Raw genomic sequence first — 51,088 nt, 5'->3', positions numbered from 1 at the left:
TCACTGGCGTTTGCTATAATGTGGCTGCCTATGTACTGCTGAACAAAATCTATACAGCAAAGATCAACAGACCCTAGTTTAGGCGAGAAATTTGTAATAAGGAATATTGGCCTTGGGTTTATGCACCAAGGCCGATAATTAAATTAGTGTTGGTGTGCTGCAGGCTCCTTTTCAATGCCAACCCATGCGATATGGGCGGGTGAAAAGGCCAGTGCTAGCTGCTTAATAACCGCTTCGCTCGTTAAGTCAACGGTGAGCAGGTTATTGTTGACCGGATCGGAAATATAAACGTGGGCTTGACTGCCTGATGATGTGATGTTGAATTTTTGCCCAGAGTTTAAGTTTGGCACGCTATCTAATACTTTAATATAAGCGACGCGCTTAAAATCCTCTTCAATTTCATATACACCTAGATAACCTTTGCTATCAAGCATTAGGAAGTGTGCTTGATGGTGATCAACACCATAAGCTAAAAAAGTCGTTTCTGGCTGATCACGCCACAGAATTTCTGTCATCAGGTTATTTTCTGGGTCGACCAAAAATGCTTGTTGGGTTCTGGTTAAACCAAGAAACTTGTCATGTTTGTGGCTACCTTTCAACGTACCTATGCGAGTATCGACCATGGTGGCTATGTTGGGGATTTTGATTGCACTGAATTCTTCCCCAACTTGCTTGATGGCTAACACGCCATCTTCACAGCCAAATACTGTCCAATGGATACCCTGCATACTGCCATGCAGCCCTGGGCAAGATTCCGTAATGGTTTTTTCCTCATGGTAATGATCATTATGTTGATGCATTACTACGACTTGGTCTGGTAGTGATGTTGTCGCTAGGTCGCTTCGAAAAGTCGTCAGTGCAAACTCTCCTCTCAATTGCGCCGTGCCGTGCATTGCCTGTGTAAAGTCATGACTTGCTAGTGCTTTAGCTTGCTTGATACTGCTATCTGTCAGTACTTGGAACCCAGCATTGATGCCTGCTCCTTGGTCACCATCAAAAAACAGTGATGCGGCAGTGGATGATAAATCAAAGTGGGTCGGTTTCGCTTGCTCTATTGAAAATGAATGCAGACTGGGGGCTTCAGGTTGACTCCCTAAAAGGCCTGAGTCAATAAACTCTACTTTGTCTTGATTACGTTGGATGGCTACAACATAGCCAGATTGTGGGCTTCGGTAAAGCGCACTCGCGGGGTTTTGCAAGCTTATATCGGCTGCAATATTACCTGAGTCTAAATCTAATAGTCTGACGTTTGTTTGGTCTGCCTCTGCAACAGCAAGGCGGCCATAGGATAAAACTGGCGCGCTAGTTGGTGCAGGATCCGGCTGACTTGGCGCGATAGTGGGAGTTGGATTTTGGCCACTATTGTCGCTGCCTGCGACATTACTGCCATTGCCACATGCAACCAGTAATAGGCTAATAGGCAGGGCAAGCAAAGGTTGCTTTATATATGCAGCTAAAGGGGTTATGGGTTTCATACAGAGTTCCTAATATTGTGAATATTAATTGTTATCATTAACTTGATTTAATGAAATGTTATACTATAACATCCTGACTTCGCAAGCGGATCATTCGCAATTTTTTTGAACTCGCCCCTTTCATTTGAGACGTTTTTTTAAATGTAAGGTGCTGATATGGAATTAAAAAATGAAGGTTAAGTGGTTAATAAATGCAGTGGTTATGGGGTGTTCTGGTAGTGTTTTTGCTAATACTGGCCCTATTATTTCAGGCCCCGATGTGAGTGTTGTACTCGATGGTTTTTACCAAGATGGGCAGCGAGCTTTTTCTCACCGTGATGAAGGCTTTGGCTTAGGTCATACAGAATTAGGCCTAACGGGCAGCGTTGATGACAAATTTCGCGGTGTGCTAACTGGAATATTTGAGTCACATCATGGCAGCACAGAAATAGAGCTTGAAGAAGCGTTCATTGAGACCTTAGCTTTACCTGCAGGATTAAAAATAAAAGCGGGACGGTTTTTATCTGAATTTGGTTATTTAAATAGTAAACATACTCATGAGGATGCTTTCACTGAACGGCCAGGTGTTTACCGCGCTTTACTGGGAAGTCATTATTTTGATGATGGTATTCAAGTGAGCGCTTTATTACCAACTGAGTTTTACTTGGCGGTTTCTGCAGAAGCATTTTCAGGAAAAAAGATGGATGCTGGCTTTGACGATCCCGCTACAGTTGGTGTGGTTGCAGGCAAAATAGAAACGGGTAGCGATATTGGGGATTCAAATAGCTGGATGTTAGGCCTCAGTGTTTTGCGAAATGGTAATGGCCATATGCAGTTTGGTGAACATGATCATGATCATAGTGAGCATGAGCATGGCGGTCATGATCATAGTAGTCATGATCACGGCGAGCATAACCATGGCCCTGCATATACAGGCCGTATGCTTTATGGCGCCGACTTGACGTGGAAATGGGCACCGCAAGGGAATTATAAATATCAAAATTTACGTTTCACCGCAGAATACCTGTATCTAGATGATCTTTATGATGAACGCTTTAGCAGCTTAGACGGCGCACCGAGCTCACTGTCGGGGTTCTATGGTGCTTTCGTGTATCAATTTAATCCAAACTGGTCTGTCAGTTCGCGCTACAGCCAATTTGATCATATGAGTAATCATGATGTACATGGACATGGTGATCACGCCCATGGCCATTTTGTAGATGAACAGCTGAAAGAGATTGATTTTGCTATCGCATGGCACTCATCGCATTTTGGTGTTGTGAGAGCACAAGTGAGCCAGCAAGATTATTTAGATAAACGGGATAATATTGTTTCTTTGCAATACATCATGACTTTCGGAGCGCACGGTGCCCATGCTTTTTAACTTAACTCGATTGACTGGCTGGTTATTGGCACTGCTTAGCTTACCAGCACATGCTTTGACTATATTTGCTTGTCAGCCTGATTGGGCGTCCTTGGCAAAAGTACATGCCCCTGAGGCAGAGGTGTTTAGCGCGACCACAGCGTTTCAAGATCCGCATTTTATTCAAGCCAGGCCGTCCTTGATTAACAAAATGCGTCAAGCTGACTTAGTTATTTGTTCAGGCGCTGAACTTGAAGTGGGGTGGTTGCCTGAACTACAAAGGCAAAGCCGTAATGCCAAGGTGAGCCCTGGAGGTGAAGGATTATTTTTTACTACCGACTATGTCGCAGTGCTAGATAAACATGATCACGTTGATCGCTCGATGGGGGATGTGCATGCAGGTGGCAACCCCCATGTGCAGTTTGCGGTTGCGGATATGATAAATATATCTCAAGCACTGTCTGAGAAATTGCAGCAACTTGACCCAAAACGAGCAGCGCAATATTTGCAAGCAGGTGAGGCGTTTCGTCAGCGCTGGGCGGCGAAAATGTTGATTTGGAAAAATAAGGCTCTGTCTCTAAAAGGGAAAAAAGTAGTCGGTTACCACGCCACCTATCGCTATTTATTTGCTTGGTTAGGGATGACACAAGTTGCCGATTTGGAGCCTAAGCCTGGGGTCTCGCCAACAACCGCTCATTTAACTCAGCTCGCGAAGCTTGATCCGGGTAACATTTATGCCATCGTTTATGCTTCTCATCAAAATTCGCAAGCCGCGAAGTGGCTAGCAGGACGCACTCAGTTACCCATGATCGTGTTGGCGCAAAGTGTTGGTGGTAACGAGCAGTCTTATGATCTGATAACGCTAATTGATAACAGCATCAACTTGTTGTTAGCAAAGCATTAAGGAATTAGCGTGGCAGATTATATATGGCTACTGGCTCCTTTATTTTGCGGCGTACTAGCGTTAATTTGTAACCTGATTTTGGGCCGTCAAGTGCTGCAACGCGGTATTATCTTTATTGATTTGGCGATGGCGCAAGTTGCGGCTTTAGGTATGCTCATTATTACTCTTTATTGGCCGGATTTGACTAATCAGTATGAGCTGATTCCTCTACTTGGTGCATGTGCTCTAGCTTTAGTGGTTGGTGGCGGCATTGCTTGGCTAGAAGCAAAAAAAGTGGACAACCTAGAGGCGTTGATTGGCACCTTTTATGTTATGTCCGCCTGCTTAGGCATTTTACTCGTGAGTCAAGCGCCTCATGCTCATGAGCGAGCAACAAGCTTGTTACATGGCCAATTACTGTGGTCAAGCTGGACTGATGTGGCTGCGTTAGCGTTACTTGCAGGGGGGCTAGTGAGCATTCGTTGGTTGCGACCAAGGTTACTTGATGGTGTTGGCTTCTATTGCTTATTTGCGTTAAGCATACCTCTTTTAGTACAAAGCTTAGGAGTCTACTTGGAGTTTGCTATGCTGGTGATACCTGCTATTGCAGCAACGTATTGCTTGCCTAATTGGCGTAATAGCATGGCCCTAGTGATAGGGTTACTGGGCTTAATTACCGGTTTTTCTCTCTCTATGTGGCTTGATGTACCTTCTGGGCCAACAGTGGTATTGATGATCGGTATTTTTGCACTGGTATTGCCGGTAATATTGCGACTTAAAAGATCATTTGTTTCTATATAGGCGATAAAACCACGTTTACAGGGTAAACGTGGTTTTTTAGTTTATTTATAATGGCGGTATTTAATGCCAAGGTGATCAAGGTAATTAAAATGAACATTAAGCCGCGCTTGGAAGTCTTGCCAATCTTTGTGCTCTGGTTGACTCCATGCTACTTCTGCTCCAGCGATTAACCGCGGAAAGACCATGTAATCAAACTGGCTATCAGTTCGTACAAATTCACTCCAAAGCGCATATTGCACACCCAGTAAATTAGCCTTGCCCGTTTCAGATAAGTTATCGTTTAACGGTTCATACCAATAAGCCTCTTCAAGCTCAAAATCGGTTGCCCAAGTGGTACCTGGCTCCACTTCTGAACGGTTATAAGCCATATCGAGGTAGGTAAAATGAGCCGGTGTTGCGATGACTTGATAGCCTTGATTGGCCGCTTTAATTGAGCTTTCAACCCCACGCCAAGCATATATAATCGCATCTTGTTCTAGTTTGTCGCCGTGGATGGCTTCTTCCCAACCGAGTAAGGTTTTACCTTTCTGACGTAACTTATCTTGTGCATAACGTAATAAGTGACCTTGTAACTCACGTAAATCTTGGTAACCATTATCTACTAGCATTTTTTGGCAAATCGCCGAATGCTCCCACACACCTTCAGGTACTTCGTCGGCACCAACGTGTAAGTAAGGTGCTGGAAAGATGTCACATAACTCATCAATTACTTGATCAATAAAGTGATAAGTGCCAGGAAGAGCAGGATTTAGCACGTTATCAGTATAAAACTGCACCGAGCAATATTGTGAGCGATCATCAGGATCGACTAGTAGCTCCGGTAATGCCTTCATGGCCGCGCGTGAATGACCTGGAATATCGATTTCAGGGATCACTTGGATATGTCGTTCTGCTGCATAGGCAACAGCTTCTTTTGCTTGTTCTTGACTATAAAAACCACCATAGGGATCTGAGCCACTGCCAAATTGAGATTCGATGGCTAAGCCATGGCCACGATAAGCGGTTGTTTCGGTTAACTGGGGAAAGGCTTTAATTTCAATTCGCCAAGCTTCATCATCGGTAAAATGCCAATGTAATGTGTTGAATTTGTAATAAGCTAAAAGGTCGATGACTTGCTTGATTTTTTCTACGCTACGAAAGTGTCGTACGCAGTCAAGCATAAAACCACGGTAGGCAAATCGGGGTTGGTCTTTAATGAAACCCTGAGGTAATGCTGAAGTTGCATTTAAACATTGGGCCAAACTAGCAAAAGCGCGGCCAAAGCCCACTTTGCTACCGGCAGAGACGACAATTTTGTCTTTGATCGCGATTTGGTACGCTTCTAGAGTTAATTTATCATCCCACAGACAATCAATGACCGTGCTTTTTTCTTTACCTAAACGCAGCTTACTTAGTTGGGATAAAAATACCTGACTTTCAACTTCAAGGCCTTGGTTGTTATTTATCCAAACATGCTGTTGTATTGCTAAGGTGTCATTATTTAGCTCAACTTGTTGTGGCTGAGGAATAATAGCCAGTGCGTTTGGTGGTGCTTGATTGAGTTTCGGTGCTGGCGTTACCGCTACGTGAGGGAGGATAAAAGGAGCAAATTCAACTTGTATTATTTGCTCCTTCTCGCCAAACGAAAGATAAATGCCTGATGGCAGGTCGGTTATATTTTTTAACGCAAGCTTGTCGACCAGCAAGGTAAAGTTGAATACCTGTCCAGGCTCTAACTTAGTTGGCATGTTCGGCTTCAGCGCGATAAAGCTACCGTCTTGACGAACTAGTTCAACACCGTCAAGCTTAGCGGGGTCGAGGAGTCCGACTAAGAATAGGTTAAGGGTCCAATCCGTTAAACTGGATTGGCTCAGATTGGTTAGCATAAAGTCTGCACTATAATTATGCGAGCCGTTCCGTAATTCTGTGATTTCAAGTACGACAGCCAAAGGAAAACCTCAAAAGTTGATTAATAAAGGTATCACTTACATCGGGTTAGATACCGAGAAACCGCTTAACTTAAATAGTTAAGCGGAAATAGCGTTTACTATAAAGCGACTGCTAATATATACCAAGCAGCATGGGGGATCCATTGTTCGCCCCAACGCCAGTTTTGGAAGAAATCATCTTTTTGCGCTTCAGGCACTAAGCTGATATCCCTCTCATTATCAAAACCAGAGGTGATGCCATTACAGATGCCACCGGGCGCGCTAGGATAACCATCAATGTATTCAGGGTTGTTATGGCCATGACCATAAAGCATGCAAGCATCAAATGGATTTAAACCAAGTATCCAGTTTAATTGTTGTTGAGCATAAGCTTGTACATTTTTTGCTAGCTCAGGGTCACTGTCCTTAAACAGTTCAGCGCTCATTTTTGCTGCGCTAGCCAACGAACTTAAACGAGCGTTTTCACCTTGCCACCAATATCCAGATTCATTCTGTTGTGCGACAAAAAAAGCAGTTCGTCTATGGGGTTCATCGACAGCTTTAACGTATTGACGCCCATAACCAAAGGGGTTAACGACTTCTGCTGTGATATCAAGCTCAAACTGTATGGCTTGCTTGATGGTTTTTAAGACACTTGCATGAAAATTGGAATCGCTTTCAATTTTGCTGTATTCAATAAGACTGATAACTGGCAAGCCAGCTTCTGCTGCGTGGAAGTAAGGGCGGTCGCTGTTTTCTTCTACAGTCCACCAATTAGAGACCAATTCATCGCTGACCTGCCGCGCTTGCAAGCGTTTCGCCCAACGGCGAGATTCAGATAAGTAGCGCTGATCTTTGGTTGCTTTGAATAGCTCAATGGCCGCGAGTAGGGCACAATATTCATCAATGATGTTTTCTTTGCCATTATCGCAGTAAGCGCGATTATTTTCACATAAATGGGCATAAGCTTGCTCGGCCCCAGCTAGGTATTGCGCAGGGGCAAATTCCCCCTCGGGTGCTAACTGAGAAGCTGCAGCCAGAGCTGCGATACTGATTCCACCACCTTGGCGGAAAGCTGCTTGCCACTGTTCCGTCTTAGTGCCTTTTTGGGTTTCATAGGCGCAGATATGACGGTTATTAACGTTTTTGCTCCATTGATCAAAAATCGTCATATAAAAGTAGCCATCTTTATCCAATACCCGCATCAAAAAGTCAGCACCAAACAAAGCTTCATCGAGGATGCGCTTATTGAGGTTCACCTTGCTGATATTATCCGATTTCCCCAGCTCTCGATGGCAACGGATTAAATTCCAAACCACCATGGGAATTTGCTGAGGATTGAGGTAATTAGCATAAGATAGATGACTGAGATATTTACTCATGTCACCGCTGGCATCAAACCAGCCGCCGCGCACGTCGGCTGTTTTTTGCTCATTTCCCCAAAAAGGTAAATCTTGATCGGCTTTATCAAAGGGCCCAGAGCTGCGCTGGCCTTTGAAGTAAAATAAGTTATCAGACAAAGTACGATTTAGTAGTAGTTCTTCGGCAATGCAGAAGGGGTGTGAACTGAAGGTTTCACCATCATTTTCGACGACAATTGCAAATTCCCCTTGCTGATCAAATTCAGAAAAATCTATTTGGTAGAAGTACCAGTCACTCCACTGGTCAACGCATCCGTGCGGTACTATTTCAGTTGTAAAACATACGCTTTTATCCTGGCATGAAATCAAAGAAGCCGGGCTCATAACAAGTCCGGCTTTTGCTTTGATGACTGCCACTTTATTTGCGCCAACTTGATAACCAATGTGGTTAGTCAGTAGCTGCATGGCAGGATCCTTTATTATCTATATTTCTTGCTTATTACTCGTGTAAGAAACAACGTACGAAGTGGTTCGGCGCGATCTCTTTTGGTTCAGGTAACGCTTGGTTACACTTATCCATTACCTGTAAACAACGGCCAGAGAACGGACAACCAACACTTTCTGGGGTCCACAGTGGAATTTCACCTTTACGACCACCTTCTAGGTTGTCATGGATACTCTTCTCTGGGTTGGGTACCGCAGACATAAGCAGCTGAGTGTAAGGGTGCGCTGGTTTTTGTAGTACTTCGTCTACTTCACCCCATTCAACTAAGTGACCAACATACATGACACCAATATCTTCTGCTAGGTAGCGCGCAGTGGCGATATCGTGCGTGATGTACATCATTGAGATGCCATCGTTTTTCATGTCTTCCATTAGGTTTAAAACACCTAGACGAATTGACACGTCAAGCATTGATGTTGGTTCATCGGCAAGGATTATTTCCGCCTCAACCGCTAAGTTACGTGCAATGTTCACACGTTGGCGTTGACCACCAGAAAGCTGATGCGGGAACTTTTCAGCCGTTTCTTTTGCTGGCGTTAAACCCACACGTTCAAGTAGTTCGTAAATTCGACCAGGTAGATCCGCTTTACTAGTTACTTTTTTATGTAACAACAATGGACGAGCTAAATGATGGAAAATAGTGTGCGTTGGGTTCAAAGAGCCAAATGGGTCTTGGAAAATCATTTGCACACTTTCACGGTATTCCATTAATGATTGTTTGTGATTAAATTCATCAATGTCACGGCCGTGGTATTTCACCATACCTGCTGTGCGGCTGTACATTTTCGCAATGATCTTAGCGCTGGTTGATTTACCTGAGCCTGATTCACCTACGATAGCTAATGCGCGGCCTTTATAAAGGTTGAACGAAACATCGTTCAATGCACGCATGTGACTCTTCTTCAAGGCATTGGCATTGATAGGAAAGTCTTTAACCAGATTTTTAACTTCAATTATTGGATTATTATTGCTCATAATGCTTCTCTCAATCCTACTAGCCCTGAACCGGTTGCTTTTCTAATGCGATGATGTCAACGATGCCATCTTTGTGTAGATGACAAGCTGAGAACTCACCTGGGGCAACCTCAGTTAACTTACAGTACTCTTTACGGCAGATGTCTTTAACGTAAGGACAACGCGCTTGGAAGCGACAGCCCACAGGTACTTCAAACAGGTTCAATGGTGTACCTGGAATACCAACAAGACGTTTTTTCTCACCGTGTAGAGGAGGGAACGCATTACCTAAACCTTCGGTATAAGGATGGTTAGGTTTAGTTAAAATGTTTTTCGCGGGTGCTACTTCTGCAAGCTCACCTGCGTACATGATACCGATACGGTCACAAAACTCGACCATTAAGCTGATATCGTGCGTAATGAAGAGGATTGAGAAGCCAAACTCTTCTTTTAACTGATAGATTTTTTGTAAAATTTCACGTTGAACCACTACGTCAAGTGCCGTTGTTGGCTCATCCATGATGATGAGTTTTGCGTTCAATGCTAATGCAATAGCAATAACAAGACGTTGACGCATACCACCAGAGAACTGGTGAGGGTAATCGGATAAACGGCTAGGGTGAATATCAACCACTTCAAGCAATTGGCCTGCGCGCTTAATACACTCTTGACGTGTCATGTTGGTATGCGCAAGTAATACGTCACAAAATTGCTCTTCAAGTGTTAAAACAGGGTTTAGGCTGTTCATTGCACTTTGGAACACCATGGCTGATTCTTTCCAGCGGTATTCACGTAATTGCTCGTCGTCAAACTTAAGAATGTCACGACCGTTAAAAATGATTTCACCGCCTGAGATAAACGCTGGTGGCTTATGTAAACGACATACCGAGAAGGCAACCGTCGATTTACCACAACCAGACTCACCCGCTAGGCCAAATACTTCACCGCGACCGATATCAAATGAAACGTTACTTACTGCACGTACATCGCCATTGCTGGTAATGTAATCAACACATAGGTTACGGACAGAAAGTTGAATGTCTGTTTTATCATGAACAGATGCGTTAGCTTGGTTTACGCTCATGATGCTGCTCCTTGTTGTGCTGTTGTTTCTTGTGCTGCTGCTTCTGCTTCTTTTTGTGCTGTGATTTGCTTCCAACGTTTAAGGCCAACGTGTGAACGTAGTTGTGGGTTAGCAATTTCATCAACCGCGAAGTTTAATAGGGCAAGACCTGCGCCCACACAAGCGATTACAACAATTGGAGAGAATACTTCCCAGTACGCACCAATGTGGATAGCTGAGGTTTTTTGCATGTTAAATAATTGCGTACCCCAAGTTACAGACGTTGGATCACCTAGGCCTAGGAACTCAAGGGTTGCTTGGGTCATGATAGCGTAGATTACCGAGCCGATGAAACTTGCACCGATGATTGAAACTAAGTTAGGTAGAATTTCAATCAAGATGATGCGCCATGAAGGCTCACCTAGTACTTGAGCAGCTACAACAAACTCTTTTTCACGTACCGCTAAGGTTTGAGAACGAACAACGCGCGCCCCCCACGCCCAGGACGTGAGACCGATTATGAGGGCAATAACCATCGGGCTTACCTCCCCGATAAAAGCCGCCAATACCATTAACAGCGGTAGCTGCGGGATAACAAGCATAATGTTCATTAGTGAGCTTAATACTTCATCAATTAGGCCACCGAAGTAACCCGCTGTAATACCAATAGCAACGGCCATTGCAACTACTATGATGCCTGCACCAAAACCAACCGCCAGTGACACGCGGCCACCGTATAAGGTTTGTGCAAATACGTCACGACCCATACGAGTAGAGCCTAATACATGCTCTTCACTTGGTGGTACGTGTGATTTAGTTACACGTTTTTTAGCATCGTACTGCGTGATGAACGGAGCAAAAACCGAAATAACAACGAAGAACCCGACAATACAAAGACCAAATAGTGCCTTTTTGTTACGAGTTAAAAGATTGATAAAACCCATAATTATTTACCACCCTTACGAAGACGAGGATCCAAGAATACATACAACACATCGGCTAAAAAGTTAAACGCTAGCATGAACACTGTCATGATAAGTAACTGGCCTTGGATGAGCTGGTAGTCACGGTTGACAATGGCATTGAAAAGCACTGAACCTAAACCTTGGTAGTTGAATATAACCTCAACAACCAGTGCACCACCTACAACAAAACCTAATGCCATAGATAATGCGGTTACACTTGGCAGGATAGCGTTACGTGCACCGTAGTTTAACATCACGCGGATATTTGATAGGCCTTTTGCCTTACCCATGGTGATGTAGTCTTCGTTAAGTAAGTTAATCATGTTGTTACGCATAGGCACTAAGAAACCACCTAACTGTACGATGAAGATACAGAAAATAGGGCCGACTGCGTGAAGAAGTACGTTTTTGAGGAATTCCCATGATGTGAAATCAGGGGTTAGCTCTGGATCGTAAGCATAACTGATAGGAATTAAGTCCCACGTTACACCTAAAGAGAATAATACCACGATACCAAAAACCAGCTGTGGGGTTGCTTGTAGTACTAAAGACAGTGGTGAAGCGATACTGTCGAACTTACCACCACGGTACCAAGCTGCAACAATACCTAATGTCGCACCGAACATAAACGCTAAAATAGTTGCAGTACCTGTTAAGAACAGGGTCCAACCAAAAGCGTTAGCCAGTACTTCTGATACAGGCATGTTACTGAAAAAGGTTGAGTGACCTAGCTCAAGTGTGAATACATCACCTAAGTAAGTAAAAAATTGTTGATAAAGGGGTTGGTCGACACCAAAAGTTAATCGTAAGTTTGCGATTTGCTCTGCAGTAAATCTCGCACCTTGTGCAAGCATTGCATCGACTGGATCACCGGGCATCATGCGCGGCAAGAAGAAGTTAATTACAACGGCTACCAAAAAGGCACCAAAGTAAAAGACGAGACGTCTTAATATAAATCCCATATCTCTACACCTATTTATTTGCTTCCATTCGGGCCACTCTAGCTGTTTCCAGGTATGTATCCAAAAGGGGATACGCGAGTGTAAAAAAGTCGAATTAGAAGGTTTACGTTAAAGTAAAGCCCCTCCCGGGGGAGAGGCTTGATGTCTTAGTCAGTTAATTATTTAACTGGCTTAAGATTTAGTACGTGAAGTAGACGCTCTGGTGTATCAGGCCATACTACTGGACGCGCTTGTGGGTTGCTTTCGTTGAACCAACCAGTGAAACGCTTAGTGTTGTACTGGTAGTTGTAGTTCGTGCTCATAGCAGCCATAGTTGTTTGGTTAGATCCAATTTTCTCTTGGATTTGGTAAACAATTTTTAGCTTCTCGTCTTGGTTGCCAGTTTTGTTGAAGCCATCGATAAGTTTATCTAGCTCTTTATCAACATTGTGGTGACCACCGAAACGTGCTTTGTCCATTTGCTCTGAATGGAAAGCAGTGTTGTAGTACATGTATGGATCTGGACCTGCGAAGTAGTTAGAGAACTGAGCATCGAAGTCAGCAGACATAACTTTTTCGTTTAGGATTGCGAATTCAGGAGTAGAAACGCTAGCGTTGATACCTACTTCTTGAAGACCTTCAACACCGATTTGTACTGTGTTTACAAAGTCAGACCAACCGTTTGGTACTAGGATTTTAAATTCAATCTTAGAACCGTCTTTGTTTTCTACGAAACCGTCGCCATCAACGTCTTTGTAACCAGCTTCTTTAAGAAGCGCTTTAGCACCTTCGATGTTGAATTTGCTGTACTTACCGTACTTAGCCATTACATCTGGGTTAGCCCAAGCTTTGAATTGGTCACCTAGTGCATCTGGGTACTCGTTCACAGACCAGTAGCCGTAACCAGCGATGTCTACGATTGCTTGACGGTCAAGAGCCATAGAGAATGCACGACGGAAGTTTACGTCGTTGAACGCTTTAGCATTGTCTTTGTTTGGCGTTTTGAAGTTAAGCATGAAAGATGCAGAACCCGCAGCAGGGAACCAGTAGTGGTAGTGTTTGTTTTGGCTAACAAGTACACGGTCGATATCTGGAATGAACGCTGAAGTCCAGTCTAGGTCGCCTTTGATTGCTGCAGCAAGTAGCTGGTCGTTGTTAGCAAGCTGTGGCATTTTGATACAGTCAACAGCTAGTTTATCGTTCTCGTAGTAGTTCGGGTTGCGACATTGAACGTAAAGCTGTGGAGTGAAAGTATCAACTTCTGTGAAAGGACCAGTACCTACTGGGTTTTCGTTAGCAAACGTAGCTAGGTCAGCTTGCTTAGAGAAGATGTGCTCAGCAACGATTGGAGCGCGAACGATTTCAGATACAACACCTGTGTTCACTTCAGAAAGAGTTACTGCAACTTTGAAATCGTCAACTTTTTTAACGCCAGAAATTTTAGAGCTAATACCTGCAACGTCAAATGCGCCGCCAGCTGCTGCTAGACCTAGAGAGTAAACTACGTCGTCTGCGTTGAATGCTTGACCGTCAGACCATTTAACGTCTTTTTTCAGTTCAAAGAAAACTGTTTTTAGGTCGTCAGAGAAGTAGTGTTTGTTTGCTAGACGGTACTCAACTGCACCACCTTTGATTTCGTTTACGATTAGTAGTGGCTCGTAAATGAATTGGTTAGTTGTAGCAAGACGTGAAGTAACTGTAAGAGGGTTGAAGTTACGAACCCAAGCTGGCTTCAATTCAGAAACTAGTGTAAGAGTTGCTTTATCAGCAGCCATTGCTGGAGCAGAGATAGCTCCTGCGATCATAGTAGCACCCATTGCTACTGCGGTAGAAATCTTAGTTAACTTAGCAAGCATAACAATTCCTTTTCCATTCCTTGTATATGAGAAGCGAACAAGTCGTAGTCCTTTTGGACTTCCACTTGTCCAACCGCTGGTTTTTTGAGTTCCATTGTTTTATTAACAAATGACTCGATTAATGTTTGTCACCAACGGGCTATATAACACCAATTTCGGCGGCAACACGCAAATGTTTTCGTCGTCGATTTCGTTAAGCGTGAAGCAACTCACGTTAATCCCGTACTTTTTGTAGGTAAATCCATTTAAAACAATTAGATAGGTTTTTTCTTGCTGCAAATAAAGAATGCTTATTTGTCGTTTTTTTGCCCGATAATGAAGTGTTTGTGAGAGCGGTCACATAGAAATGCTGAATCGATGAAGAGGCCGATGGGCTGATAGATAACGAAGTTGTGATCCTGATCTCACCTAGGGGCGGCTGAGATCAGGAGGGAAGGTTTTTAGCTCTCCGATTTATTGACTTGAGTACGCAGCGCCACTTTAGCTTGCTCTAGTTTTTCACGATCTGGATCACTTAATTTACAGTGTGATAATACGTACTCAGCAGTGCTCAACACAGTACGCCAGCGCGGTGATTTGGGCAATGTATCAATTTGTAAGTACTTATCTAAGGTGCGTGTTTGCAGTGAGCTACGGTCTAAATAAACACGCCATAGTTTACTTTTTTCGGCGAGTTCTATTTTTCCCTCACCTGTTGAACCTTGCCAAAGCTCAAGAGCGGTTTTCATGGTTTCAACGATCTGGTTACGCAACCCATCTCCATCATGATCGACACTGAGTTTATCGGCGAGTAAAGAAAAGTCAGGCCCTAACGCGCGTAGTTCGTTGATTAATTGCTGGTCTGTCGTCAATACGTACTTGGATAACGAAGTAATGGCGCTGGTAAGCGCTTGTACTTTTTCATTGCTATGACGCCCCGTTAAGCTTTGGCTGTTCTCTGGCATACAATGAAAGATGAGGCTCCAGCCCCGTTTTTGACCAAAGGTTGCAGGCGAAATTGTCACCTTCTCGACAAACGGCCCTTTAGCTCTTTTACATGCTAACTCAAACTCTTGGGTTTCCGTTTCAGGATCATGATTGGCTTCTAATTGTGCCTTAAAAGGGGCCATCAGGACTCTGTCTATATGGGTATTGAGCAGCAGTTCACGTTCAAGATCGAATAAGCTTTCAGCCCCAGTACTAACAAAATCAATGATCCCTTCGCTGCTTATTCCCAGTAAGGCTTCATCAGCTTGCTCTAGCATAGTGAGCAGCTTAGTTTGCGTATTTTGCAGCCCTTGTTGAGTCTCAATATGTTGTGAAATTTCTTGTTTCAGCAGCGTGTTCTCAATGCGATGATCGTTAGCCAACTTTGCTTGTATATGTGCATTAATACGCGCATATAATTCATCTTTACAAAATGGTTTTACTAAATAATCGTTCGCTCCCGCCTCAAAGCCTTCTAACAGGTCTTTGGGTTGATTGAGGGCAGTTAAAAAGATCACTGGCAGGGTTAAGCGATCGAATTTTTCTCGTACCTTTTGACAAAGTTCAAAGCCAGTCATGGTTGGCATCATCACGTCTATTAGCAATAAATCAGGCTGTTCAACGTCAAGTACAGCAAGGGCTTCTTGGCCATCTTGACAGCAGTACACTTGATAACCCTGTAAACTCAACAGGTTTTGCATGATTTGTAAGTTAATGACTTCATCATCGACTACTAAAATAGTGTTCGCTTGATCAGAAACTTCCTGAGGTACAACTGGCTTTTCAACGAAATTATTAATCTTTAAATCAACTGGCTCATCGAGTAGTAAATGATGTTGTGGGTTATCGCTTACCACTAATGGCGAGATGTCTTGGTTTTCATGTATCGGCAGCGTAAAACTGAACACCGAACCTAAATCAGGTTTACTGGTGACGGTGAGCTCGCCTTGCATCAAACTGACTAGCTGTTTACTGACAGATAAACCTAAACCATAGCCCGCTTTAGCATGATTACGGCTGTTACGAATTTGCACCAATGGCTCAAAAATATGTTTTAACTGAGCTTCATTCATGCCGATGCCAGTATCGGTGATGGTAATGCGCAGTTCATGTTCGTAAGTTTCAACCCCCAGCACTACCTTGCCTTCAGGGGTGTACTTAATTGCATTACCGATCAGATTATAAAGCACTTGTTCTAGGCGTAACTCATCCGCATACACCACTGGGAGGTCGTCTGGGCATTGATTGATCAAACGCAGCGGTTTATTGCCCGTTAAGTGGTGGCACAATTCAAATACTAGGTTTATTACGGATTTCAAATCAATGGCTTGCATTTTAATTGGCAGCTGGCCGTAACGCATTTTGTGGTAATCAAGTAAGTCATTAACTAAGCGTGCTAAGCCTTCACTGCTGCGAATGATGAGTGATAGCTGCTGTCTTTGTGATTCGCTGAGCTCTCCCGCGCTACCAGCTATCATGGATTCAGCCATACCGACGATGCCGTGAATTGGCGTTCTTAGTTCATGGGAGGTGTTAGCAAGAAACTCATCTTTTAATTTGTCGGCTTGTTGCAGCTCTTCATTTTGCTTTTGAATTAATTCAACTTGGCTTTCCAGCTCTTGTTTTTGCAGGTTAATTAGCTGCAGTTTTTCTCGTACGGAATACTGCATATGAGCAAAACTATGGGCTAATCGGCAAATCTCATCGCCTTCTGGGTTAGCACCGCGGATGGGTTTTTCTAAGTCGCCAGCTGCCACTAATTCTGCTGACCAAGTTAGATTCAACAAAGGCGCAGTAATGGTGTTAGATAGCCAACGAGAAAACATGATAAACAGCAATACCGAGAAAAACGCAAATGACAATACTAATTTTTCTAGTTGGCGAGTGAGGGCAAAAGCTTCATCGACGGATATTTCGGAGATCAGCGCCCAAGGCTGATCGAAGACGTTTAATCTAGTGTAGGCTGCCAATACTTCTTCTTGACGATAACTGCCAAATCGACCGGCACCGCTTTTTCCATTAAGCGCATCGGATACGGGGGGGGACGACATTGTATATTGGCTATTGGTAAAGCTATTGAACACTGAATATTCAGGTGTTAAAGACAGGTCAGAGCGGAGTTTGTTATCAGAGCCCACTATAAAGGTTTCGCCTGTTTTACCCAACCCTTCGCGATCACTCATTAAGGCATTGAGGCCTTTATTTGATATTTCAAAAATAATTACGCCGCGTACATAAGAATGTTGCATGATCGGTAAACTAAGGTAAGCCACAACCTCGTTAGTCAGTGGATTTAGGGCAAAATCAGAGAAATGGTAAAGTTCGGAAGGGTTTTTAACCTGATCCATCTGTATTTTTAATTTCTGAAATGAGTCCGCTAATGAAGTCGTTTTATATTGACCGTTAATGAGGTTTGTACCCCAGTTGGCTTGTTTTGTGACGGAATAAACCACGTTACCTGTTTCGTCAACGAGTAAAATATCGGAGAAATCAGACTCTCGCACTAATTTGGCATATTCTTTGTGATAACGCAGGTGAACCCTTTTGTACAAGCCATCGCCTTGTTCAATGGATTTAAACTTCTCTTGTTGTTCACTGTCTTGCTCTGGCGCTTTATACTTGTCCCAACCCCCTGGCTCGTATAGTTGTTGCGCTGTTACACGAGCGCTTTCAATGGTTGGGCCTAAACGTTCAAAGGCGGCGCTAAAACCATAAAATCGACCGATGGAAGCTTTAGCAAAATCGGATTGAGAAAATAGACTGGCTTGTTGTTTTAGTTCTCTGAAATAGTCTCTAACTTGGCTTTTTTTAATTTCCCGAACTGACACTAAATGGCTGGTAGTTTGTAAAGTAAGGTCTTTTGAATAGGAATATAAGAACAATATTGAGATTGTAGAAAACGGCACAATACTCAGCATTAAAAATGCCAACATAAGCTTAGAGCGTAATCCAGTTAACTTTCTTTTTTCAACCATGAGGTGTTTATATTCTCCGAGGTGCCGATATAATTCGGTAAATCACGTCCTTAAATCCTTGGACATCTTATAGTCTCTCAGAAAGAAGGCCTAGTTTTCAATCTACACAACGAGACTTACAATCACAAAATTATAAAATTATCTCGGGGTTTAGTATGAATCACTATCGAACACTTTTAACACTCACCTTAGTGATTGTTTTGTATTTAACCTGGAATACTATTTGGGTGTTGCCGCTGAAAATTTTGGTTGTCTATTTTCACGAATTTAGTCATGCCTTGATGACCTGGCTTACTGGCGGTCGTGTCATTAGTTTTGTTGTTTCAGCGGATCAATCGGGTCATGTTATTTCTGCAGGGGGAAGCCGATTTCTTATTTTATCGGCAGGCTATTTGGGATCGATTCTATGTGGAGCACTCTTATACCGCTTTAGCCATGTTAATAATTTGCTTTGGTTACTCGTGGCATGTTTTGTGTTAATTGGTGTGTTTTTCTTTGGTTCAATGTTTACCTTGTTATTTAGCCTAGGTGGAGCATTAGTACTTGGCCTTACTCGTTATTACCTTAGCTTGTTTTGGCAGCAAACACTGTTGCAATTGATTGGTTTAGCCAGTCTTTGCTATGTGCCATTTGACGTCTACCAAGACACTATTGCCAATGCACATCAACGTTCAGATGCGGCCATGTTAGCCGAAGAGTTTTTTGGTTTTACTTGGCTTTGGGGTGGATTATGGTGCGCATTAAGTGTGGTCGTGTTTTGTTGGGCGTTATTTAAATCGAATAGCCGAGCTGCTACTGACAAGGCGTAACTGGTCATACCCAATCAACTTGAAGATGCCTGTTTCAGCGCCCCTTTGTGTTTTCAATACTAGGGTCGCTAATGCAGGAATGTCGGCACCTTTTTAAATTAGCGTAACAATGTAGTGAAAACGCGGTGATAGGGTATAACAACGTTATTCGAGCATTCATTGATCTAAATCCACTGTATATTTTGGGTTGTCTGCGCTATTTCACAGTATTTTTCCTTTTAAATGCCAAAGTAATTATCTCTTACTTTTAAATCAGCCCATTGGTTGGTTTGGCAGGATCAAGGAACGATGAAACAATATTTTAAGTATTTATTTCCTATTCTTATTCCCGGGATAATTTTATCTCTGCCGCTTAGCTGGTTTCCGATTGAGAACATCACCTTGGCTGAGCAGCGGATTATCGCGATATTTGTGCTGGCTGCCTTGTGTTGGGTATTGGAGCCTATTCCTATTTACGCGACATCAGTGCTGATTATTGTCCTTGAACTGCTGTTCGTGTCAGATAAAGGGCTGTGGTTTACTCAGCAAGCATCACCCGATTTAGGGATACTGCTCAGCTACAAAGACATCATGGCCACTTTCGCATCGCCAATCATTATGCTGTTTCTAGGTGGTTTTTTTCTGGCGATGGCGGCGACTAAATACCGGCTTGATGTGAACTTGGCGCGGGTATTACTGAAACCCTTTGGCCAACAACCTAAATACGTGATGTTAGGCCTCATGATGATTACCGCCGTCTTTTCGATGTTTATGAGTAATACCGCGACCACTGCGATGATGTTAGCCATATTAACACCGGTATTGGCCGTTTTTGCCAAAGATGACTTAGGTAAGGTGGGCTTTGCCTTGGCCATTCCTGTGGCAGCTAATGTTGGGGGCATCGGCACTCCCATTGGCACCCCGCCAAATGCGATAGCTTTGAAATATCTAGTGGGCGATAAGCTGATTACCTTTGGTGAGTGGATGGCGTTTGGTGTGCCTTTTGTGATTATTTTATTGGCTGTGTCTTGGTTTATGCTAAGTCGGCTATTTCCCGCTGATACCGATAAAATAGAGCTGACTATTAAGGGACGCTTTTTAAAAACACCGCAAGCCATTGTTGTTTATTGTACTTTTACTTTAACCATTTTACTTTGGTTAATGGGCGGTATTCATGGCATGAATGCTTATGTGGTGGCGTTGCTCCCTGTGGCGGTGTTTTCAGTGACAAAAATCATCACTAAGGAAGATTTAAAAAAGATTTCTTGGGACGTGCTTTGGTTAGTGTCCGGAGGTATTGCTCTAGGGCTAGGGCTTGAAAAAACCGGCTTGGCGGCCAATGCAGTCGCGGCCATTCCATTTGGTGACTATTCACCGTTAGTGATTATTGTTGGGTCATCGGTGTTGTGTTTGTTAATGGCTAACTTTATGTCTCATACCGCTACCGCTAACTTGTTAATGCCGATTGTTGCCGCTTTGGGACTCTCAATGCATTCGTTGCTACCCTACGGCGGTCAAGTTGCGCTTATTTTATGCGTAACCTTTGCTGCTTCTCTGGGAATGTCTTTACCGATTAGCACACCGCCTAATGCATTGGCTCACGCTTCAGGTCATATCAATACTAAGCAAATGGCAAAAGTGGGGGCCAGTATTGGTGTTATAGGGCTATTGATGACCTTTGCAATGGTGTATTTATTAACGGTTATTGGGTTTATTTAACATGCACAGCGACCCTTCACCCGAGATTGCCGCAACCATATCGCGGTTACAACGCTGTTATTTTAATCAGCCTGGGCGACAAATTCGGCTAAACAAAGGCGAGATGTTACTCGAGCAAGGGCAGGCGAATGAAAAACTGTTTCTATTACTGTCTGGACAATTAACGGCTTATTATCAAGTCGAGCCCGATGGCGAGTTTTTTGAATTAAATCAATCCAATCCACCGTCTTTTACTGGTGTGCATAGTTATTTCTCTGGCTCTTATTGTGCTCGGTTTCGTGTCGTGGCGAGTAAAGATAGTGAACTTGCCTATATTGATACTCACGTTGAGGTTAAGCAAGAAGCTGAGTTTGGCCCCTTAGCGCAGCAATTTATGCCAGTAATTGTAAATGAGCTTTCTCAGCGGCAAATTCTAGCAATACATGCACAAGTTGAGCACAATTTGGCGCAGCAACGCGCCATGCAAGCAGAAAAAATGTCGACCATCGGTCAGTTGGCGTCAGGGTTGTCCCATGAACTTAATAATGCATTGGGAGCCATTTCAGGAAAAAGTGCTTATTTTGAGCGCTTTATGGATCGGCACTTTGAGCAACATTTTCCCACTCAGCACCATTATTTTCGTGCCGGCCTTGATAGTAAGCAGGGACTTGATAGCAAGCTAGTGCGCGCGCGCGGTAAAGTTTTTGAACAAACCTTAGGTGTTGAGCGCGATCAAGGTAAAGCCCTAGCTCGTATTTTTACCCACCCTGATGAGGTAGTTGCACTTGGCAAAAGCTTTTTAAAGCGCTTAGATGAGTTTGCTGATTATTGGCAACTTGGTCGTGATTTTAAGGAGTTAAAGCAGGCCGTTAATCATGCCACGGGGATCATTAAGTCGGTTCGTTTACTTGGGGCTGGAGACACGGAGCGTAAATACGGCGTAGACATTAATGACACCATAAACTGTGCCTTAGACCTAATGAGCAGCCATTGCCGCTCAGTTGATATTCGTATTCAAGCCGGCCAGTTACCTTTATTGTGCGCCAGCCATGCCGAGTGGGTGCAAGTGTGGGTTAGCTTGATTAAAAATGCGTATGAAGCGCTTTTGAGTCAGCCTAACTCCGCGCCAATGATCCGTATTAAAACGCTGTTATCTGGTCACTTCATACAAGTATCAATAGAAGATAATGGCCCCGGAATTGCGCCTAACTTGATGAAGTCTATCTTCCAGCCAGACATGACCACCAAAAAAGGTGGACTCTCATTTGGTCTTGGCTTGGGGTTGTCGATTTCACAACGAATTATTAGTAGTTATCAAGGAGAGCTGGAAGTAGCCAGTCAGCCTGGACTGACCTGCTTTAGGGTTTTCTTACCAATAGAGGTGAATAATGGAAACAATTAACATTATTTGTGTTGATGACCAACGCGAAGTGCTTTCTGCTGTGGTACGAGACTTAGCGCCACTGGCAGACCATTTTAATATTGAAGAGTGTGAGTCGGCAGCTGAATGTGAAGAGCTGATGGATGAGCTTGACGCTGATGGGGAACATGTTGCGTTGGTGATATCTGATCATGTGATGCCCCTTAAAACCGGGGTGCAACTGTTAACGGAGATTGCGGATGATCCGCGCTTTAGAGAGGTGAAGAAAATCTTACTAACAGGCCTTGCAACTCATGCTGATACCATTAAAGCCGTTAATCAGGCACATATTGATCACTACCTAGAAAAGGCGTGGGATGGCGAAGAATTATTGCACATTAGTAAGCAGCTGTTGACCGAATATATAGTTAGCCAAGGACTGGATTATCAAAGCCGGTTAGCAGTATTAGACGCGCCAACCCTTTACAAACTAATCCAATGAGCAAAAGGGAGTCTAGGGGTAAATAACGCAGATAGGACAGTGTTGTGACGCTAATAAAACCTAGCGCCACAACAAAACAAAATATCATTCATAAGTTGGGTAGTAATAACGCATAGAGGCAAAAGCTGCATTTTTGTCTTTGGTTGCTATGCCAACATCGGCTAAAGCTTCATCATAATGCATGCCGCCATCACCGCTGATTTCAACTTTTTTTCCTCTTAGTGCACCTAAAATATCACCAGATCCTGTGGCTTTAACATTTGCAAGTGGCGCATAAACAGAGGCGTACATGTCCGTAGCACCATCTAGTGAGACGCCATAATCATTGGCACGGCTGCTCTCATAGGATGAAAAAATTGAGAAAGGTGGTTTGCCTGAGTCAGTAATACTGCCATGGGCAACAACTTGCCCTGATGATCCGATATCAACTTTTCCCTCAATATAAAGGGTGAGTGAGCTGCCCGCGGCAATATCAATTCTAGGGCCGCCGCCACTGGTACTAAAATCGCCTTTTATCACCAGCACAACATCGCCCGTTACACTTATTTGACCATTTTTTAGGGATAAACTATCAAACACATGGACCGGAATGGGGGTTCCGTTACCTTCGACATCTAAGTTTTGTGCCGCTTTTTCTATTACCTCACCACTATTGCCCTGTTTTTGAAACATTTCGGCAGTGCTTTGGGTAAATTGATAGGGGCGATTTTCAGTTTGCCAAGCAGAAGTATCCATCACGCCATTACTAGTATAGTCTGAAAACCCCGTCATTTTGCTTGTAATATCAAGAGGATCGCAAGCCGGTGCGTCAAAAGGGGGTAAGTTTGGATCGGCTTTGATAACCGATTGTGCGATGGATGAGAGATCGCCTTTGGTTAAATCATTACCGCCATAAGTTAGGCTGCCTTGAATATCAGTATTAGAATGATACTTAATATCACCTGCAATATTACCATTGCCACCAATGGTGAGTCCCTCGACATCTAAGTTGCCGCCGGCACTAAAATCGCCCGTTAAACGATTGTTACCGCCGCCAGAGACGGTAATATCACCGGTAGCGTTAACATTACCAATTAACTCTGAAGAGCCAGTGCTACTAAAGTCACCATTAACATTTATGTTGCCATGGATGGGAGCATCACCCTTAAGAGAGATATCCGCATTGCTATTAATGGTCATAACACTGGCATTGGTGTCGACATTAGTGCCACCATATTGGCCTTTACCGGAGTGATAACTATCAATTTTGCCGCTACCAGAGAGTGCAATGCCATCGCAGCCAACTACGCCATTTTCGAAAATATTTTGCATTGAAGAAACATTGATTTGCGCATTTAAATATGCCGTTGCACCGCGATAAGTCCCTTTGCTGATAAAGCTCAGCATGGCACCGTTTACCTTGACGTCAGCAGGGAGCAGTTCATAGCTTCCCTCAACCCCAGCGCTAACATCTTTTAGGGTTTTTATTCCTGTCGCAATGGTATCTAAATCAGTATTCAACTCATTTTGTTGCTCAATGTAAGAAAAAGTGGCAAATATGCCTTTCTCCGCCATCATGCGGGCATTGATTTCTTTTTGCTGGTTACCGCCGATTTGTTCTTGTAGGCGGTTTTCTGAAATGCCACCAAAGGCCACAAGGGTTGCGACAATGGTGACGATCAAAACGGTAACAAGCACATAGCCTTGTTCGGCTTTAGACGTATAGTTCATAGTTTACTCCAGCGTTTCTTACGGAGCGGTGATCCGCGCCAGTATTTTTTGCCGCAGTGCTACAGTAAAGGTTAGTCCGTTAGTGCCCATATTTGTGGGCATTCCTGTTACTTTTATCGAAACATTAACTCCTTCCGTTCCGATAGCTTGCAGTTGAAATTTTTCGACATTCAGGGCAATTAATTGATTACCAATGCCATCATCACAGTAAAGACCTTTACCATCGCTATAAAAGCGATCGCTGTTGCCATTACTTCGCGTATTGCCTAAACAACTTAACACTTGGTCGCCGGTATTAATGTCTTGATAAGTAACTAGTAGCTCGCCTTGGCTATTTAAGGTGCTAATGCCGATGCTGTCGCCTTGGCGCACGCTACGTGATATCAAGTTAAATGCGCCGCGCAGTGACTCTTGCGCTTCCGATAGTTGTTTAGCGGTATTTAACGTATTTTTTAATGAGCCATAAACGCTGCTACAGGCCAATACCAGCACCAAACCGAGCAACATCGCAATGAGTAGCTCAATGAGTGTGAATCCTGATGTTGACGTCATTTTCTTCATCGTATGACCTTAGTTACAAACGTCAGGGAAGTTGGCAAGTAGGGTGAGCTTATTGTTATCAGCCTCGGCTATTTTACTGTCTTGCCAATTGAGCTCTATTGTTGTACTCAACGCAAAACTCACGCCGGGTTTGTCGGTTGTAACGCTGTATCCACTTGGTAAACTTTGTTGCCAATTGCTAACTAATGCGGTGTACCGAGCAGGATCCGTTTGTGCATTACATAAATCTAGCCAAATGCTATCGACTAAGTTATTCGCTCGGATAGTCGATACTGTGTATTGAAAACTGGACTGTGCTGATTGCAGCATTTTGATTTCGAGTAAAGCTAGGCCCAACAGAGCAATCACCGCGACCACCGTTGCGATCAACACTTCAAATAAACTAAACCCTTGTTGCTGAGCGATTAATTTCATTAGCTGCACGCTCCTGCTTGCAGTTGGCTTTGGCCACTGGAAAGAACGCATATGTAACGTGTTGACGTCTTATCTTTAATGCTAAAGCTCGTTGCACTATTCAGTGCTCCGGTACCAAGTACTTTCACTGCATTGCCTGTGATCTTGATACTTGAATGAGGAGCACCTGTTTCATGTAGCACCTTATTGTTTAGGTCGAGTACCTGCCAGCCGTTAGCCCAATCGTTATTAATTGGTTTTAGTTGGATCGGTGTGGCAGTTTTTATCGCTTCACTACGGCTGAACCGATAAGCGTTATATAAATTATTGGTCGCGCTGGTAAAACGCTCGGTTGAGATAACACTCTGATAGCTAGGCACTGCCACTAATGCAAGGATCATCACAATGGCAATAGTGACCATTAATTCGATTAGATTGAACCCCAACGTTGCCTGTTGTTTCATCATACCGTCCTTGCTAAATTTAGCGCCAACAAGTGGCTTTGGCAGCGCTTAACACTCCAGCTTGATTGATGGTTAAAGTGCCACATTCATCAGCCGACTGGTTGGTGTCCGGGGCAGCTTTTAGGGTGAAAGTGTTATTGGCCGCAGATGCTGTTAGGCTAAAGGTGTAACTGTCTGGTTTGTTAATGCTAGGTACGGCTACAGGGTAAACACCTTGACGTGCATAATTACGCTCAAAAATTTGCGCCATTTCTGTCAGTGCCATTTGTGCATCGACGCGGTTTGATTGCAATACGTGCTTATGATACGAAGGCAGCGCAATTGCTGCCAAAATACCGATAATGGCAACCACAATAAGCACTTCAATGAGGGTGAAGCCATTTCGTTTCATATCAGACCCGTCTCTACTTTCACATTTACTTCTTACTTATAAATAGTATAAGCATTCTTGCACTTTGTTCATCCAATATCATTAGTCTTTGTGATTTATATTTAATACTTACTCATTATTGACTTTTTATTTATGATTATTTTTTATTAAAAACAACTGGTCGGATGAGTTTGGTTTTTATACAATGTAAGAGTCTTTTTAAATCAATAAGGTGCTCGTTTATGTATCAAACTTATGGTGTTGCTAAGCTGTTTGCTCGCCGCGTTGCAGTGGTGATAGGTTTTATTGCTTTGCTACCGGCATTGCCTTTTATTAAACAACCAGGCAAATACAGTAGTGTGCTATTTAAGATGTGGCTGAAAACCAGTGATAAACCTGTTTGGATTGCAGAATCTGAGCAAGTTGGGCGACCGTTTATTTAAGCTTTTGTTTGACCAATGACTGCGCTTTGCTCCCTTTACGTATAAAATAGACGGCTTGTTATTTGATGATGTATTGAGGAGAGACCGCGTGGCTATTAGTTCAACTAAAATGGAAGGGGCGCTCAACCAGTTACTCGCACCGCACAAAATTAAAGACTACTGTCCAAATGGTTTGCAAATTGAAGGCAAATCTCAGATCCAAAAAGTCGTTACTGGTGTTACCGCTTGCCAAGAGCTGATTGATATTGCCATTGCCAAGCAAGCGGATGCTATTTTGGTTCACCATGGCTATTTTTGGAAAGGTGAGCCAGAAGTGTTAAAGGGCATGAAACGCGAGCGCATCGCTGCTCTAATTAAACATGACATTAATCTTTTTGCTTATCATCTTCCCCTCGATGTTCATCCTGAATTAGGTAATAACGCTCAGTTAGCACAGCGCTTAGGGATTAAATTACGTCGTGGTTTAGAGCCTTGGGATCCGCTCAGTGTTGCACAAGTCGGCAAGTTCGCCGAGCCTATTACTCCGCAAGAGCTGAGTCAGCGTTTGAATGTGGCATTAGAGCGTGAGCCGCTGTGGATTGATGGTAACAAACCAGAGATCCGCTCCGTCGCCATTTGTACGGGTGGCGGACAAAACTATATTGATCTTGCTGCCAGCCAAGGTATTGATGCGTTTATTAGTGGCGAGGTATCGGAGCGTACCGTTTATACCGCACGGGAAATGAATATTCATTATTATAGTGCAGGCCACCATGCCACCGAACGTTATGGTGTGCAAGCGGTGGGCGAGTGGCTAGCAGAAAACTATGGCCTCGATGTTGAGTATGTTGAGATCAATAATCCGGTCTAAGGCTCTTTGGCCTATCGTGATGGGATAGCTCAGGCAGCGTGGTTCAAATAAGGTAAAACAGCATCCGCTAATGTGATATTGCTAGCAAAGCAATATTTCCTTTCTTGCCAGCGGGACATTAAATTGCAATGTTAATAAAATGTTAGTTTATTGTTTCAGGTGGGTGAGTGATGGATATGCAAATATTTATCGGCTTTACGTTAACTAGCTTAATGCTGGTGATGATGGCGGTACATCAAGTTTGGCAGTTTGACGTTCAATTCCGATCGCGACCTTCCTTGGTGCGCTTTTGGTTACTTGCTTTGGTCAATTTCATTCGAGTATTAATGTTACAAGAGCCACTAAGCTTTAAAGTGGCTTACCCGAGTTTAGTGAATTGCAACTAAATAGGCTGACCACGTTTTCAATGGCTTTGCTGAGCTTATCGCGATCGTGCCGATGAACAATCTCGGTTTCGGCTAAATCAGCATAAAACATTTGATAATCGGTTAATGGCTCGCTGCCATAAGGCAAAATGACATAATCGATAAATTGCATATCCATTTGCGCTTCACACCAATTAAGTTGTTGATTTAAGCTTAATTGATCTGCGGGGCTTAATTCCGGTACCAAATTCGCGATAAAAATCACTTTTGCTTGGCTTTTTCTCAATGCTGTTTGCAAATCAGGCAGTAATAAAGGCGGCATGATACTGGTTAAGAATGATCCCGGCCCCAGTAAAATCAGTTCAGCCTGCTCAATGGCGGCAATGGCTTCCGGTGTTGCACAAACATTAGGACTAATCGCTAGCTGGCTTGGGAAGCTTTGCATTTGATCAACTAACACTTCACCATGGTAGTTTTTCCCTTGGCTACAAATGGCCATTAGATCTGCGGGCTGTTCCGCCATGGGTAAAATTTGGCTACTTACCTTGAGCATATTAGAGATAAGCTTGATAGCATCAACGGGCCTTATGGATAATTGATCTAAAGCCAATAGCATGAGATTACCCAAGTTATGGCCAGAAAACTCACCCTTACCAGGAAAACGATATTCAAATAACATACTACCAATACTGGGCTCAGGAACTAATTGGTTAATACAATTTCGTAAATCACCCCATGCAATGCAGTCTTCACTTTGCCTGATCCTACCGGTCGACCCACCATTGTCTGTAGTGGTGACAATGCCCGTTAATTTTGGTCCTAAATAGGATAAAGAAGACAGTAATCGACCTAAACCATGGCCACCACCAATGGCGACGACTTGACTAAATTGTTGCAATGAATGTTCCGGCATAAGCACATTTAAACTCCAAATTGAGCAGAAAAATTATCTTATCAACTTTACATATGCAAACTTATTTGCTGCTATTCCTTCGCTACTCGTTTCTATCTGCTGATAAAGGTGAGGTAACTATATGAAATCATTATTTAGTGCTGTATTTCTAAGTACATGACTGCCGCTTCAACTCGTGATTTAGCCTCGCATTTTTTCAATAAGCTTTTTACATGAACCTTTACCGTTCCTTCTGAAATATGTAATTGATCCGCAATTTCTTTGTTACTTTGTCCTTTTGCTATTTGTTGTAGTATTTGTAATTCTCTTTTGGTCAGTGAATCCACCTTGGCTTGGTAGTTGTTGTCTTCTTCTAGGCAACTGAGGTATTCAGTGATCCCTTCACTGAACACTTGCGCACCAGTGGCGGCCAACTTTAATTGAACAAGCAAATCCTCTGGCTCAGTATCCTTCAATAAATAGCCATCGGCACCTTGATTAACCAAGGCAATTACATCTTGTTTGGCATCTGATACTGTAAGTATGATGATCCGAGAGTCGATACCTTCTTCGCGCAGTGCTTTGAGAGTTTCAAGCCCTGACATTCCCTTCATATTAAGATCGAGTAAGATAAGGTCCGGCTCATGTTGTTTTATCATCGCAATTGCTTGGGTGCCATTGCTGGCTTCGCCCGTGACTAGAATGTCAGGATCTAAAGACAACAATTGAACAATGCCCTTACGCATTAAAGGGTGATCGTCAACAACGATAACGGAAAGTTTATTTGCTTCCATATGAGTACTCGGTTTTAGTTATGGGAAAGTGCAATAAAACACAAACGCCCTCTGCTGTATTGGCAATACTGAGTTGACCTTGCAACTTAGTTGCCCGCTCTTTCATTATGTTTAGTCCATAATGATTTTGTTTTTCAGTTACTTCTGGCAATCCGTGTCCATTGTCACAGACTTTTATTAAAATATGGTGGGTATTATCATAAACACAGTTTACAGATATTTGACTCGCATTAGCATGCTTGATGCTATTTAGTACGGCTTCTCGAATGATTTGTAAGATGTGAATGTATTGTCCAGCATTAAGATGGTAATCGTTGATTTCATAACTTAATGAAATCGTAGCAGGCGTTTGCGGTTTGAGTTGCTCGAGCATGGTAGTTAAAGCGGCCGACAGATCAGCCTCGCCGACTTTAAGGCGAAAAGTGCTGAGTAATTCTCGTAGCTGTTTATAGGCGTTGGCAACGCCTAGATCGATTTCATTGGTAATAGTAAGCGCAGCAGTTAAATTAGGCTCTAAGTTAATTTGGCGCTTTAAAAGGGTGCACTGGATCCTTAAAAAAGACAGCGATTGTGCTATTGAGTCGTGCAGCTCTCGAGCAATAACCCCTCTTTCTTCCATTAATGCCATTCGTTGACTTTGCAGCATGATGTCTTGCTGTTTTAATGCTTGCCCGAGTAAAAAAGCAAAGCTTTCAAGTACTATCATATCAACATGAGCATTTTTTTGGACTTGTAACTGCACTGAATTACTTTGGCTTTGTGACGATGGATTAATCTCTAAGCAAGTGACTGCCAAATTGTCATGATCCCAAGCGGAGTTACTATAAAGGGTCCGATAAGCTCCTTGTTTAACAGCAAAGCATAATCGCGCTGATTTGAGCAGTTGTTGGTAAACCAATTGATCCAATACTTGGATAATATCTTTCTCGGTCAGCTCGGCGACATTAAGCTGCTGCGAAATATTGTATAAGAAGCTGACAGTTTGGTTGGCTTTGGCCAGCTCTTGTGTTTTCAGATTAACTTTACCTTCCATCTCTAGGTAGAGTTGTTTTAACTCTTCGGCCATATGGTGGAATGCTTGTGTAAGTGTGCCAATTTCTTGATCTTTTGACTGCGGGAAATTGACATCAAACTGACGGTTTTTAATCTGTTTGGTGGCGGCCATCAGTTGATGTAACGGTTTAACAATACGCTGTCGCATAAAGCCCATTAAGTATGAACATATTAAAAGAATGACGACTAAACCGATACTTTGGGCAATAAAAAGAAAGCGAACTTTATTCTCAGAGTAGTTTTGCAATGTAAGTACAAAGGTATCGATCTGAGCAACAAAGCTGATTAAATTGTCATGGTAGGTTTGTGCTTTATTCGCTTCTAGTAACTGGCGCATTTTTTGCCACTGCAGCACCACTTGATAATAATGATGGGATACTTCATCAGGATAATACCAAGTATTTAAACCAGCGAGAGCAGCGCCAAATAGGGAGGTTTCAAATTCCACTATTTTAGGTTCAATGGTGCTGTGGGGGGTCGTTAGGGCATGAGCGATGCGATAACTTTGCATTCGCAGTGAGCCAGCAACGTTGACCATATTAGCATCTTTCAAATTGGTGCTTTCTACACTCAGGGTTAGCATGGCTTGAAGCAGTGAAAGGCCAAAAATAAAAATTAATGCTTGGCGTAATGTCGACGTTGCAGATTGGTTAAACTGACGAATTTTCATTATCACTTTATGGATAGAAAGTCGGGTGATAAGGCCTATTTTACGCAATTCCTAGTCAGTTTGCTGGGAACTAGCGCCAATATCTGTTATACCCAATTATAAATGAACACCGAGTCTTTTTCGTCTAAGTCGAAGATACGATGATAAGACCGCTTCAGTTATGTACTGAGAAGGGTTAAAGCAGAAATGGTTTAGCCTCCCGAATTTGGAAAGGCGTTTATGTCAAAACTTGTTGATCAATTTCAGCGTAAGTTTGAATACTTGCGGCTGTCGGTTACAGATGTCTGTAATTTTAAATGTACCTATTGCTTGCCCAATGGCTATCACCGTGAGCATAAGAAACAGTTTCTTAGCTTGGTAGAAATTAGCAATTTGGTTCAAGGATTTGCCCAGCTAGGCACCAAGAAAGTGCGGATCACTGGTGGTGAGCCCTCACTGCGTCGTGATTTCGCAGACATTATAGAAACGGTTAAAAATACGCAAGGCATCGAAAAAGTAGCCACCACAACCAATGGCTTTCGTATGGCGAAATCGGTTGCTGATTGGAAAGCTGCGGGTTTAGATGCCATTAATGTCAGTATGGATAGTCTGGATGCCAATATGTTTCATCAAATTACCGGTGAGAATCTACTCACTAGAGTGATGGCCGGTATCGATGCGGCATTTGCAGCGGGTTTTAGCCAAGTTAAAGTCAATACAGTGTTAATGAAAGGGCTAAATGCTCATGAATTAGACACCTTCTTAGCTTGGATCAAGCCGCGAAATATTCAGTTGCGATTTATTGAATTAATGCAGACGGGTGATAATCACGCTTTATTTCAAGCCCATCATATCTCTGGCTCGGTGATCATGAAACAATTAATTAACCAAGGCTGGGTCGAAAAGGTGCGTCAGGCCACTGACGGGCCCGCGCGCGTTTTTTGCCATTCTGATTACAGCGGCGAAATTGGTTTGATCATGCCTTACGAATCGCATTTTTGCGATAGCTGTAATCGTCTAAGAGTGTCATCTTTAGGGCGTTTACATTTGTGTTTATTTGGCGAGCAAGGGACGGAACTCCGCGATTTATTGCAAACAAGTGAGCATAGCGAGGCATTGCAACAAAGGTTAATGGAAGCCCTTAAAACCAAACGAGCCAGCCATTTTCTGCAGCAAGGAGAGCTAGGTGGTACTGTTCATCTTGCCTCAATTGGCGGGTAATGTTGTTTCTAGCCTGAGTCTGTCACTTTTCATTATATGGCCGTATTAAATCAGCAACATATTATATTGTTTAGTATCGCGATATCTTTTTATACCTATTGGTATGCCATCATTAACCTTCAAAATTGTTCCCATTAATGTGAGCTAAGTCGTACTCAGTTATTGATCTAGCACAACTCCACTATCTTTTTACCCCCTGCTAGGTATATCGAGTTAGCCCATCAAGGTCTACATTCATCTTTAATGCTAATTAAACCCTATTTTTTGTCATGTTTTTAGGAGGCGGGTTTAATTGGTTGGATGACCGACGAGATTAACAATGATGGCGAACCAACCAGATCAACTTAAACGACGCTTTTTACGCGGCCAAGGTGCATCACTAACCGAGTTGCCTTGGTTAGATAAAAGTCGGGTATTTATCGATGATTGTACCCGCTGCGGTAAGTGTGTGGATGCTTGCGAAACGAAGGTAATTGTTAAAGGTGATGGCGGGTTTCCAACCATTGATTTCTCTCGTGGTGAATGCACTTTTTGCCAACAGTGCGCCATTGCGTGTCCTGAGCCTTTATTCGATTTATCGCAGCGTTCACCTTGGCAACTCAGCGCCACTATTCAAGAAACTTGTCTTGCTAATCAACAAGTCTACTGCCGCAGTTGCAGCGAGCATTGCGATCAACAAGCCATTAGTTTTAAGCCCGGCCTCAGTGCAACACCTGAAATTGATTTAGCCAATTGTAGTGGCTGTGGCGCTTGTGTTGCGCCTTGTCCTGTCAGTGCGATTACAGTGGCTGAACACATGAAATGAATCAAAAACAACCAGTGAGTAAAGAATACATGCAGCCACAAGAATGCCACATTTCTAGTCTAGTTGTTCACTGTAACCCTGAGCGAGTGGCTCAGGTTGTTGCTGATATTGAACAGCTTAAAGAAGCCGAAATATATGCCCAAGAAGGTGGCAAGCTGGTGGTGGTAATAGAGAGTGTTGGTAAAAACCACATATTAGAAACAGTTGAAAAGTTAAACAACATAGCAGGTGTTATCAACGCCTCTATGGTGTACCACCAATTTGAAAAATTAGATGTGCAATGTGAGGACAACAAACTATGAAACTAACCAGACGCGCGTTTGTAAAAGCTAATGCTGCAGCTTCTGCTGCCGCCGTTGCTGGCATTGCATTACCTGTCTCAGCAACTAATTTGATCGCCAGTAAAGATGCCACCAAAATAAAATGGGAAAAAGCGCCTTGTCGGTTTTGCGGTACAGGCTGCAGTGTCATGGTGGGGACCCAAGAGGGGCGAGTCGTAGCAACTCAAGGAGACCCAGACTCTGAAGTTAACAAAGGACTAAACTGTATTAAAGGCTATTTTTTATCCAAGATAATGTACGGTAATGACCGATTAACAACGCCACTGTTGCGGATGAAAGCGGGAAAATACCACAAAAATGGGGATTTTACGCCTGTTAGTTGGGATCAGGCTTTTGATGTCATGGCGGACAAGTTCAAACAAGCAATTAAAGATAAGGGGCCAACATCTGTGGGGATGTTTGGCTCTGGTCAATGGACGGTTTGGGAAGGTTACGCCGCCGCGAAATTAATGAAAGCGGGCTTTTTGTCCAACAATATCGATCCCAACGCACGCCACTGCATGGCCTCCGCTGTGGTCGGTTTTATGCGCACTTTTGGCATTGATGAACCCATGGGCTGTTATGATGATTTAGAGGCGGCCGACACGTTTGTATTGTGGGGCTCTAATATGGCGGAGATGCATCCCATCTTATGGTCGCGCCTAACCGACCGCCGATTAGCCAATCCTCACGTTAAAGTCCATGTATTGTCCACTTTTCAACACCGTAGTTTTGAACTGGCTGATAACGGTATGGTTTTTACTCCTCAGTCTGATCTCGCAATTCTCAATTATATTGCTAACTACATCATTCAAAAAGATAAAGTAAATTGGGATTTTGTAAATAAACACACGGTATTTAAGCGCGGCACCACCGATATAGGCTATGGTTTACGGCCCGAACACCCTTTGCAGCAAGCCGCGAAAAATCCAGACAGTGGTGCCATGTCTGACATGACATTTGAAGAATACAAACGCTTTTTGTCCGAATATACCCTAGAAAAGGCGGTGGAACTTTCTGGCGTACCCGCTGAAAAGCTAGAAGCTTTGGCACAATCCTATGCTGACCCAAATCAAAAAGTAACTTCATTTTGGACCATGGGTTTTAACCAGCACACGCGTGGTGTTTGGGCGAATAACTCGGTCTATAACATACATTTATTGACAGGTAAGATTTCAGAGCCGGGCAACAGTCCATTCTCACTAACGGGTCAACCTTCTGCCTGTGGCACTGCGCGTGAGGTTGGCACGTTTGCACATCGTTTGCCGGCTGATTTAGTTGTTACTAACCCTAAGCATCGTGCCACTGCGGAAAAAATTTGGAAACTGCCTGAAGGCACCATTCCTGCGCAACCTGGCTATCACGCGGTGCTGCAAAATCGCATGTTAAAAGACGGTAAGTTAAATGCTTATTGGGTGATGTGTAATAACAATATGCAGGCCGCGCCTAACATGAATGAAGAAGGGTTGCCCGGCTATCGAAATCCAGAAAATTTTATTGTTTGCAGCGACCCTTATCCAACGGTTACCGCGCAAGCCTCTGATCTGATTTTGCCTACGGCGATGTGGGTCGAAAAAGAAGGAGCCTACGGCAATGCTGAGCGTCGTACCCAGTTTTGGCATCAACAGGTGGAGGCTCCGGGCGACGCTAAATCGGATCTGTGGCAATTAATGGAGTTTTCTAAACGTTTTAAAGTGGAAGAAGTGTGGCCGCAAGCGTTGATTGCAAAGCAGCCGGAACTGCGAGGTAAGACCTTATACGATATTTTATATCGTAACGGCAATGTTGATAAATTTGGTTTAGATGAAGTGCCAGAAGCACGTTTAAACGACGAAGCTCGCCATTTTGGTTTCTATGTCCAAAAAGGATTGTTTGAAGAATATGCAGCGTTTGGTCGAGGTCATGGTCATGATTTAGCGCCATTTGATATGTATCACCAAGCTCATGGTTTACGCTGGCCCGTGGTGGATGGCAAAGAAACCTTGTGGCGTTACCGTGAAGGTTATGACCCTTATGTCGGCAAAGGTAAGGGGGTTGATTTTTACGGTAAACCTGATGGTAAGGCGTTTATTATTGCCACGCCATTTGAGCCAGCTGCGGAAGCGCCAGATCAAGAGTTTGACCTATGGTTAAGCACAGGTCGTGTATTAGAGCATTGGCATTCAGGCTCAATGACACGTCGCGTACCTGAGTTGTATCGCGCCTTTCCTGATGCGGTGATCTTTATGCATCCCAACGATGCAGAAAAACGCAATTTACGTCGTGGTGATGAAATTATAGTGAGTTCGCGCCGCGGTGAATTGCGCTCTCGTGTGGAAACCCGCGGCCGTAATCGCCCACCCGAAGGCTTAGTCTTCATGCCTTGGTTTGATGCCAAGCAGTTGACTAATAAATTAACGCTAGACGCCACCGATCCGTTATCAAAAGAGACGGATTATAAAAAGTGCGCGGTCAAAATTGTTAAAGCCTAATCAAGCTTAAGGTGGAGAGTAAAATATGAGAAAACAAACAATAGCGGCATTATGTATTATTGGCGCCAGTGCTTTGTTAAGTGCAACGGCCTTAGTTAGCGCTGAAACTGACGCTCAACAAGCCGAAACTGTAGTAACCAATAATGGTGGTATCACTTCGTTACGAGGCAACGTTGAGCTCAACACGCAACAGCAGCCAGAAGAATTAAAGAAAGTTATTACCGATCGTGACCCGATTAGTCGTCAATATGTGCACCAGCCGCCTGTGATCCCACATTCAATTCGACACTACGAAGTCGACCTTAATGCCAATAAGTGCCTGTCCTGCCATAGCTGGAAAAATGCACCTGAGTCGGGTGCAACCAAAATCAGCCCGACCCATTTTGAAACGCGGGAAGGGATGACCTTGTCTGATGTATCACCAAGGCGGTATTTCTGTTTGCAATGTCATGTGCCACAAGCCGATGCCAAGCCTTTGGTTAAAAATAATTTTAAACCTGTGGATGCCCTTAAATAGTGGTCAATCATTACAACGTTGATAGGGGGTATTATGTTTAAAAAATTAATGGCATGGTTAAGTCATATCTGGTTGCTGATGCGCTCGCCTAGTTCGGCATCATTAGGCTTCATTCTCTTTTTAGGTTTTTTTGGCGGTATCATTTTTTGGGGCGGCTTCAATACTGGGATGGAAGCGACGAATACCGAAGCATTTTGTTCTAGCTGTCACGCACCGATTGTTGAAGAGATTAAAGAGACAATTCACTATTCAAACCGCTCTGGTGTACGGGCTATTTGCTCTGATTGTCACGTACCGCATAATTGGACAGATAAGATGATCCGTAAGGTTCAAGCCAGTAAAGAGCTGGTGGCTTTTGCCATGGGCACTATTGATACGCCAGAGAAGTTCTATCAACGTCGTCGTCATTTGGCCGATCGTGAATGGGCCCGAATGAAAAAGAACAACTCGCAGGAGTGTCGTAATTGCCATGAATTTGCCTTTATGGATTTTTCAGAGCAAGGTCAGCGGAGCGTGAAAATGCACTCAACAGCCCTTGCTAATGGCGATAAAACCTGTATCGATTGTCATAAAGGTATCGCTCATAAATTACCCGATATGACAGGTGTAGAGGGTTGGCATTAACGGCTTAGCTTTTTATTTTATAAAACTAAGAGGTTAACTATGCAGTGGCCATGTTCAGACATCAGCGTGATCATTCTCGCGGGAGGTTGCTCAAGTCGTATGGGGCAAGATAAAGCCCTACTGATGCGAGAGGGTAAAACCCAGCTGCAGCACTGTGTTGAGTTAGTCCAACATATGGGATTTAGAGAAGTAAAAGTTAGCGGTCAATATCAGGGGGTTTCGTGCTTACCTGATTTGCACCCAAATACAGGCCCTTTAGCTGGTATTGAATCGGCGTTTAAATATGCAGCAGCTGCTAATGGCGCCTTACTCATTTTTCCTGTTGATATGCCTTTACTTTCTAAAGCTGAGATTCTCGCCCTTGTTGAGGGCTCGGATCAGCACGGAGCTTACTATAGTGATGCCTTATTTCCATTGCTATTACCATTGAATCAAGCGCTAGAAGATTGTTTGGGAGAAATGTTTAATCAAGACGACCCTAAAAAGCGCTCTTTATATCAATTGCTTAAACGCGTAAACTGCAAAAAGATAACGCCAAACCCGCAACAAAGAGAGCGGTTAGGAAATGCAAATACGCCGACGCAATGGCGACAACTTACACAATCCAGTGAACCGTTTACCTAGCCTCAACGCGGAGCCTTATCGGTAGGCATGGTCTGTATTCTTATCCCGTTTTGATTGAAGTAAACCACACTTATAGAGTTCTTAATTGAGGGCATTAAGCCCTGTTTATCAAGGAAAATTACATGGGTCACGCAGAAAAAACCTTTGAAGCTGCCAATATTGCAGTACTTACCGTGTCTGATACTCGCACCGAAGAAAATGATACTTCTGGGGCTTACTTAGTTGATGCATTAAAAACGGCAGGTCATAACTTGATGGCGAAAGAAATTGTCATTGATGATAAATATAAAATTCGCGCGGTGGTGTCTGAGTGGATTGCAGATGAAGCGATCAGTGTTATTTTGATCACTGGTGGCACTGGTTTTACTGCACGCGATACCACACCAGAAGCCGTGTCCATCTTGTTCGATAAGCAAATTGAAGGTTTCGGCGAGTTATTTCGTCATGTGTCCTTTGAAGAAATTGGCACTTCCACCATACAAAGTCGTGCTCTGGGTGGTTTTGCTAATCGCACTGTTATTTTCTGCATGCCGGGCTCGACTAATGCCTGTAAGACCGCTTGGACCAAAATTCTTGCCTCGCAGTTAGACTCACGCTCTAAGCCGTGTAATTTCATGCCCCATATTGGCGTTTAGTGTCGTGAAAGCATCAATGACAGATTTTACCCATATTAACCAACAGGGTGATGCACATATGGTAGATGTTACTGAAAAATCGGTAACACAACGCCAAGCCATTGCAGAAAGCTATATTGACATGTCGGCCGATACCCTAGCGCTTATTTTATCTGGGCAGCATCATAAAGGCGATGTGTTTGCCACTGCAAGGATTGCTGGGATCATGGCGGCCAAGAAAACCGCTGACTTGATCCCCTTATGTCATCCATTGGCGTTAACCAAAGTTGAAGTGGAGATTATTCCTGAGCCAGAACTGAATCGGGTACGAGTGCAAGCGTTGTGTAAGTTATCAGGTAAAACAGGCGTTGAAATGGAAGCGTTAACGGCGGCTTCCATTGCAGCATTAACCATCTATGATATGTGTAAGGCCGTGCAAAAAGACATGGTGATTTCGCAAACGCGTTTACTTGAAAAGCAGGGCGGAAAGTCTGGACACTTTAAGGGAAAATATGATTAATGTTGTGTTTTTTGCCAAATTACGTGAAAGCTTAGGCATTGAAAGTATCCAACTCGATACTAAGGGCATTGAGACGGTAGAGGATGTATTGCAGACGTTATATCGTCATCACCCTAGCTGGAAAGGGGAGTTAAGCCAAGGGCCATTATTGGTGGCAATTAATCATGATATGGCGCGCTTAACCAGTGCCGTTAAAGCCGGCGATGAAGTTGCCTTTTTCCCACCGGTGACAGGTGGTTAAAGGGGAGGAGTATGATACGAGTACAAACGCAAGATTTTGACATTAACCATGAATATAAGCTGCTGGCGAGTAAATCGGAAGCCGGTGCGATAGTGACTTTTGTCGGTCTTGTTCGGGAAATGAACCTTGCCAAAAAAGTCACAGCCTTACATTTAGAGCATTACCCAGAGATGACGGAAAAAAGCTTGCGTAAAATAGTGCAGCAAGCAAAACAGCGCTGGGATTTAATTGATGTTACCTTGATCCACCGTGTGGGCACTTTGGGCCTTAATCAGCAAATTGTATTTGTTGGGGTAAGTAGCCAACATCGTGGTCAGGCTTTTGCTGCTTGTGAATTTATCATGGATTTTCTAAAAACACAGGCGCCATTTTGGAAAAAAGAACATACCGAGTCAGGAGAGCTCTGGCTTGATGCCAATGACAAAGATATGGCTGCTGCTAAGCGTTGGCAGCGCTAACTGGGATTGAAATTGCTAGGGGCTCTCAAGCCCCTGATGGTTTAAGTTAGTTTAAATAATCACTAAATACTTCAATGGTGACGGTTTCCCCCGCAGCTACATTGCCGCGCGCTTGCTCTAGTATGACAAAGCAGTTCGCCTGGCTCATGCCACTAAATACACCAGAGCCTTGGCCACCTGTGCTGCTCACAGTTAGTTTTCCATCGTCATTAACTTGGTAAATACCGCGCTGAAAATCAGTACGTCCAGGTACTTTTTTAAAGCCATGAGTGGTGATAGCCGGAAGGCGCAGGGCTTGTGTTGGTTTCGCCCCTGCCATTTTTGCCATGGTGGGTAATGCTAGTTGCGTTAAGGTCACTAGCGCTGAAACTGGGTTGCCAGGTAGACCAAAAAAGACACTGTCACTGAGTTTACCAAACGCAAAAGGTTTACCAGGTTTGATAGCGAGTTTCCAAAAACCAATTTCACCCAACTGCTCGAGTATGTCTTTGGTGTAATCTGCTTCACCAACCGACACACCGCCGCTGGTGATCACTACATCTGCTTGTTGGTTAGCTTGAAGAAACGTGTCTTTAAGCAGGGCTGGATCATCAGCAATAATACCAAAATCAATCACCTCGACATTCATTTTGCTTAAAATAGCATTAAGGCAGTAACGGTTACTGTCATAAATTTGTCCCTCTTTAAGGGCTTGATCCACATGCTTCAATTCGTCGCCGGTAGAAAAAATAGCTACTTTAAGGGGTTGGTACACATTCACTTTTGCAATACCAAGGGAAGCGAGCAAAGGAATGTCGCGGCTACGTAAAGTGTGTCCTGCCTCGAATATACGCTGGCCAGCAGTGATGTCTTCGCCGCGCAAACGAACATTTTGTCCTTGGCGAACATTGGCTTGAAATTGAATGAATGAGCCATTTATTTGTGTATTTTCTTGCATTTCAACGCTATCAGCATCCTCAGGTAAAGGTGCCCCAGTCATGATTCGAATACAGCCTCCTTTGGGGATATCGCCTCTAAACGGCGCTCCCGCAAATGACTTTCCGACTAGAGTGAGCTCAGTATTATTGTTTAAGTCGGCCGCTCTGAATGCATATCCGTCCATTGCTGAATTATTAAATGGCGGAACATATACCTGTGAAATAACGGCTTGTGCAAGGGTAAAGCCAATGGCTGATTGGATCGGCTGTGTTATTTGCTCGCAACAAGGTTCAACCGCGTCTAACATTTGCGTTAATGCATCTGCTATGGGTTTTAGGCCGGGGGTATCACAACATCCCATCTGGTGCTCCTTCTGTTTATGTCGATTGACTCTCATTATGCTATTGAATGCCCCTAAGAATAAGCTTAAGAACAATAAAAAGTGAAATGTCTGGCTATACTTAAGTCATTACTTACCTTAGAGGTAATGTGCATGACAGTTAAATTAGCCCCGCAAACTCCAGAGCAAGTGGCAAAAGCTCAGACCACTAAAGGGATTGAGGATGAAAAAAGCGACATCAATCAATCCAAACAAGACTTAGATGCGTATTTAGACAATCTACTGGAAGATGTTTTTAGCCAATTACCGGGCAGTTGATGTTGCAATTGCGGCAAAAAACCTCTATTTATGCCGATATATTTGCTAAAGGATAAAATGGATGTCTGTCACAAACCAAGCGGCGTTAGTGGTTCGCGATGCGTTAATTAGCCGAGGTTTAGAAACCCCAGTGGTTGAAAATGGGTTAAGTAACAGTGATAAAAAACAGAAAATAGAGCAACACTTTGGCGACATAATGGCATTGATGGGGCTGGATTTAGGCGATGACAGCTTGGCCGAAACGCCGCGTCGTATTGCAAAAATGTACATTGACGAGATATTTTCTGGCTTAGATTACGAAAACTTTCCCAAAATCACCGTTATCGAAAATAAGATGAAAGTTGATGAAATGGTGCAAGTGTCTGACATTTCATTAACCAGTACCTGTGAGCATCACTTTGTCACTATCGATGGCCGCGCCACGGTGGCTTATATCCCCAAAACGAAAGTGATTGGCCTGTCTAAAATTAACCGCATCGTGCGCTTTTTTGCCCGTCGCCCGCAAGTACAAGAGCGGCTAACCCAGCAAATTTTATGCGCTTTACAAGCATTGTTAGAAACAGACAATGTTGCCGTTTCTATTGATGCGGTGCATTACTGTGTTAAAGCGCGCGGCGTACAAGATGAATCAAGTCATACTCGCACTACGTCCTTAGGTGGCAATTTTAAATCTAAACCTGAAACCCGTCAGGAATTTTTGCAAGGTATTCGCTAAATGAATGACGTGACAGTTAAACCACGAGTGGTGATCCGCTATTGCACTTTATGTCGCTGGTTACTGAGAGCTAGCTGGATGTCGCAAGAGCTGTTATCGACCTTTGCTGACGATCTCGGTGAAGTGGCATTAGCGCCAGCCGAAAAAGGCGAGTTTAAAATTTATGTTAATGATCAGCTGATTTGGTGCCGAGTGCGGGATGAAGGTTTCCCTGAAGCCAAAATTTTGAAGCAGCGCGTGCGTGATGTGCTATTCCCGGAGCGAGATTTGGGCCACAGCGATAGATAACCCGAAACGAAATTTTACCGTCAAGCAAATTCTATCGGGTTAGGGTTGGCTTAAACAGAACCGGGGGCGAGGTAGGATCTCCCCGAGCTGCGGTCATTGCCACTCGGGGAAATAATCAATTCACTTCTGCAGGCTCAGGTAAGTGCGCGTTGATGTAACGCTGGCGTTTATTGGCTTTTAGCTGCGCTAAATCCACTAACACTAAGCCATCAATACAGTTATTAAAATCTGGATCGACGCCAAAGTCTAAAAACTTTACGCCGCCGGGATCGCATACTTCACTGTATTGTTTGTATAAAGTTGGGATGGCGGTGCCCATGTTGTCTAACACGGCTTTGAGGGTAATAAAGTCTTGTTTGTAATCATTGCCGACAAACTCAACGCTTAAGCTGGTCAATAAATTTTCAGGCACTTGGTATGGCACTTTAGCAGTTGCCATACCTGACTCTGCCGAGAAATATAATTGGTAAAAGTAGATTAATAAGTCTTTGGCATTTTTTGGCAAGCTGTCACTGATACTAACAGGGCCAAATAGGTAACGATATTGTGGATGTTTGGCAATAAACGCGCCGATACCGAGCCAGAGATAATCTAAGCTACGGCGACCCCAATATTTAGGCTGGACAAAGCTGCGTCCTAGCTCAAGGCCTTGAACGAGGTAGGGCTTCATTACTTCACCATAGTGAAACAATGATTGACTGTACAAGCCATCGTCGCCTTGCGCTTTGATAATTTCTGCCGCCTTGGCAAAGCGATAAGCACCGGCTATTTCTAACTCGTCAGCATCCCATAAGATTAAATGCAGGTAATGGCTATCATAATGGTCAATATCGCGCTTGGTTCCCGTGCCTTCGCCCACGGCGCGAAATGAAACCTCACGTAAGCGACCTAATTCGCGCAGCACTGGTGAGCTGTCGCTGTGTTTGTATAAATAAATATGTTTGTTGTCGGGGGTTGTGCCTAATTTTTCACAGCGCTCAACCGCTTGCTTTAAGGCTATTCGTGGTTCGGGATGAGCTATCGGGGTTTCGGTTCTAAAATAGCCATTTTTGCCTTTAGCAAGTCGATAGGTTTGCTTTTGCAGTAACTTAACTTTGGCGCTAGTGGATATTTGATCCCCTTGGTAGCTGTCATAAGGCACCATCTTGCCTACGGTCATTTTTACCGTATTAGCATTTTGCTTAAACATTTCTTTTACCAGTAATAAGGTTGCCAGCGGCTTGTACAGCATTGACGTGCCATAAAACAGTGCGGAATTACGCGCTTGAATATGAATAGGCAGGATAGGCGCTTGGGCGCGACTGGCCATGCGTAAAAAACCGCTATTCCATTTTATGTCTTTAATACCAGTTGGGCGCAGGCGTGACACTTCCCCTGCTGGAAAAATAATTAACGCGCCGTCTTGTTGTAAATGATTATGGATGTTTTGCAGGTTTTCCTTCACCGTTAAGCCGTTCATGTTGTTCACCGGCAGCAGCGTGGGTTGCAGTGGCTTAATCGACATTAATAGCTCATTGGCAACCACTTTTACATCGGGGCGAATGCGGTGGATAAATTGCAATAATGCTAAGCCATCGAGTGAGCCAATAGGGTGGTTAGCAACAATCACCACTTTGCCGGTTACAGGGATCCGCTCTATTTCTCGTTCGGTAGTGCGATAGCTAAAGTCGAAGTAGTCTAATACCTTCTCAACAAAGTCAAAACCAGTGAGGTGCGGGTAGAGTTGACCAAATTCAATAAATTCCTTCTCGTGTAATAAGCGGCGTAAAAAATAAGTCACTGGCTTACGTAGCCAAGGCTTATCAGTAATTTGAGGAAAATGTTGGTTTACCACTTGGTCGACTGAAAACATAGATCATCCTTAACAGTTAGGCTGGCTTGAGCCCTGAAAAGGTGTTGTCATCTAGGAGCTCAATAGCTCAAAAATAAGCTGGATATGTGACAGTGCGTTGGCAGAAATGTGTCGTAAAGGTGACGATGCAGACGTTTGCGAAAAACGTGTTAATTAAAGGATAAAAAAATACCCAGCTAGGCTGGGTATGTGTTCGATGGTATCGCGTTTGATTAAGCGAAGTTTGCTGCAGCAAATTCCCAGTTAACCAATGCCCAGAAACCTTTTAGGTAATCAGGACGAACGTTACGGTAATCGATGTAGTAAGCGTGCTCCCAAAGATCCACAGTTAGGATTGGAGTAACACTTGCGTCTGTTAGCGGCGTTGCTGCATTAGACGTGTTTACGATAGCTAGGCTACCGTCAGCATTTTTAACTAACCAAGTCCATGAAGAACCAAAGTTGTTTACTGCTTTGTCGTTTAGCTCAGCTTGGAATTTTTCGAAAGAACCAAAGCTTGCATCAATTGCGGCAGCTAGTGCGCCAGTTGGTTGACCGCCACCGTTAGGGCTTAAACAGTTCCAGTAGAACGTGTGGTTCCAAACTTGAGCAGCGTTATTAAAAACACCACCTTCAGAAGTTTTAACGATCTCTTCTAGAGATTTGTTAGCAAGCTCTGTACCTTCAACTAGGCCATTTAGCTTAGTTACGTAAGTTTGGTGATGCTTACCGTAGTGGTAAGACAACGTTTCAGCAGAAATATGTGGTTCTAATGCATCTTGTGCATAAGGAAGTGCTGGAAGTTCAAAAGCCATTTTTATTCTCCATTGCTCGTTATCCCTCTGTTTTGTATCAGAGGTTGTTGAATTTTACGCAAACACTTTAGCCTTTTTTGCGACATTGATCTAGATCAACGTGACGCCTAGTGGGCTTTTCTTTAGAATACGTATTATCAGGTGGGTTGAAACAAAGACCCTATTTAATTTACGATTTTTTGTGGTGCGCCTTTAGGGTAGACTATATAAAAATTATGCAGTGTGAGGATAGTATGGAAACCTTAGAAAAGATCAAAAGCCAAATCAGTGAAAACACCATCTTGTTGTACATGAAAGGCTCCCCGAAATTTCCAAGCTGTGGCTTTTCCGCGCAAGCATCTCAAGCACTGATGCAGTGTGGTGAGCAATTTGCTTACGTTGATATTTTACAAAACCCAGACATTCGTGCTGAGTTACCAAAATACGCAAACTGGCCTACTTTCCCACAACTTTGGGTTGAAGGTGAGCTAGTGGGTGGTTGTGACATTATTCTAGAAATGTTTCAACAAGGTGAGCTACAGCCCCTTATTAAAGAAGCTGCGGCTAAAGCAGCTCCTGAAGGCGAAGCCGCTGACGCATAATGGTTTAAAGCGCAAATATAAAGGTATCCTAACTGGATACCTTTTTTTATGTCTTAATTTTATGCCTGATTTAATGGAGCATTACAGGATCATGGCAGCAATCCAACCAAAGACCAGAAGTGGAATATTATAGTGAATAAAGGTGGGTACCACGGTATCCCAAATATGATCGTGTTGGCCGTCGGCATTTAAACCTGAGGTTGGGCCTAAGGTTGAGTCAGATGCGGGTGAGCCTGCATCACCGAGAGCAGCGGCGGTACCCACTAATGCCATAGTGGCCATTGGCGAAAAGCCAAACTGAATGCACAAAGGCACATAAATGGTCGCGATAATGGGAATAGTTGAGAATGATGAGCCAATGCCCATGGTGATCAATAAGCCAACAATTAACATCAGCATTGCCGCTAAGCCTTTATTTTCGCCAATCATTGAACCAATAGAGCTTACTAATGTTTCCACGCCGCTGGTGGCCTTAATTACTGCTGCAAAGCCTGCAGCTGCAATCATAATAAAGCCGATCATCGCCATCATGCGCACACCTTGAGTAAAGGCATCTTGGGTTTCTTTAAAGCGGATCACGCCGCCTAAGGTAAAAATAGTAAAGCCAGCGAGCGCACCGAGAATGATCGAATCGGCATAAAGCTGCAGGGTAAGTGCTGTTACAATGGCAACCAGCGCGACCCCAATATGGCCCGGTTTAAAAGTTTTGTTTTCTGGCTCAGCGGCTAGAATTTTTTCCAGCGAATATTCACGGGGTTTACGATAAGACACGAACAAGGCTACTAATAAGCCTAATACCATGCCTGCTACCGGTAATGCCATCGCCAGCGGTAAATCTGATGCCTCTGCGGTTAAGCCGTTACTGGTTAGATTAGCAAGCAAAATATTGTTTAAGAAAATGCCGCCAAATCCCACCGGTAATAACATGTAAGTGGCGGTTAAACCTAAAGTGATCACACAAGCCACCGCGCGGCGGTCAATATTAAACTGCGCCATCACATGGAGCAAAGGCGGGATCAAAATAGGAATGAACGCAATATGCACCGGCACTAAGTTTTGCGAGCTGATAGACACCAACAAAATAGCGGAGAACAACACGGTTTTAAACCAAAAAATATTATTGCTGGTGGTGGTACCGCCAAAGGTATTAATCACTTTTTGCGCCAGTAGGTCGGTAATGCCTGAGCGAGAAATAGCCACCGCAAACGCGCCAAGCATGGCATAGCTTAAGGCAATGGTTGCGCCGCCGCCTAAACCACCATTAAAAGCGCTAATGGTTTCCTCAATAGAAAGCCCACCCACCAAGCCGCCAACAATGGCGCTTAAGGTAAGGGATATTACTACGTTGATCCTAAGTAAACTGAGTATCAGCATTAAGCTGACAGCGATAACAACCGCATTCATTAGTAGATGTCCTTGTGTTTGTTGTGTTTGTTCGAAAGAAGTTAGCGCTGTCGCTCTACGGCTACTTTGCTAGCGGTGGGCATATTAACAGATAAAAACACAGGGATTTTGATTTATTATGCAATAGTTGACTATTCTCAAGTGTTTTTATGGTGGGAGTGGGTGGTTGTTGTCGCTAGAGGTTAGGGTTAGTTAGGATTTACTTGGGCTTGGGCTGTTATGAGTTTACAGTTGTCGCATAACATTATTCGTTGCCGTTTTGTCGGAATATAACAGCGAAGGCCCTACGAAGCCGATAATTGATTGTTTACTATAGATAAAAAGGATGTAAATATTGTGGATATGTTTTAGACGCCGTTTTGGGGGCGTTTTATCACCCCATTATGGGATCTAAGAAGCTGTTAGCTGGTCGAGGTAACCGTGAGCAAATTTGGAATCTCCACAATAAATAGTATCAGTTCTTTTACTATTTGGCTGATTGTTGGTTTGCTAATTTCAAGCAACTGGCAAGGTGTATTGTTGTCTTTGATATTTGTTTTATTGCCTATAAGTTGTTTGGTGTTTTGGCGAAGTTATGTATTAAGTGAACTTCTGTTAAGTGGTAAAGCATCATTAAAATTGTATGCCTTCGACGGCTTTAAATGGGGCATCATTTTTAGCTGTGTATTTTTTACTTTTACAATATCGTCAAAAGTTATGGCTGCAGGCTCTGCTTTAATGGGGGCTAGTTTTAATGATATAGCTTTTTATGTGTTTATGTTTGCAATACCAACTACGTTTGTAATGGGCTTAGTTGGCATGTTCCACAGTATGTTATTTTACGGCTTAAATCGCATGCTTATAACCAGCTAATAAGCACTTAATCGTACTAAAACAGTGAGTTAGGTTTCGCTTCGCTACACATTTTAACCCACTGTTTTAGTCCGATTAAGTGGGCGTTAGCAGACAATCAAGTATGAATATTGAAATAGAAAACTATTGGGAATTGTTGGCTTTACATAAGTCCTTAATGGCCGTTAAATTTGATCAAAATTCATGTTTGCGTGAGGCTCAAGGGTCGCCCTATACGGGCAGCTTGGCATTTAAAGTGTTTGATCAATTGGTAGCTGCAAGCAATGAAAAGCAAGCTGCGGATTGGATAAAGTGGCAAGAGGCTGATGATTCTCGTATAGAAACACAGTTACTACACAAGCATATAAAAGAATCTGAGTGGTGGGCGGATTCAGATCAAAGTCAAAAGGAAAAGTATGTTCGTGATTTTATGGCTCCTCTAATTCTTAACGAGCAGGTGTTCAATGAAATCACCAAAAACTGCTAACAAACCAATTATTCCGACCTCAACTCGCTGCGCTCGTTTCGGCGGCATATTGGGGCGTTAGCTTACCGGTGGTAATATGAGTTCAAATGATTACATTAAGAATATCCGTAGTAAAATCGGTAACTCCACTTTAATGATTCCAAGTGTTGCAGCTGTCATTTTCAACGATAAGAATGAAATAATTCTTCAAGAAAAAAGTAATGAACCTTGGAGCCTTCCTGCTGGTATGATCGATCCTGGTGAATCCCCTAGAGAGGCAATTATAAGGGAAGTTCGAGAAGAAACGGGCTTAATGGTAAAACCAACTAAAGTTTTAGGTGTTTTTGGTGGCAAAGAGTTTTCTTATACATACCCTAATGGCCATCAAGTTGAATACACCATTATATTGATGTTGTGTGAGAAAGTTAGTGAAGAAACAAGTAGCGAGCCTCTCGACAGTGAAACTGTTTCTTTAAAATATTTTTCTAAAGAATCAATGCCACAACTCGCACTTCCTTATCCTCTTGAAGTACTATTTAATGAAATATCCGATTCACTTATAAAATAAAGCTAACAAGAGACTATGGCGTCAATCGTTATTTTTAAACTTTTGGCGCTTCCCACATAACACCGTCTCTTAACATCGAATTGAGCGTGATAACCATCTTCCTGATACAAGCGATGATGGCTACTTTCTTCGGTTTTCCGGCCGCCACAAGGCGTTGGTACGTTGCTTTAAAAACAGGGTTTGATTGAATAGCAGACATCATTGCCATGTATAAAACGGTTCGCACTTGATGTCGTCCACCTTGTATTTTTCGTTGTCCTTTATAGCGACCACTTTCCTTATTCATGGGGGCGACCCCGACTAATGAACTGGCTTCTTTGTTGCTGATATAGCCTAGCTCTGGCAGGTTGCTGATGATGGATGCCGCGGCAATTTTACCAATGCCTTTCATGCTTTGCAGGATGGTGTTTTTGGCCTGATATTCTGGGCAAGACTCAATGAGTTTTACTATGTTTGCCTCTATCTTTACAATTTGATTTTTGAACACGGTTAAGATGGGTTTGATGGTCACAGCGAGCGCTTTAGGGAGAATTTGAAGACGGTTTTTCTCCATGGTTTGCATTACCAGTAGTTGATTTCTTCTTGCGACCAAATCGCTCATAGACTGCATAACGGCGGGCTTTAAGGTTGATAGTGCTGGTTGAATGGCCTCACCATAATGCGCGATGAGTTGAGCGTCTAGTTTGTCAGTTTTTGCTTTTTGGCCAATGGCGCCAGCAAAGCGTTTAATGTGAATGGGGTTGGCGATAACAAACGGTAAATGGGCTTCGGCGCAAGCCACAATAAATGGCATTTCAAGGCGACCTGTGGCTTCAATAACGATGCGATTGGGTTGGTGTTTTTTAATGGTTTTGACAGCCTCTTTAATGCCTTTTTCATTATTGGCAACAGTGAAATAGATGTCGAGGGGACGAATATAAATATCGAGTTGAAACTTGCCTGTATCGACGCCGATGGTAATATTTTGATTAGTTTTAGAATTCATAATAAGCTAACTCTTGCTTGCAAATGCGGGTTAGAGACCCAGTAGACTATTCGAGTATTTTGCTTGGAGTCCTTTGTCGCGTTCGTTCTTGTTATCGGTCTCTCAATGGAGGAGCCATCATTTAATCGAACTACGACAAGGAAAGCGTTAGTTGCAGCTAACGCCTGGGTCTCACATTACCCGAAACTGGATGTAAAGGGTCAATTAGGTGGGTTAATTATCCATACAAGGCATTTAAACGGAACAAAAACAGTGGGTTACGTTTCGCTTCGCTACACATTTTAACCCACTATTTTTGTCCGCTTAATGCGGCGTTGAGGCTGTAGAATTTCTCTTTTTTAAGAAATATAGCCTGTTTTATGGGTTCAAAATGCATTACCTTTTGTTTTAAAAGCGCTTAGGATTGATTGCAGGGCCCCGTTTTTTAGTCAAATCTGGCTGTTGGAGTTATTCTACAGTCTCGTTAGCAGTACAGGGTAAGTATGTTCAACTTAATACGTAACAATGAACTTGAACTACAACTTGATATTTCTGGTGTCGAAGACCACTTACCATCAATTGCATTTGACATTGTTGTGTCATGGGATATGCCATACCAAAAAATTAACTTTACGCTTAAAGAATGCTGGTTTGAGTGTGAAGAGTGGGATCGATTTGAAGAGTCAATATCTCAGTTGATAGAGCAGGACTCTGGCTCTGTTACGTTAAAGGATATGAGTGAGAATCCAATAATATCATTTACCAAGACACATTCAGAACTACTCACGATAATTCAGTCTAAAGATACTTTAGGAGTTGGTGAATTCTCACTCAGAGCAAAAAGTTTCTCCATTGAGTTAACTGAAGTTTACAATAAAACTAAACAGCTTGATAAATGGTGGTAAGTACTGCTAACAAGGCCGTTAAACCAAGGACACAAAACAGCAGGCTTGTGCTCCTTCGTCGCCAATTTTAGCCTGCTATTTTGTGCCGTTTACGGCAAGCGTTAAATGTCTATGGAAGATAAATACCAAAAATTTTTGAAATTCCTGTTCGATCGAGAAGAATCACAAGAAGATTGGCGTTTTGACTATGAATTAGAGGAGCCTCGCCTTACTGAATCAGAAGTGATTCTCTTTGTCCGTCGAATGCTCGAAAACTACGAATCAGATATAGCGCAGTATTCCGACTGGCAACTTGGCAAGGGTGTTGATTATATTTTCAACAATAGTTGCTCGGATATTTCGTTCGTTATACGCGATGGTAAAATTCCAGTTGAGGAGAAGGTTTCAGTTATTCTTGCTCTAAAAGTGTTTTTTAAGAAATGTCTAAATGAGCGCTGTGTGCCGTCGCTGGGGCACTTGTCAGAAGAAGGAAATGAGCTTAATCATTTTTGTTATATGGTTTGGGATACTACGCCTCTTACCTATTGCGAGCAGAGCAGTAGCAAAGATGAAATATACAGAGCAGTTGCAGAAGTAATGGAATACTCATTAACGTTATCAAACGTGGCGTGCATTGAAAGCGGATTGCATGGGTTAGGTCACTTGCACGGATATTTCGAAAACGCATCAAAGATAGTGAGAAATTATATCAAAAAGAGTTCGGTAACCGACTCACGTTTAATAAAGTATGCTAAAAATGCTGAAATTGGGTATGTTCAGTGAAATTTAACACATATGAGCCTCCCGGCCGTCAATAGGTACTAGCTATTTCTTTGGCTGCGTTAGCAGCCAAATTCAAGTCAA

Annotated in this window: 51 protein-coding genes and 1 riboswitch; of the genes, 29 read left to right on the top strand and 22 right to left on the bottom strand. The window is 43.3% G+C overall.

Features of this window, described 5'->3' with window-relative positions; genetic code table 11:
- Positions 1 to 143: 143 nt before the first annotated feature.
- Positions 144 to 1,475 carry a hypothetical protein gene (locus K1M91_RS18005; protein WP_232803645.1) on the bottom strand — a complete coding sequence of 444 codons (1,332 nt, stop codon included), beginning with the start codon at positions 1,473 to 1,475 and terminating at the stop codon, positions 144 to 146.
- Positions 1,476 to 1,644: 169 nt separating this feature from the next.
- Here K1M91_RS18005 and K1M91_RS18000 point away from each other — a divergent pair, with 169 nt between their 5' ends.
- Genes K1M91_RS18000 through K1M91_RS17990 form a run of 3 tightly spaced genes read left to right on the top strand, consistent with a single transcriptional unit; the run spans position 1,645 to position 4,501 of the window.
- Positions 1,645 to 2,838: a hypothetical protein gene (locus K1M91_RS18000; protein WP_232803644.1), complete on the top strand. Its 1,194-nt coding sequence runs from the start codon at positions 1,645 to 1,647 to the stop codon at positions 2,836 to 2,838.
- Complete coding sequence (locus K1M91_RS17995; protein WP_232803643.1) at positions 2,828 to 3,721, top strand: zinc ABC transporter substrate-binding protein; 894 nt, start codon at positions 2,828 to 2,830, stop codon at positions 3,719 to 3,721. Before K1M91_RS18000 ends, K1M91_RS17995 begins: the two co-directional genes overlap by 11 nt.
- 9 nt (positions 3,722 to 3,730) lie before the next feature.
- Entirely contained in the window at positions 3,731 to 4,501 is a 771-nt protein-coding gene (locus K1M91_RS17990) for a metal ABC transporter permease (RefSeq protein ID WP_232803642.1), read from the top strand.
- Positions 4,502 to 4,542: 41 nt separating this feature from the next.
- On the opposite strand, the gene K1M91_RS17985 is transcribed toward K1M91_RS17990, so the two are convergent.
- The 8 genes from K1M91_RS17985 to K1M91_RS17950 form a co-directional block, all read right to left on the bottom strand.
- Positions 4,543 to 6,366, bottom strand: a complete 1,824-nt coding sequence (locus tag K1M91_RS17985) for a beta-N-acetylhexosaminidase (protein WP_232803641.1) — start codon at positions 6,364 to 6,366, stop codon at positions 4,543 to 4,545.
- Between the two features lie 161 nt (positions 6,367 to 6,527).
- Positions 6,528 to 8,234 carry a glycoside hydrolase family 9 protein gene (locus tag K1M91_RS17980; RefSeq protein WP_232803640.1) on the bottom strand — a complete coding sequence of 569 codons (1,707 nt, stop codon included), beginning with the start codon at positions 8,232 to 8,234 and terminating at the stop codon, positions 6,528 to 6,530.
- A 34-nt stretch (positions 8,235 to 8,268) separates the two neighbouring features.
- Positions 8,269 to 9,249, bottom strand: coding sequence for an ABC transporter ATP-binding protein (locus K1M91_RS17975; RefSeq protein WP_232803639.1), 981 nt, complete (start codon positions 9,247 to 9,249; stop codon positions 8,269 to 8,271).
- Between the two features lie 19 nt (positions 9,250 to 9,268).
- Positions 9,269 to 10,312, bottom strand: coding sequence for an ABC transporter ATP-binding protein (locus K1M91_RS17970; protein ID WP_232803638.1), 1,044 nt, complete (start codon positions 10,310 to 10,312; stop codon positions 9,269 to 9,271).
- Entirely contained in the window at positions 10,309 to 11,235 is a 927-nt protein-coding gene (locus tag K1M91_RS17965) for an ABC transporter permease (RefSeq protein ID WP_232803637.1), read from the bottom strand. Before K1M91_RS17965 ends, K1M91_RS17970 begins: the two co-directional genes overlap by 4 nt.
- Before the next feature lie 2 nt (positions 11,236 to 11,237).
- The gene (locus K1M91_RS17960; protein ID WP_232803636.1) at positions 11,238 to 12,218 is read right to left on the bottom strand and encodes an ABC transporter permease; all 981 of its coding nucleotides are present in this window, start codon (positions 12,216 to 12,218) and stop codon (positions 11,238 to 11,240) included.
- Positions 12,219 to 12,376: 158 nt separating this feature from the next.
- The gene (locus tag K1M91_RS17955; protein WP_232803635.1) at positions 12,377 to 14,002 is read right to left on the bottom strand and encodes an ABC transporter substrate-binding protein; all 1,626 of its coding nucleotides are present in this window, start codon (positions 14,000 to 14,002) and stop codon (positions 12,377 to 12,379) included.
- Between the two features lie 491 nt (positions 14,003 to 14,493).
- Positions 14,494 to 17,937, bottom strand: coding sequence for a response regulator (locus K1M91_RS17950; RefSeq protein WP_232803634.1), 3,444 nt, complete (start codon positions 17,935 to 17,937; stop codon positions 14,494 to 14,496).
- Positions 17,938 to 18,149: 212 nt separating this feature from the next.
- On the opposite strand from K1M91_RS17950, the gene K1M91_RS17945 reads away from it, so the two are divergent.
- From K1M91_RS17945 to K1M91_RS17930, 4 genes are all read left to right on the top strand, one after another.
- A complete protein-coding gene (locus K1M91_RS17945; protein ID WP_232803633.1) occupies positions 18,150 to 18,803 on the top strand; it encodes a M50 family metallopeptidase in 654 nt (217 codons plus the stop codon).
- Between the two features lie 288 nt (positions 18,804 to 19,091).
- Positions 19,092 to 20,501, top strand: a complete 1,410-nt coding sequence (locus K1M91_RS17940) for an SLC13 family permease (protein WP_232803632.1) — start codon at positions 19,092 to 19,094, stop codon at positions 20,499 to 20,501.
- 1 nt (position 20,502) lies between these two features.
- The gene (locus K1M91_RS17935) at positions 20,503 to 21,882 is read left to right on the top strand and encodes an ATP-binding protein (protein ID WP_232803631.1); all 1,380 of its coding nucleotides are present in this window, start codon (positions 20,503 to 20,505) and stop codon (positions 21,880 to 21,882) included.
- Complete coding sequence (locus K1M91_RS17930; protein WP_232803630.1) at positions 21,869 to 22,342, top strand: response regulator; 474 nt, start codon at positions 21,869 to 21,871, stop codon at positions 22,340 to 22,342. The genes K1M91_RS17935 and K1M91_RS17930 overlap by 14 nt, the downstream gene beginning before the upstream one ends.
- Positions 22,343 to 22,426: 84 nt before the next feature.
- Here K1M91_RS17930 and K1M91_RS17925 read toward each other — a convergent pair whose 3' ends face one another.
- Genes K1M91_RS17925 through K1M91_RS17900 form a run of 5 tightly spaced genes read right to left on the bottom strand, consistent with a single transcriptional unit; the run spans position 22,427 to position 25,861 of the window.
- A complete protein-coding gene (locus K1M91_RS17925; RefSeq protein WP_232803629.1) occupies positions 22,427 to 24,052 on the bottom strand; it encodes a polymer-forming cytoskeletal protein in 1,626 nt (541 codons plus the stop codon).
- 18 nt (positions 24,053 to 24,070) lie between these two features.
- A complete protein-coding gene (locus K1M91_RS17920; RefSeq protein WP_232803628.1) occupies positions 24,071 to 24,613 on the bottom strand; it encodes a prepilin-type N-terminal cleavage/methylation domain-containing protein in 543 nt (180 codons plus the stop codon).
- Between the two features lie 9 nt (positions 24,614 to 24,622).
- Positions 24,623 to 25,027, bottom strand: a complete 405-nt coding sequence (locus K1M91_RS17915; RefSeq protein ID WP_232803627.1) for a prepilin-type N-terminal cleavage/methylation domain-containing protein — start codon at positions 25,025 to 25,027, stop codon at positions 24,623 to 24,625.
- A complete protein-coding gene (locus K1M91_RS21455) occupies positions 25,027 to 25,473 on the bottom strand; it encodes a GspH/FimT family pseudopilin (RefSeq protein WP_282561181.1) in 447 nt (148 codons plus the stop codon). Before K1M91_RS21455 ends, K1M91_RS17915 begins: the two co-directional genes overlap by 1 nt.
- A 16-nt stretch (positions 25,474 to 25,489) precedes the next feature.
- Complete coding sequence (locus K1M91_RS17900; protein ID WP_232803626.1) at positions 25,490 to 25,861, bottom strand: type IV pilin protein; 372 nt, start codon at positions 25,859 to 25,861, stop codon at positions 25,490 to 25,492.
- Positions 25,862 to 26,082: 221 nt separating this feature from the next.
- Between K1M91_RS17900 and K1M91_RS17895 the strand changes: the two genes are divergently transcribed.
- From K1M91_RS17895 to K1M91_RS17885, 3 genes are all read left to right on the top strand, one after another.
- Positions 26,083 to 26,283, top strand: a complete 201-nt coding sequence (locus K1M91_RS17895; protein WP_232803625.1) for a DUF2517 family protein — start codon at positions 26,083 to 26,085, stop codon at positions 26,281 to 26,283.
- Positions 26,284 to 26,377: 94 nt separating this feature from the next.
- Positions 26,378 to 27,133, top strand: a complete 756-nt coding sequence (locus tag K1M91_RS17890) for a Nif3-like dinuclear metal center hexameric protein (RefSeq protein ID WP_232803648.1) — start codon at positions 26,378 to 26,380, stop codon at positions 27,131 to 27,133.
- Positions 27,134 to 27,303: 170 nt separating this feature from the next.
- Entirely contained in the window at positions 27,304 to 27,519 is a 216-nt protein-coding gene (locus K1M91_RS17885) for a hypothetical protein (protein ID WP_232803624.1), read from the top strand.
- Here the strand turns inward: K1M91_RS17885 and yvcK are convergent.
- From yvcK to narQ, 3 genes are all read right to left on the bottom strand, one after another.
- Positions 27,482 to 28,411, bottom strand: coding sequence for a uridine diphosphate-N-acetylglucosamine-binding protein YvcK (yvcK, locus tag K1M91_RS17880; protein WP_232803647.1), 930 nt, complete (start codon positions 28,409 to 28,411; stop codon positions 27,482 to 27,484). The genes K1M91_RS17885 and yvcK overlap by 38 nt on opposite strands.
- Positions 28,412 to 28,545: 134 nt before the next feature.
- On the bottom strand, positions 28,546 to 29,184 hold the full coding sequence (gene narL / locus K1M91_RS17875; protein WP_232803623.1) for a two-component system response regulator NarL: 639 nt from the start codon (positions 29,182 to 29,184) through the stop codon (positions 28,546 to 28,548).
- The gene (gene narQ, locus K1M91_RS17870; protein ID WP_232803622.1) at positions 29,171 to 30,907 is read right to left on the bottom strand and encodes a nitrate/nitrite two-component system sensor histidine kinase NarQ; all 1,737 of its coding nucleotides are present in this window, start codon (positions 30,905 to 30,907) and stop codon (positions 29,171 to 29,173) included. Before narQ ends, narL begins: the two co-directional genes overlap by 14 nt.
- A gap of 95 nt (positions 30,908 to 31,002) precedes the next feature.
- Positions 31,003 to 31,139, top strand: a riboswitch (molybdenum cofactor riboswitch).
- Here narQ and moaA point away from each other — a divergent pair.
- From moaA to moaE, 11 genes are all read left to right on the top strand, one after another.
- A complete protein-coding gene (gene moaA, locus K1M91_RS17865) occupies positions 31,127 to 32,107 on the top strand; it encodes a GTP 3',8-cyclase MoaA (protein WP_232803621.1) in 981 nt (326 codons plus the stop codon). (Overlaps the previous riboswitch by 13 nt.)
- Before the next feature lie 319 nt (positions 32,108 to 32,426).
- Positions 32,427 to 32,912 (top strand): ferredoxin-type protein NapF, encoded by a 486-nt coding sequence (napF, locus tag K1M91_RS17860; protein ID WP_232803620.1) that lies wholly within the window; start codon positions 32,427 to 32,429, stop codon positions 32,910 to 32,912.
- Positions 32,909 to 33,214 carry a chaperone NapD gene (locus K1M91_RS17855; protein WP_232803619.1) on the top strand — a complete coding sequence of 102 codons (306 nt, stop codon included), beginning with the start codon at positions 32,909 to 32,911 and terminating at the stop codon, positions 33,212 to 33,214. The genes napF and K1M91_RS17855 overlap by 4 nt, the downstream gene beginning before the upstream one ends.
- The gene (gene napA, locus K1M91_RS17850) at positions 33,211 to 35,703 is read left to right on the top strand and encodes a nitrate reductase catalytic subunit NapA (RefSeq protein ID WP_232803618.1); all 2,493 of its coding nucleotides are present in this window, start codon (positions 33,211 to 33,213) and stop codon (positions 35,701 to 35,703) included. Before K1M91_RS17855 ends, napA begins: the two co-directional genes overlap by 4 nt.
- A 25-nt stretch (positions 35,704 to 35,728) precedes the next feature.
- Positions 35,729 to 36,220 carry a nitrate reductase cytochrome c-type subunit gene (locus K1M91_RS17845; RefSeq protein WP_232803617.1) on the top strand — a complete coding sequence of 164 codons (492 nt, stop codon included), beginning with the start codon at positions 35,729 to 35,731 and terminating at the stop codon, positions 36,218 to 36,220.
- 48 nt (positions 36,221 to 36,268) lie between these two features.
- On the top strand, positions 36,269 to 36,844 hold the full coding sequence (locus K1M91_RS17840; RefSeq protein ID WP_232803646.1) for a NapC/NirT family cytochrome c: 576 nt from the start codon (positions 36,269 to 36,271) through the stop codon (positions 36,842 to 36,844).
- 39 nt (positions 36,845 to 36,883) lie between these two features.
- The gene (locus tag K1M91_RS17835; protein WP_232803616.1) at positions 36,884 to 37,468 is read left to right on the top strand and encodes a molybdenum cofactor guanylyltransferase; all 585 of its coding nucleotides are present in this window, start codon (positions 36,884 to 36,886) and stop codon (positions 37,466 to 37,468) included.
- 122 nt (positions 37,469 to 37,590) lie between these two features.
- Positions 37,591 to 38,103, top strand: coding sequence for a molybdenum cofactor biosynthesis protein B (gene moaB, locus K1M91_RS17830; RefSeq protein WP_232803615.1), 513 nt, complete (start codon positions 37,591 to 37,593; stop codon positions 38,101 to 38,103).
- Positions 38,104 to 38,119: 16 nt separating this feature from the next.
- Complete coding sequence (gene moaC / locus K1M91_RS17825; RefSeq protein WP_232803614.1) at positions 38,120 to 38,602, top strand: cyclic pyranopterin monophosphate synthase MoaC; 483 nt, start codon at positions 38,120 to 38,122, stop codon at positions 38,600 to 38,602.
- Positions 38,595 to 38,843: a molybdopterin converting factor subunit 1 gene (gene moaD / locus K1M91_RS17820; RefSeq protein ID WP_232803613.1), complete on the top strand. Its 249-nt coding sequence runs from the start codon at positions 38,595 to 38,597 to the stop codon at positions 38,841 to 38,843. Before moaC ends, moaD begins: the two co-directional genes overlap by 8 nt.
- Before the next feature lie 11 nt (positions 38,844 to 38,854).
- Positions 38,855 to 39,301 (top strand): molybdopterin synthase catalytic subunit MoaE, encoded by a 447-nt coding sequence (gene moaE / locus K1M91_RS17815; RefSeq protein ID WP_232803612.1) that lies wholly within the window; start codon positions 38,855 to 38,857, stop codon positions 39,299 to 39,301.
- Between the two features lie 46 nt (positions 39,302 to 39,347).
- Here moaE and moeA read toward each other — a convergent pair whose 3' ends face one another.
- Positions 39,348 to 40,580, bottom strand: a complete 1,233-nt coding sequence (gene moeA / locus K1M91_RS17810; protein WP_232803611.1) for a molybdopterin molybdotransferase MoeA — start codon at positions 40,578 to 40,580, stop codon at positions 39,348 to 39,350.
- 132 nt (positions 40,581 to 40,712) lie between these two features.
- Between moeA and K1M91_RS17805 the strand changes: the two genes are divergently transcribed.
- The 3 genes from K1M91_RS17805 to K1M91_RS17795 all read left to right on the top strand — a co-directional run bounded on the left by K1M91_RS17805 (position 40,713) and on the right by K1M91_RS17795 (position 41,880).
- Positions 40,713 to 40,877 carry a hypothetical protein gene (locus K1M91_RS17805; protein ID WP_232803610.1) on the top strand — a complete coding sequence of 55 codons (165 nt, stop codon included), beginning with the start codon at positions 40,713 to 40,715 and terminating at the stop codon, positions 40,875 to 40,877.
- Between the two features lie 61 nt (positions 40,878 to 40,938).
- Positions 40,939 to 41,592: a GTP cyclohydrolase I FolE gene (gene folE / locus K1M91_RS17800; protein WP_232803609.1), complete on the top strand. Its 654-nt coding sequence runs from the start codon at positions 40,939 to 40,941 to the stop codon at positions 41,590 to 41,592.
- A 9-nt stretch (positions 41,593 to 41,601) separates the two neighbouring features.
- Positions 41,602 to 41,880 (top strand): SelT/SelW/SelH family protein, encoded by a 279-nt coding sequence (locus K1M91_RS17795; protein ID WP_348983278.1) that lies wholly within the window; start codon positions 41,602 to 41,604, stop codon positions 41,878 to 41,880.
- A gap of 115 nt (positions 41,881 to 41,995) precedes the next feature.
- Here the strand turns inward: K1M91_RS17795 and K1M91_RS17790 are convergent, their stop codons facing one another.
- Entirely contained in the window at positions 41,996 to 43,732 is a 1,737-nt protein-coding gene (locus K1M91_RS17790; RefSeq protein ID WP_232803607.1) for a lysophospholipid acyltransferase family protein, read from the bottom strand.
- Between the two features lie 212 nt (positions 43,733 to 43,944).
- Complete coding sequence (gene sodB / locus K1M91_RS17785; protein ID WP_232803606.1) at positions 43,945 to 44,526, bottom strand: superoxide dismutase [Fe]; 582 nt, start codon at positions 44,524 to 44,526, stop codon at positions 43,945 to 43,947.
- A 233-nt stretch (positions 44,527 to 44,759) separates the two neighbouring features.
- Between sodB and K1M91_RS17780 the strand changes: the two genes are divergently transcribed.
- Positions 44,760 to 45,107: a Grx4 family monothiol glutaredoxin gene (locus K1M91_RS17780; protein ID WP_232803605.1), complete on the top strand. Its 348-nt coding sequence runs from the start codon at positions 44,760 to 44,762 to the stop codon at positions 45,105 to 45,107.
- A gap of 81 nt (positions 45,108 to 45,188) precedes the next feature.
- Here the strand turns inward: K1M91_RS17780 and K1M91_RS17775 are convergent, their stop codons facing one another.
- Positions 45,189 to 46,511 carry a Na+/H+ antiporter family protein gene (locus tag K1M91_RS17775; protein ID WP_232803604.1) on the bottom strand — a complete coding sequence of 441 codons (1,323 nt, stop codon included), beginning with the start codon at positions 46,509 to 46,511 and terminating at the stop codon, positions 45,189 to 45,191.
- A 955-nt stretch (positions 46,512 to 47,466) separates the two neighbouring features.
- Between K1M91_RS17775 and K1M91_RS17770 the strand changes: the two genes are divergently transcribed.
- Positions 47,467 to 47,829 (top strand): hypothetical protein, encoded by a 363-nt coding sequence (locus K1M91_RS17770; RefSeq protein ID WP_232803603.1) that lies wholly within the window; start codon positions 47,467 to 47,469, stop codon positions 47,827 to 47,829.
- A 76-nt stretch (positions 47,830 to 47,905) separates the two neighbouring features.
- On the top strand, positions 47,906 to 48,376 hold the full coding sequence (locus K1M91_RS17765; protein ID WP_232803602.1) for an NUDIX domain-containing protein: 471 nt from the start codon (positions 47,906 to 47,908) through the stop codon (positions 48,374 to 48,376).
- A 34-nt stretch (positions 48,377 to 48,410) separates the two neighbouring features.
- Here K1M91_RS17765 and K1M91_RS17760 read toward each other — a convergent pair whose 3' ends face one another.
- Positions 48,411 to 49,361: an IS110 family transposase gene (locus K1M91_RS17760; protein WP_232803601.1), complete on the bottom strand. Its 951-nt coding sequence runs from the start codon at positions 49,359 to 49,361 to the stop codon at positions 48,411 to 48,413.
- 482 nt (positions 49,362 to 49,843) lie between these two features.
- Here K1M91_RS17760 and K1M91_RS17755 point away from each other — a divergent pair, with 482 nt between their 5' ends.
- Together K1M91_RS17755 and K1M91_RS17750 are read left to right on the top strand one after the other, a co-directional pair.
- On the top strand, positions 49,844 to 50,245 hold the full coding sequence (locus tag K1M91_RS17755) for a hypothetical protein (RefSeq protein WP_232803600.1): 402 nt from the start codon (positions 49,844 to 49,846) through the stop codon (positions 50,243 to 50,245).
- A 105-nt stretch (positions 50,246 to 50,350) separates the two neighbouring features.
- Positions 50,351 to 51,007: a hypothetical protein gene (locus K1M91_RS17750; RefSeq protein ID WP_232803599.1), complete on the top strand. Its 657-nt coding sequence runs from the start codon at positions 50,351 to 50,353 to the stop codon at positions 51,005 to 51,007.
- Positions 51,008 to 51,088 lie beyond the last annotated feature (81 nt).

This window comes from Motilimonas sp. E26 (assembly GCF_021278025.1).
GTDB lineage: Bacteria > Pseudomonadota > Gammaproteobacteria > Enterobacterales > CBDFNC01 > Motilimonas.
The sequence above is the reverse complement of the archived record's forward strand: the minus strand, read 5'-3'. Positions and strand labels throughout refer to the sequence as shown.

Excerpts from the sequence above, each read along its gene's own strand:
- K1M91_RS18005 (WP_232803645.1), bottom strand. The coding sequence starts at position 1,475 with ATGAAACCCATAACCCCTTTAGCTGCATATATAAAGCAACCTTTGCTT.
- K1M91_RS18000 (WP_232803644.1), top strand. The coding sequence starts at position 1,645 with ATGAAGGTTAAGTGGTTAATAAATGCAGTGGTTATGGGGTGTTCTGGT.
- K1M91_RS17995 (WP_232803643.1), top strand. The coding sequence starts at position 2,828 with ATGCTTTTTAACTTAACTCGATTGACTGGCTGGTTATTGGCACTGCTT.
- K1M91_RS17985 (WP_232803641.1), bottom strand. The coding sequence starts at position 6,366 with ATGCTAACCAATCTGAGCCAATCCAGTTTAACGGATTGGACCCTTAAC.
- K1M91_RS17980 (WP_232803640.1), bottom strand. The coding sequence starts at position 8,234 with ATGCAGCTACTGACTAACCACATTGGTTATCAAGTTGGCGCAAATAAA.
- K1M91_RS17975 (WP_232803639.1), bottom strand. The coding sequence starts at position 9,249 with ATGAGCAATAATAATCCAATAATTGAAGTTAAAAATCTGGTTAAAGAC.
- K1M91_RS17970 (WP_232803638.1), bottom strand. The coding sequence starts at position 10,312 with ATGAGCGTAAACCAAGCTAACGCATCTGTTCATGATAAAACAGACATT.
- K1M91_RS17965 (WP_232803637.1), bottom strand. The coding sequence starts at position 11,235 with ATGGGTTTTATCAATCTTTTAACTCGTAACAAAAAGGCACTATTTGGT.
- K1M91_RS17960 (WP_232803636.1), bottom strand. The coding sequence starts at position 12,218 with ATGGGATTTATATTAAGACGTCTCGTCTTTTACTTTGGTGCCTTTTTG.
- K1M91_RS17955 (WP_232803635.1), bottom strand. The coding sequence starts at position 14,002 with ATGATCGCAGGAGCTATCTCTGCTCCAGCAATGGCTGCTGATAAAGCA.
- K1M91_RS17950 (WP_232803634.1), bottom strand. The coding sequence starts at position 17,937 with ATGCTGAGTATTGTGCCGTTTTCTACAATCTCAATATTGTTCTTATAT.
- K1M91_RS17945 (WP_232803633.1), top strand. The coding sequence starts at position 18,150 with ATGAATCACTATCGAACACTTTTAACACTCACCTTAGTGATTGTTTTG.
- K1M91_RS17940 (WP_232803632.1), top strand. The coding sequence starts at position 19,092 with ATGAAACAATATTTTAAGTATTTATTTCCTATTCTTATTCCCGGGATA.
- K1M91_RS17935 (WP_232803631.1), top strand. The coding sequence starts at position 20,503 with ATGCACAGCGACCCTTCACCCGAGATTGCCGCAACCATATCGCGGTTA.
- K1M91_RS17930 (WP_232803630.1), top strand. The coding sequence starts at position 21,869 with ATGGAAACAATTAACATTATTTGTGTTGATGACCAACGCGAAGTGCTT.
- K1M91_RS17925 (WP_232803629.1), bottom strand. The coding sequence starts at position 24,052 with ATGAACTATACGTCTAAAGCCGAACAAGGCTATGTGCTTGTTACCGTT.
- K1M91_RS17920 (WP_232803628.1), bottom strand. The coding sequence starts at position 24,613 with ATGAAGAAAATGACGTCAACATCAGGATTCACACTCATTGAGCTACTC.
- K1M91_RS17915 (WP_232803627.1), bottom strand. The coding sequence starts at position 25,027 with ATGAAATTAATCGCTCAGCAACAAGGGTTTAGTTTATTTGAAGTGTTG.
- K1M91_RS21455 (WP_282561181.1), bottom strand. The coding sequence starts at position 25,473 with ATGATGAAACAACAGGCAACGTTGGGGTTCAATCTAATCGAATTAATG.
- K1M91_RS17900 (WP_232803626.1), bottom strand. The coding sequence starts at position 25,861 with ATGAAACGAAATGGCTTCACCCTCATTGAAGTGCTTATTGTGGTTGCC.
- K1M91_RS17895 (WP_232803625.1), top strand. The coding sequence starts at position 26,083 with ATGTATCAAACTTATGGTGTTGCTAAGCTGTTTGCTCGCCGCGTTGCA.
- K1M91_RS17885 (WP_232803624.1), top strand. The coding sequence starts at position 27,304 with ATGGATATGCAAATATTTATCGGCTTTACGTTAACTAGCTTAATGCTG.
- yvcK (WP_232803647.1), bottom strand. The coding sequence starts at position 28,411 with ATGCCGGAACATTCATTGCAACAATTTAGTCAAGTCGTCGCCATTGGT.
- narL (WP_232803623.1), bottom strand. The coding sequence starts at position 29,184 with ATGGAAGCAAATAAACTTTCCGTTATCGTTGTTGACGATCACCCTTTA.
- narQ (WP_232803622.1), bottom strand. The coding sequence starts at position 30,907 with ATGAAAATTCGTCAGTTTAACCAATCTGCAACGTCGACATTACGCCAA.
- moaA (WP_232803621.1), top strand. The coding sequence starts at position 31,127 with ATGTCAAAACTTGTTGATCAATTTCAGCGTAAGTTTGAATACTTGCGG.
- napF (WP_232803620.1), top strand. The coding sequence starts at position 32,427 with ATGATGGCGAACCAACCAGATCAACTTAAACGACGCTTTTTACGCGGC.
- K1M91_RS17855 (WP_232803619.1), top strand. The coding sequence starts at position 32,909 with ATGAATCAAAAACAACCAGTGAGTAAAGAATACATGCAGCCACAAGAA.
- napA (WP_232803618.1), top strand. The coding sequence starts at position 33,211 with ATGAAACTAACCAGACGCGCGTTTGTAAAAGCTAATGCTGCAGCTTCT.
- K1M91_RS17845 (WP_232803617.1), top strand. The coding sequence starts at position 35,729 with ATGAGAAAACAAACAATAGCGGCATTATGTATTATTGGCGCCAGTGCT.
- K1M91_RS17840 (WP_232803646.1), top strand. The coding sequence starts at position 36,269 with ATGGCATGGTTAAGTCATATCTGGTTGCTGATGCGCTCGCCTAGTTCG.
- K1M91_RS17835 (WP_232803616.1), top strand. The coding sequence starts at position 36,884 with ATGCAGTGGCCATGTTCAGACATCAGCGTGATCATTCTCGCGGGAGGT.
- moaB (WP_232803615.1), top strand. The coding sequence starts at position 37,591 with ATGGGTCACGCAGAAAAAACCTTTGAAGCTGCCAATATTGCAGTACTT.
- moaC (WP_232803614.1), top strand. The coding sequence starts at position 38,120 with ATGACAGATTTTACCCATATTAACCAACAGGGTGATGCACATATGGTA.
- moaD (WP_232803613.1), top strand. The coding sequence starts at position 38,595 with ATGATTAATGTTGTGTTTTTTGCCAAATTACGTGAAAGCTTAGGCATT.
- moaE (WP_232803612.1), top strand. The coding sequence starts at position 38,855 with ATGATACGAGTACAAACGCAAGATTTTGACATTAACCATGAATATAAG.
- moeA (WP_232803611.1), bottom strand. The coding sequence starts at position 40,580 with ATGGGATGTTGTGATACCCCCGGCCTAAAACCCATAGCAGATGCATTA.
- K1M91_RS17805 (WP_232803610.1), top strand. The coding sequence starts at position 40,713 with ATGACAGTTAAATTAGCCCCGCAAACTCCAGAGCAAGTGGCAAAAGCT.
- folE (WP_232803609.1), top strand. The coding sequence starts at position 40,939 with ATGTCTGTCACAAACCAAGCGGCGTTAGTGGTTCGCGATGCGTTAATT.
- K1M91_RS17790 (WP_232803607.1), bottom strand. The coding sequence starts at position 43,732 with ATGTTTTCAGTCGACCAAGTGGTAAACCAACATTTTCCTCAAATTACT.
- sodB (WP_232803606.1), bottom strand. The coding sequence starts at position 44,526 with ATGGCTTTTGAACTTCCAGCACTTCCTTATGCACAAGATGCATTAGAA.
- K1M91_RS17780 (WP_232803605.1), top strand. The coding sequence starts at position 44,760 with ATGGAAACCTTAGAAAAGATCAAAAGCCAAATCAGTGAAAACACCATC.
- K1M91_RS17775 (WP_232803604.1), bottom strand. The coding sequence starts at position 46,511 with ATGAATGCGGTTGTTATCGCTGTCAGCTTAATGCTGATACTCAGTTTA.
- K1M91_RS17770 (WP_232803603.1), top strand. The coding sequence starts at position 47,467 with ATGAATATTGAAATAGAAAACTATTGGGAATTGTTGGCTTTACATAAG.
- K1M91_RS17765 (WP_232803602.1), top strand. The coding sequence starts at position 47,906 with ATGAGTTCAAATGATTACATTAAGAATATCCGTAGTAAAATCGGTAAC.
- K1M91_RS17760 (WP_232803601.1), bottom strand. The coding sequence starts at position 49,361 with ATGAATTCTAAAACTAATCAAAATATTACCATCGGCGTCGATACAGGC.
- K1M91_RS17755 (WP_232803600.1), top strand. The coding sequence starts at position 49,844 with ATGTTCAACTTAATACGTAACAATGAACTTGAACTACAACTTGATATT.
- K1M91_RS17750 (WP_232803599.1), top strand. The coding sequence starts at position 50,351 with ATGTCTATGGAAGATAAATACCAAAAATTTTTGAAATTCCTGTTCGAT.